The 44,013-nt window shown below is 46.7% G+C and carries 24 protein-coding genes and 2 pseudogenes; 8 read left to right on the forward strand and 18 right to left on the reverse strand.

The annotated features are described in order from the left end of the window. Positions 1 to 331, forward strand: a pseudogene (locus tag ACJ751_RS00130) (spore maturation protein); the annotation flags it as partial. 48 nt (positions 332 to 379) lie between these two features. Here ACJ751_RS00130 and ACJ751_RS00135 read toward each other — a convergent pair. The 4 genes from ACJ751_RS00135 to ACJ751_RS00150 all read right to left on the reverse strand — a co-directional run bounded on the left by ACJ751_RS00135 (position 380) and on the right by ACJ751_RS00150 (position 6,906). Beyond that, positions 380 to 1,168 carry a DUF4397 domain-containing protein gene (locus ACJ751_RS00135; protein WP_407743332.1) on the reverse strand — a complete coding sequence of 263 codons (789 nt, stop codon included), beginning with the start codon at positions 1,166 to 1,168 and terminating at the stop codon, positions 380 to 382. 17 nt (positions 1,169 to 1,185) lie between these two features. Next, on the reverse strand, positions 1,186 to 2,847 hold the full coding sequence (locus ACJ751_RS00140) for a SusD/RagB family nutrient-binding outer membrane lipoprotein (protein WP_407743333.1): 1,662 nt from the start codon (positions 2,845 to 2,847) through the stop codon (positions 1,186 to 1,188). Between the two features lie 37 nt (positions 2,848 to 2,884). After that, positions 2,885 to 6,019 carry a SusC/RagA family TonB-linked outer membrane protein gene (locus tag ACJ751_RS00145; protein WP_407743334.1) on the reverse strand — a complete coding sequence of 1,045 codons (3,135 nt, stop codon included), beginning with the start codon at positions 6,017 to 6,019 and terminating at the stop codon, positions 2,885 to 2,887. A gap of 137 nt (positions 6,020 to 6,156) precedes the next feature. Then, on the reverse strand, positions 6,157 to 6,906 hold the full coding sequence (locus ACJ751_RS00150) for a DeoR/GlpR family DNA-binding transcription regulator (protein WP_407743335.1): 750 nt from the start codon (positions 6,904 to 6,906) through the stop codon (positions 6,157 to 6,159). Positions 6,907 to 7,217: 311 nt separating this feature from the next. Here ACJ751_RS00150 and ACJ751_RS00155 point away from each other — a divergent pair, with 311 nt between their 5' ends. From ACJ751_RS00155 to ACJ751_RS00170, 4 genes are all read left to right on the forward strand, one after another. After that, positions 7,218 to 7,685 (forward strand): carboxymuconolactone decarboxylase family protein, encoded by a 468-nt coding sequence (locus ACJ751_RS00155; protein ID WP_407743336.1) that lies wholly within the window; start codon positions 7,218 to 7,220, stop codon positions 7,683 to 7,685. Between the two features lie 93 nt (positions 7,686 to 7,778). Next, complete coding sequence (locus tag ACJ751_RS00160; protein WP_407743337.1) at positions 7,779 to 8,117, forward strand: YciI family protein; 339 nt, start codon at positions 7,779 to 7,781, stop codon at positions 8,115 to 8,117. A gap of 78 nt (positions 8,118 to 8,195) precedes the next feature. After that, complete coding sequence (locus ACJ751_RS00165; protein WP_407743338.1) at positions 8,196 to 9,449, forward strand: RNA polymerase sigma factor; 1,254 nt, start codon at positions 8,196 to 8,198, stop codon at positions 9,447 to 9,449. 68 nt (positions 9,450 to 9,517) lie between these two features. After that, positions 9,518 to 10,414, forward strand: a complete 897-nt coding sequence (locus tag ACJ751_RS00170) for a hypothetical protein (RefSeq protein WP_407743339.1) — start codon at positions 9,518 to 9,520, stop codon at positions 10,412 to 10,414. A gap of 26 nt (positions 10,415 to 10,440) precedes the next feature. Here ACJ751_RS00170 and ACJ751_RS00175 read toward each other — a convergent pair whose 3' ends face one another. Further along, positions 10,441 to 10,782, reverse strand: coding sequence for a DUF488 domain-containing protein (locus ACJ751_RS00175; protein WP_407743340.1), 342 nt, complete (start codon positions 10,780 to 10,782; stop codon positions 10,441 to 10,443). Between the two features lie 44 nt (positions 10,783 to 10,826). Beyond that, positions 10,827 to 11,846, reverse strand: coding sequence for a helix-turn-helix transcriptional regulator (locus ACJ751_RS00180; RefSeq protein ID WP_407743341.1), 1,020 nt, complete (start codon positions 11,844 to 11,846; stop codon positions 10,827 to 10,829). A 108-nt stretch (positions 11,847 to 11,954) separates the two neighbouring features. Here ACJ751_RS00180 and ACJ751_RS00185 point away from each other — a divergent pair, with 108 nt between their 5' ends. From ACJ751_RS00185 to ACJ751_RS00195, 3 genes are all read left to right on the forward strand, one after another. Next, positions 11,955 to 12,428 (forward strand): hypothetical protein, encoded by a 474-nt coding sequence (locus tag ACJ751_RS00185; protein WP_407743342.1) that lies wholly within the window; start codon positions 11,955 to 11,957, stop codon positions 12,426 to 12,428. Between the two features lie 203 nt (positions 12,429 to 12,631). Next, complete coding sequence (locus ACJ751_RS00190) at positions 12,632 to 12,931, forward strand: T9SS type A sorting domain-containing protein (RefSeq protein WP_407743343.1); 300 nt, start codon at positions 12,632 to 12,634, stop codon at positions 12,929 to 12,931. Positions 12,932 to 13,245: 314 nt separating this feature from the next. Next, positions 13,246 to 13,689: a response regulator gene (locus ACJ751_RS00195; protein WP_407743344.1), complete on the forward strand. Its 444-nt coding sequence runs from the start codon at positions 13,246 to 13,248 to the stop codon at positions 13,687 to 13,689. Between the two features lie 375 nt (positions 13,690 to 14,064). On the opposite strand, the gene ACJ751_RS00200 is transcribed toward ACJ751_RS00195, so the two are convergent. From ACJ751_RS00200 to ACJ751_RS00255, 12 genes and pseudogenes are all read right to left on the reverse strand, one after another. After that, on the reverse strand, positions 14,065 to 14,709 hold the full coding sequence (locus ACJ751_RS00200; protein WP_407743345.1) for a hypothetical protein: 645 nt from the start codon (positions 14,707 to 14,709) through the stop codon (positions 14,065 to 14,067). A gap of 29 nt (positions 14,710 to 14,738) precedes the next feature. Continuing rightward, positions 14,739 to 15,320 (reverse strand): hypothetical protein, encoded by a 582-nt coding sequence (locus ACJ751_RS00205; protein WP_407743346.1) that lies wholly within the window; start codon positions 15,318 to 15,320, stop codon positions 14,739 to 14,741. A 546-nt stretch (positions 15,321 to 15,866) separates the two neighbouring features. Then, positions 15,867 to 16,445, reverse strand: a complete 579-nt coding sequence (locus ACJ751_RS00210; protein ID WP_407743347.1) for a hypothetical protein — start codon at positions 16,443 to 16,445, stop codon at positions 15,867 to 15,869. Between the two features lie 63 nt (positions 16,446 to 16,508). Further along, positions 16,509 to 17,525 (reverse strand): type IX secretion system membrane protein PorP/SprF, encoded by a 1,017-nt coding sequence (locus tag ACJ751_RS00215; protein ID WP_407743348.1) that lies wholly within the window; start codon positions 17,523 to 17,525, stop codon positions 16,509 to 16,511. 205 nt (positions 17,526 to 17,730) lie between these two features. After that, positions 17,731 to 19,734 carry an OmpA family protein gene (locus ACJ751_RS00220; protein ID WP_407743349.1) on the reverse strand — a complete coding sequence of 668 codons (2,004 nt, stop codon included), beginning with the start codon at positions 19,732 to 19,734 and terminating at the stop codon, positions 17,731 to 17,733. Between the two features lie 93 nt (positions 19,735 to 19,827). Beyond that, positions 19,828 to 20,826 (reverse strand): PorP/SprF family type IX secretion system membrane protein, encoded by a 999-nt coding sequence (locus ACJ751_RS00225; protein WP_407743350.1) that lies wholly within the window; start codon positions 20,824 to 20,826, stop codon positions 19,828 to 19,830. A 91-nt stretch (positions 20,827 to 20,917) separates the two neighbouring features. Further along, on the reverse strand, positions 20,918 to 25,153 hold the full coding sequence (locus tag ACJ751_RS00230) for a PKD domain-containing protein (protein ID WP_407743351.1): 4,236 nt from the start codon (positions 25,151 to 25,153) through the stop codon (positions 20,918 to 20,920). A gap of 149 nt (positions 25,154 to 25,302) precedes the next feature. Continuing rightward, positions 25,303 to 37,542, reverse strand: coding sequence for a gliding motility-associated C-terminal domain-containing protein (locus tag ACJ751_RS00235; protein WP_407743352.1), 12,240 nt, complete (start codon positions 37,540 to 37,542; stop codon positions 25,303 to 25,305). A gap of 152 nt (positions 37,543 to 37,694) precedes the next feature. Then, on the reverse strand, positions 37,695 to 39,017 hold the full coding sequence (locus ACJ751_RS00240; protein WP_407743353.1) for a DUF4302 domain-containing protein: 1,323 nt from the start codon (positions 39,015 to 39,017) through the stop codon (positions 37,695 to 37,697). 292 nt (positions 39,018 to 39,309) lie between these two features. After that, positions 39,310 to 40,212, reverse strand: a complete 903-nt coding sequence (locus tag ACJ751_RS00245; protein WP_407743354.1) for a putative zinc-binding metallopeptidase — start codon at positions 40,210 to 40,212, stop codon at positions 39,310 to 39,312. Between the two features lie 30 nt (positions 40,213 to 40,242). Then, positions 40,243 to 41,700, reverse strand: a complete 1,458-nt coding sequence (locus tag ACJ751_RS00250; RefSeq protein ID WP_407743355.1) for a RagB/SusD family nutrient uptake outer membrane protein — start codon at positions 41,698 to 41,700, stop codon at positions 40,243 to 40,245. A 116-nt stretch (positions 41,701 to 41,816) separates the two neighbouring features. Beyond that, positions 41,817 to 44,013: pseudogene (locus ACJ751_RS00255) on the reverse strand (SusC/RagA family protein); the annotation flags it as partial.

Consider the following 44,013-nt stretch of genomic DNA (forward strand, 5'->3'; position numbering starts at 1 on the left):
CGTGATCGCCGGTATGAAAAACATGTTTGCTGCACTAGGAACCGATACGAGGTTTGTTGACGGATTGCCAACGGCGCTCATCAGGCCACTGAGCGGAAGTGGTGCGCGAGGAATGATGGTAGATACAATGAAGGCTCACGGTGCAGATTCATTTGCAGGCAGACTTTCGAGTATCCTGCAAGGTTCATCGGATACCACATTTTATGTGATCGCTGTTTATTTTGGCGCTGTTAATGTAAAAGATACCCGCTATGCTGTAGGTGCCATGCTGCTTGCTGATCTTGTTGGCATCCTCACTTCCATTTTACTGTGCTATCTCTTTTTCGGATAATATAAAAGGCTGCTCCGCAGAGCAGCCTTTTATTTATGCAATCATTTATCAACGGACGTAATACAGTGAGATCTGTGCCCTGCGCACATCGGTAGTTCCGGTAATAGTACTGTAGCCACGCGCAAAAACGGTTAGCTCTCTCTGGTAAGGAATACTGTAAGTAGCGGGTGCAACCGTATAAGTGGTAAGGGGTGTGCTGGTGGCCGCCGCACCTGCTGGTCGGATGGCCCACTGTGACGGAGTTGTTGTCCTCAGCAACGTAAAGTAAGGACTGCTTCCTTTGTAAGGAACATTGGCTGCAACAAGTGTGGATCCAAAATAAAGATCAAGTGCAGGAAGGTTCGGCATAAGGTTGACGAACCTGTACTTTGAGCCATCCGCATCAGGAGCAACAAAGTCTTCATTCATCAGTATGCCCTGCGTATTCGCTGCTGTATCCGCAATATGAAAAGTGTAATGCTTATTCGCTTCAAGGTTTACAGTACCCGAGTAAAGAACAAGCGAGTCCACATTTGAATTCAACTTGGGATACGAAATTGAAATTCCTACCTTGCCTGGAGCAACTGCAAAATAAGTCGGGTCACTGGAACCCTGTGTATTCAATCCACCTCCCGGAAAAGGATATGCGTAAGTAAAAGGATTACTTACCCGAATGTCATTGATCTTTAATTGTACAGAAGAACTTTTCTGATAAGCCGATGCATAGTTAACCTTTAAAAAAGCCTGGTCAGAACCAGGAGGCGCGAAATCGGCAACCCTTTCTGTTTTTTTCTCGCAACCCGTGCAAGCGAAAAGTATAGCAACGAAGGCCAATGTATTTATAAAAATTTTTTTCATTTTCTTTTTTTTAATGCTTAAGGTTGGCTGAACCACATTTCAAGTGTGTGGTAATCTAAATTGGTGGCACCGATTCTCTGCAATTCAAGAATATTCCAAACGTATTCCGAGTTGAAGCGAGGCCGCACCCTGTATACCAGCTTGCCACCATTGTCAGGATAGAGATCACCTCCTGAAGGCGGTGTAAAATCAGCATACACCTGCTTGCCTGTTGCCGGGTCAATATCGGTATAATGAAATTTACGCATGTCGATCCATGTCTGGTGCGTTCCCCAAACATACAAGGCAATGTATTTTTGCAGCATAATTTGAGTGAGCGTAAGATCTTTTGCTAAAACGGGCACTACAGCCGGATTATTCAAATAAGCGTCTTTAACAGCCGGTGTAATTGCATTGGCTACCGGAATATGTTGCGGATAAGTAGTAGTTAACATGTCGAAATTAAGACTGATGGCATTTTTATAAGCAGCCAATGCACCTGCATTATCACCCTTTCTGTATAATGCTTCCGCTTTTGTAAACTGCATTTCAGATGCCGTCATCATAGGCCAGGGGCTGGTATTTTGCCACAGGTAACGGCTGGTATCTGTTGTTGGCGCTGCGGTTGAATTGTAGGTAGCATGTCCCCAGAAGTTAAAAGGATATGTGCTCGAATTCAACCCGGGGGTTTTGCCACCTCTCCAGGGTAAAAAGCCCATAAAGTTGCCGGACTTGTTCTCACGAAGCATATACCAGCTCCTGGGATCACTTACCCCATTGAAGGCAGTAGTGTTACGGCCACTCATCAGATCGGCTATATAGGAACACTGTCTGTACGCCCCCATATTGGCACGGAAAGGACCATAATAATTATTGGTAGCGCTCAGCAAACCTCCTGCTGTTTTTACGTAAGCATTATCGTCATTTGTTGTCATAGCCAGATCAGCATATTTAGCTGCTGAATCGGCAAAGGCATAATTGTTGGCCGCAAACAAATTTTTGGCACTGAGGTCAATATAAGAGCGGGCCAGAATGCCATACACAAACTTTTTCCATTTGTTTACATCGCCGCCATTAAAATAGGCATCTCCTTTGGCAAAATTCTCTTTGTTTACATTACCATCGGTCCTGTTTAAGAAGCTAAGCGATCTGTAACAAACGGCACGACAGCTATCATAAAAATCAGCGGAGGCATCGTAATGAAATTGTGATAGATTTTCATTCCAGGCTTCACTTAAAATGCCATCGTTGTACTCATTGGTCAGCTCAAGCCAGCCCCATGCTCTGATGGCCCAGGCTGCCCCAACATAGTCCCATTTCTGTTCTTCGGTACCCCATTCAATGATCTTGTTTATATTTTTTCCATGCCCATAATATACGGCTCCCCACATGGAACCTGTATTGTCGCTGGCGCCGGTCACCCCGCCCATTTCACCGTATGAATCCAGGTCGGTCTGAATGCCGAAATATTGCACATATCTTCCTATATAAGTAGCATCCAGCTGAACGCCAAATCCAGTACCATTGGATGAATAGAAGTAGGTCAATCCACCGATCACACCGGGCATTATCGATTCAATGGGCACTCGCACCGACGCATTGGGATTTTGATAAGCCTCATCAATCTTTTTGCTGCATCCCTGCATGCAAACCGCACCAATCGCCAGGGCTAATAAGGTAATTTGAAATTTATATCGCATAAAATGAATTTGAATTTTGCATTGGTAATGTATCAGATTAAAAACGGGCACGTAGTCCAAAGCTTGCACTAAGCGGTGTGGCCGGGCTGCCGTAATCGAAACCATAAGAACCTACACCCACAGAACCCGGGTTATTGGCTATCACCGAAGGATCAGCGCCTTCATAATTGGTAAACAGGATCAAATCGTTACCGGTTGCAAACACACTTAATGATTTAATACCTTTTATAAAATGTGTAACTTTCTCAGGCAAGGTGTAGCTTAATGTTACATCTCTCAACTTCAGCCAGTTTACATGATGCGAAATGTATTCTTCATTAGGCATGGTGTAATAGCTATTCAAATAATAAGGCACTACTACAATGTTATTCGGCGTTGGGTTATCGCTGTTTTGTAAACCATCATCCAATACCCCGTTTACAACACGTGGCGTTGTTCTGTCGGAAGTTCTTTTTGTTTTACCCAAACTGGTAATTACCTGGTCGGCCAGGTTGTAAATATCGCCACCAACTTTCAGGTCCCACAGAATACTCAGGTTCCAGTTTTTATACCGGAAAGTGTTCAGGGTTCCCAGCGTGAAGTCGGGTGTACGGTCACCGATGATCTTAAAGTTGGCATCTATTTCGGGCAATCCGTTCAATGGGCTAACCACAACCTGTCCCTTGTTATTTCTTACATACTTAGAACCGGTAATGGTTCCTGTTTGATGACCACGCACCAAACCACCTCTTGCACTGAACAGGTTGTCTGAGTTATAAAAGTCATTGTCCTTACCAATGGCATCAGGCAGCGTCAGTACTTTACTCCACATGTGGTTGAAATTGAAACTTACGTTCCAGTTAAAATCATTTTTCCTGATGGGCGTAAGGTTCAGGGTCAATTCTACGCCCTGATTACGCAGCGAAGCCGCATTGTCGGTATTCAACACAGCGCCGGTAGCATAGCTGGCCCTGAATCCCTGAACGATCTGATCGGTACAAAGTGTGTTATAATAAGCCGCTTCCAGGGTAATGGCGTTATTCAGGAACCTGAGTTCAGTACCAATTTCATAGGTCTTTTGCCTTTCAGGCCGCAGGTCGGGATTGGATTTCGTATACCCGTACGTGTAGGTCGGGCTTATAGCACTGCTGCTTTGGTTATTTACAAATACACTCTGGTTCGAATACGGATCATTCAAACGTGCCGTGCTGGCAAGTGATGCTCTTAATTTGGCGTATTCCAATACCTTACCTTTGATCTTCGGGAAGATATCAGACAGGATCATACTCAAACTGGCGCCAGGATAATTGTATTTGTTGTTTTTATTGGGAAGCGGAGAAGCATTCTCCAACCGATGTGAATAAGTTAAATAAACCAGGTCTTTCCAGCCAATTGACGCTTCGCCAAAATAAGCCAGTTCTCTCAATACACTCAAATTGGGCTTACCAAAATAATTCCTTAGCAACCGGGTACGGGTGCTTTCAAGCGTATTGCTGCTATCGGTGCTGATTGAATCTTTGAGGTGTGTGCCGGAAACGCCAAACTGTTTGGTCTCAAAATCTTCCCACATAGTACCCACCATTACCCGGGTGCTGAAGTCGCCAAATTTTTTCTTGGCCGAAGCAGTAATGGTGTGGTTGTACCCTTCATAGGTTCTGTAATAATTGTCCAACGAACCAGCGTTAGCAAAAGTTGTCAGGAACGACTGGGGATGGGTGAACAAATAACCATCCTGTTTATAGGTATCGTACCCAAACCGGCCCGATAATGTTAACCACTCAAAAGGATTGATGTCGATACCCATAGTGGCTACCCAACGGCTGTTCTTATCACCGCTTTTATTATTCTTTGCGCTCCAGATCGGGTTATCGTAATCGACATTATAATTGCTGTTAAAAAGCAACAATTTATTCCCCAGTTTATCCTGGTAGTTGGAAAGGTCATTATTGGCGGGCCATGAATACAGGTCCATCAGGTATCCGTTGGCGCCTTTGGTTGGTTTTACGTTGTCGGAGTTCACATAAGCGATCGAGGGATTAATGGTAATGAATTTACCGATCTTCGTATTATTCGACAGCTTTAAATTGTATTTTTTATAGGTATTGAACGGAACGGTTCCATCATCATCCAGGTAAGTGCCGGTAAGCCGGAACCCGGAATTTTTTGTTCCAAATTCAACCCCGATGTTATGCGTTTGCGTGAACCCTGTACGAAAGAAGTGGTGTATATTATCGTACAACCTGGTATCAGCAGGCCATGCCGGACCGAAGCTGGTAAATTGTCCAGACAATGGCGGGGCTGTTGGCACACCGTTAGCGCCGGGTCCATACCGGTTATCGAGTTCTACAAAACGGGTAACTTTCTGAAAACGGAAATTGTTGTCGTAAGTAACGATCAGCTTGCCGGCAGTATTTGCCTTTTTGGTAGTTATCACAATAGCGCCTGAACTTGCCTGGCTGCCATACAACGCTGTTGCTTCGGGGCCTTTTAATACAGTAACCGATTCAATGTCGTTGGGATTTATGTCGGCAATACGGTTGGTATAATCACTATTGCGGTTGGGTAAGTCCGATGCCAGCCCCACACCTGTACCGCCGTAAGAGTTTTGGTTGAGGGTTTGGTTATCTATGAGTACACCATCAACAATAAACAACGGCTGATTATTACCAGAGAGGGTGTTGAAACCGCGTAATACAATGCTGGCCGATGCGCCGGCAGTACCACCGGTAGGTGTAACTGTCAATCCGGCTACCCGCCCCTGCAAACTATTAATGAAGTTTTCGCGTTGTGTTTGCTGAATGTCTGATCCCTTCACGGTTTGCACCGAATAACCCAATTCGCGCGGGTTTCTTTTAATATCCATCGCAGTTACCACTACTTCTCCCATTTGCTTCTGGGAATTTTTAATTTTAACCGAAATGGTAGTTGCATCGCCAACTCGCACCTGGCTGCCTTCATATCCTACGGAGGAAATGATCAGCACATCGCCTTTTTGTGCTTTAATGGAAAAAACGCCCTGGGTGTTTGTTTGAGTACCCCGGTTGGTTCCCTTGATAGTGATAGATACGCCGGGAACAGGCTTGTTGTCATCGGCATCTGTTACCGTACCGGATATCGTTTTATCCTGCGCGGTTGCATACATGCCCCATAAAAGAAGAACTACTGCAAGTAACAGCCTTGTGAATTTTCTCATAACAGTTTTTTGGGTCAATGAATCTGTGGTTGAATAGGGATAGGCTTATTCAGTTCAATTGTTATCTTGAACCTGTTCAGTTAACATTGTTTTCATAAGTCTGGATATACAAGCGCCTTGTGTTACAGGGCAGGCGCTTATAATACCTGTATACCCAAATCGATATACGGCTTCAATCTGGGATCGTCGGGTGGCAACTCTGTAATAAGCACATCGATGTGCTGAATATCACAGATATGGATAGGTTGTAGCGTGTTGATCTTTTCAGAGATGGTTAAACAAACCGTTTTTCGGGACGACTGGATCATTGCTTTTTTCAGTTGCACTACTTCCCAATCGTTGTCGGTAGTGCCGTGTTTCAGGTCAATGGCGTTGATGCCTAAAAAGCACAGGTCGGCATTGATCTGTTTGATCTTGGCAATGGCTTCGGCGCCTATGGTGATCTTTGAGTTTTTTGAAATGCGGTCACCGATCATAATAACATCGATGCTTGGGTGTTGCATGTATTCCAGTATAGCGGGAATACTGCCCGACATGAACGTGGCTTTTAACTGTCGCGGCAGTACGCGCGCCAGTTCAATGATGGTAGTGCCACCACTGGTAAGTACAAACATGTCGTTTTGGATAAGAGCTGCCGCTTTGTGGGCGATTATCTTTTTATGGTCTTGTGAATAAACATTGTCGGCCGGGTAATGTACTTCGTTAAAAGAATGACTGAGGGCGCCGCCATGTACTTTAATGATCTTTCCTTCATCAGCCAGTTCCTGCAGGTCTCTGCGAATGGTGTCTTCCGATACCCGGATCTCCTGACTCAGCAGCGATGATAGCACCTTATTGTGCAGGTTCACCTGATGCAAAATATAAGCCTGACGCTCTTTTTTAAGCATAACAGTTAGTAATGGTTGTATTGCAATATAATCCTATTTAACGCACAAAGAAGCACAATGACAAACAAATAACGCATTTTATGCGGTTTTTAATCCGCTAAGGCACCTAACTTGCTGGTTTATGCGGCATCAATCACTAACAAGCCGTCAATTCAACCGGCCTGAAAGCAGAAAGGCGAAGGATGAGATCCAGGTAAATAATTGTATTAAAAAAAAAAGAAGAATTTTTTTGTCCTGCCTGTCCAATCAGGTTTGATCCGGTCATTATTACTGTATAAACACACTAATTAATAACGATAAAATCGAATCAAATGAAACAGGTAGTTAACGTTTACGAAAAAGGACAACGCGGATTGAAAGCTTTAAACACTCTGGGTGCTTATTGTCACAAATCACCGGTTGAACAATCTCTCATGAATTTAATTTACTATCGCGTATCGCAGCTCAATGGTTGTGCATTCTGCCTCGACATGCACTCAAAGGATTTGCTGGCGAATGGTGAAAACGCGCAACGGTTACTGGTGCTGAATGCCTGGAGAGAAGCGCCTTTTTACAGCGAACGCGAACGCGCTGCATTAGCCTGGGCTGAAGCGCTTACTCAGGTTAACAATGGTCATGTTGCTGATGACATATATAATGAAGCATTGCAACAATTCACCGAAGAAGAACTGATCGATCTCACGTTTGCAGTGATCACCATCAACAGTTATAACCGGGTGAACATCGCGTTCCCTAATCCCGCTGTGGTGGGAACGTATACGCCGGGACAATTCGCTTAGTTAAAAGTTCAAAGTTCATTGTTTGCAGCCTTTCTCCTATAATATTAAAAAATCCTAACTTTCCCGTTTAGCGGGACCAAAAACAAAAACAGTATGAAAGATTTCATGTTAATATTTCGTCAACCCAGTTATGATTTCAGCAATATCTCCCCTACTGAAATGCAGGCGTTGGCCAAAAAGTGGCAGGATTGGGTAGGCGGTATTGCCGCACAGGGCAAATTAGGTATGACGGGTATGCGCCTGGAAACAGATGGTAAGGTCTTGAGAAAAGGGGGCGTAATCACCGATGGTCCTTTTGTTGAGATCAGGGAACGCCTGGGAAGCTTTTGCATTGTTAAAGCAGACAATATGGATGAAGCAGTTACCCTGGCCCATGGTTGCCCGGTTCTGGATTTCGATGGCAGCGTGGAAGTAAGACCAGTATATCAATAATACTTAGGTGGGTCATCCGCCAGCTGGCGGATGGCTCACCTAACTTAACATAGGGCGACCCACCCTTTTAGCTATCTTATGAAAGAACAGGAATCATTAAAACAATTGTTTCAGCAGGAGTTTGCCAAAATGGTGGCGGTTATCAGTAAGCAGTTTGGGTTGGAACATATTGAAATGGCCGAAGACATAGTAAGTGAAACGTTTCTGGCTGCATCGGAAACCTGGGGCATTAAAGGACTGCCGCCCAATCCTGCTGCCTGGCTGTACGTGGTTGCCAAACAAAAAACGCTGTATCATTTCAGGCGGCACAAGATCTACGAACAAAAAGTTATTCCTGAAATAAAAGCGCAACAACCCCTTAACGAGGAACCCGAAGCCATCAACTTCTCCCAACAAAATATTAAAGACAGCCAGTTGCAAATGCTGTTTGCCATTTGTAATCCGGCCATTGCCAGTGAAGCGCAGATAGGCCTGGCCCTGCGCATCCTTTGCGGTTTTGGTATCGATGAAATTGCCGAAGCATTTCTCACCAATAAAGAAACCATCAACAAACGGTTGTTCCGCGCCAAAGAAAAACTGCGGAACGAAAACATCCAACTGATCCCCATCGACAACACCCTGCCCGACGGGGAATTGGAGAACCGGCTCGACAATGTATTGCATATTATTTACCTGCTGTTCAACGAAGGCTATTACTCGCAAACTGAAAATACCATCCTGCGCAAGGACTTTTGTATAGAAGCGATGCGCCTGGGTGTTATGCTAACCGAATATGAACGCACCAACCGGCCCAATACAAACGCGCTGCTGGCGCTTATGTGTTTTCATGCAAGCCGTTTCAACGCCCGGGTAGATCATAATGATGCGCAGGTGTTGTATGAACAACAGGATCCGGCTTTATGGGACACGGCATTGATTAACCAGGGCATTCATTTTTTAAACAATGCCGCCACGGGTAATCATGTAACCTCCTATCACCTGGAAGCAGGCATTGCATACTGGCATTGTATTAAAGAAGACACTACCGAAAAATGGGCTAACATTCTGCAGCTATACGACAAACTGTTGCTGATCAATTATTCGCCCGGCGTGGCTCTGAACAGGATCTTTGCTTTATACAAAGCAAAAGGAAGAGAGGCGGCTTTAGCGGAAGCAGCCAAACTGTCTGCCAACAACAGTCATTTTTATTTTTTGTTAATGGGCGAACTGTACAATGGCTTCGATAATCAGCAGGCTTTAGCGCATTATGAACAGGCATTGGCGCTGGCCAAAACACAACTCGAAAAACAGGGAATCCAGTCAACGATCAATAACCTTTCGGGGAAAAAATAACTGGGTAATTTCCCATGCGTGTTCTTAATTTTACAGTCCATTAAGAGCCCCTAAAACCTCAATACCTGATGAAATTACACGTCCTGGTCCTGTGCCCTGTTATCGTAGCTGTATTGTCTGGTTCCATGCTTGCCCCCAAACAGGCAGCTACCAACCCTGCCGCTTTGAATAAAGATTCCATTCAATATACAGCGTTGTTTTCCATTGATGATGTTGAAAGAATAAAACAATTCTTTCTCGCCAATACGGCGCTGCCCGAGCAACCTAAAGATTCTAACTGGCGCCCTGGCTTCCGGCATAAATGCATCAATACCGTGCGGGCTGGTTTGGATTATCTCATCTTCGGCGAATCTTCCATCCCCGATAGTTTGTACAGCCGCCACACCGTTTTAAATGGCCACGAAAATGATATTACAGCACTGGCCAAAAAGTTACACGATAGTCATTACATCCGCAGTTACGATACGGTTCGCTTTTTATCGTTGCGCAAAGATGAATGGGTGCCCATAACCAAGGCCGATCCCGTGTCGCGGGGCCTGCCACCGATGGCGCTGGAGAAAAGTTTATGGAATACTTTACTGCGGCGGGTTGGAAAAGAAAGAGGCTTTAGTGTATTCCTGCTTTCGGTATGCGATGGCTATCATGCGGCGCTGCTCACCCTCGATCACCGTAATCCTGCAGAAATAAAAGCTTACTGGGCCGATCAAACCCACCGGCATCCCTTACGGTATTTTGTCAATAATAAACTTGAAGAAGTGCCTGATAAATATGGTTGGGAAGTAATGCAGGCAAATGGCCCGGCCAAACATACTGTCGGTTTGGCCCGTGGACTGGATGAATACATGCTGCTGGCCAACCAGCAGTTCTGGTGCGATTGCGGTCGCCCTAATCAAAAACCAGGCGACTGTTGTTCGGGTAATTGTTTTCCGTTCATTCAGATCTGGCGCTTACAAAAGGTTCGTTAGTTATAGCTCAAAAACTCAATAACTTACTAACCAAACAGTTCAGCAAGAATTTGTGCATGATTCTGTTCTTCGTCTTTGGCTGCATACAACAACGTTACCTGCTTATGTTCTTTTAATAATGTTTTCAGGTCTTTCAGCGCGGGGTTCTCTTTTAATTCAGCGAGGTATTTCTTTTTAAATTCAGCAAATGTTCCATTGCCGGCATGGAACCATTTACGCAGCTCGGTTGAGGGCGCCACTTCTTTTAACCAGGTATCTATTTCGGCCTTTTCTTTCCTAATACCGCGTGGCCATAACCGGTCAACCAGAATGCGATAACCATCTTTCGACGCTACCGGTTCGTATATTCTTTTTACAACTATCGACATCGTTAATAAGTTTACTTGCCAATCTGAATATACAAATTTCTAATTTAAGGGCTTTTTGTGAGTGGGTCCTTTAACTTCCCTGGCGGCACGCCAAACTTCTTGCTGAAGGCGCTGTTGAAGTGTTGTACGGAAGAATAACCAAGCCTGTCGGCCACATCTTTAATGGGCACACTGGCTCTCAACAGGTCACACGCCTGGGTTAATTTATAATCGGCCAGGTAACCAAATACGGTATTATTATAAAGGGCTTTGAACCCCTGTTTCAATTTAAATTCATTGATCCCGGCAACGCGGGCCAGCTCCGTTAAAGAGGGCGGCTGGGCGGCATGTTGTAACAGATAGTCTTTGGCAAAATGAATACTCTCGGTATCCTGCCCGGGTTTTACTATCAGCGAAGGCGTTTGGGAAGCACACGCCGCATCTTCATACATCTGGGCCTGTAAGGTCAACAGCTCAATACATTTCGATTGCAGGAATAACAGTTTCAATCCACCTGTCACTTTCACATTCATGATGTCGTGCAGGCACTGGTGCATGGCAAACGAAATGGGCATATTCTCACGGCTCAGGTCCTGTTCATTTCCTTTTGCCACTTTTTCGGCAAACTCCATTAATGAAGGGCTGCTGTCTTTTGCCAGCTCCAGGAAAAAACGGGTGGTAAAATGCACTTCTATAAATTTATACCGGTCGAGCCGCCCGCCGTACTGGCCAGTACCGGCAAACACGGGTATATAATGCATATTATGCTGGTTGGCTTTGAAATGATGTTCTTTTCCTGACAGCAGATTCTTCATGCTACCATCACCCTCTAAGGTAAAATGCATTTCAACCAGGTCAATTTCCCCTGTTATTTCCCATTGCAATCGTTTGCTTTCATACAGCATCATATCGCCATATACAATATAAATGCCCGCGAAAGCAATTTGCACCATTTCAGCATCACCAAAGGGAAAGCTTAAGACCTCTCTTCGTTCCGTAACCAAAGGCTGTTCTACTATTTTGTTCGAAAACACGTCGCCGACTTTATACTGGTGACCATTTTCGTCATACACATTGACACCCATAAAATCCGTTTGATATAAATATTTATCCGTATTGTATAAAAATGCGCAGTTAACCCCTTTTTACCTTTGTAAAGGTAAATTATCCGTTTCGTAAACAAAACATATAGCATGTTTCACTTATCTAATTACCAGGCCAATGAACCTACCGACGAAGCCATGAACGTCGGACTGCCTGCTACCAGTGACCATGAACTGTCGCATGCAATACAGGCAAAACTGTTATACAACTTTCAAACTACCCATCACTTCTTTGTAGGTGATGAATCAACTGTTGAATTATTCAATGCATTAAAAGAGATTGCTTTAAAAAACGATCATGAATATTTTGGCATATTGGAATTACATCCCGAATACGAAGCGGTGCTGAGTATGTTAAAGCTGCTGATCGACAGTGTGCCTGAATTACCGGAATCGCCCGGGTATAATGCCATTCAATGGATGGAAGACATGCACCCTAATTGCTGGATGGCCTGGAAAAATGCCACCTTTTATTTATCAGGTGGCGCAACATTGATTTCCCGGTTCCAACAATACCTGGTGCAGCGCCATGTACCCAACGAACAAATTCGCATCATAAATTAGTACCAGTAACGCAATTAACACAGTATATTCTGCAGTAAATACCATGCTTCAATAACCGAAAACCTGACTCATTCAAAATTTCTCTAATCTCCGGGAGGAAATGTCAAGTATACGTTAAAATCACGTATGTATACTATTGTCACCTATCAGGATAAGCACTAACTTCATCGCGCACAACAAACCACATTTATCCCGGACCTCCTATGAGCACCTCAACACTAACCGAAGACCGTTCGAAAAAACGTGTTCAACGCATCACCGTGTACCCGAACCTGGTAAGACAAAAAAAGTTCTGGTTGCAATTGTATAACGTTGAACAATGTGTTTTTACCGTTCAGCTGTATTCCCTCGCGGGACAGCAGGTATTTAAACACTTTTTGTACCATGCCGATCTTTATTCAAACCACACTATTTTGCTGCCGAATCACCTCCCCAGAGGAATATACAAAGTAGCTGTGCGTTATGGCGACAATCACTATGTTCAGCCGATTGTCATTGACTAGCCCCTTTTTCTCTTTGCCCTTTGCTTTTTGCCTCGACCCTTTGCATTGCCCGCCGCCCGCGTGTCGCTGAAACTTTACCGCCGTCGCCTTCAGCTATGGCGGTCGAAGAGCGGAGACGCAAGCTCTAGCGCAGGAGGGCCTTTACTTTAAGCACTAACACCTATTAGACAGCCCATACAAGTATTAGTTTTACACATCCATCCCAATGGACAGCAATACCTGGGTTCGCCATGCGTTTTCCTAACTTAAGGTTACCGGAAGCAACACCCGGCACCATCGATAATTACTGCAATTAACCTTTAAACATTATAACCATGGCTAAGTATCCTGACCTGAAGATCTTTATTGTAGACGATGATATATTTTGCATAACCCTGTATGAGCAGTTCCTGCGTAACCTGGGTTACACCAACCTGGCCTCTTTTACCAGCGGCGATGAGTGTCTACAGCAGATCAGGGAACAACCAGGAGTTATTTTTATGGATTACAACATGGAAGGCATGAACGGCATCGAGGTACTTAAAAAGATCAAAGCATACGATTCGCATATCATGGCATATATAATTTCCGGACAGGAAAACAGCCTGGTAGCCAGGGAAGCCCTGCAATATGGCGCACTCGACTATGTGATCAAAACCACCCTGAGCACAGATAAAATGGCTGCCATTATGAAACGGGTTGAAGAATATTATACCCCACGCCCCAAAGAAGGCAAAAAGTCGTTTTTCGAAAAAGTGAAATCAGGACTGGGGATCTAGGTAATTCGCTTACTAACCAATACTTATATGCAATTGAAAGAGGTGGCTCAGTTAAGAGTCACCTCTTTGTTTTTAAACTTCATGAAGTAAGAAGCAGGAAATAGGAAATTTTCGAGCTTCGTACCTCCTATTTCTTACTTCCTACCTCGCTTAGCCTCCTTCGCCAAGGCTTCGGCGGACAATGAAAAAGCCACTCCGCATAAGCAGAATGGCGTTCCTGATGTACTTGTCCTAGATCCTATATTAAACGTCCTGCACCAATTCCCTATTCACAATATCTTTTTATTATTAACGGGATACCACACCTGCTATTTTAAGTTCGTTATCACTCCTTTGCTTTTTACTGGTTTACTATTAATGGCCACGCTGAAATATTTATGGGTTTGAACCAGCGGCAGGAACATCGCTTTTTACAACGGGATAAGCGGGCTGTTTCTTTCTGGTATGCTTCCAGGCCATGTTAAACCCAACAATAAAGTTCCTTCCATTGCCGAATGGATCGAATGTATATACGGGAATGGTAAATTTATTGAATGTAAAACCGATCATTATACCCGGCTGCAGTTCATCGCCTGTTAACCGGTCATGCGTTTGCTGTACAGACAACCCGGTGTACAACCACTTCATGCTTTGATACCCTACTTCAGACCAGCTGTACCAGAAATACCGGCCGTATTGGGTGGTGGGCATCGAGTATTGTGATTGGGATGAAAAAAAGAACCTGTTGTAATCCATATCGATATTCAACCCGGTTGATACCCCTTCGAATTTTCCTATTGAACCTCCCAGCATGGGCACGAATGAATAGTTCAGGTCATTACCACCGGTAAATGCCCGGCCCAGGTATAAGGAAAAAGTTTTCTCGGCTTCATAATTATACCGCGCTTCGGCATACCAGTTCTTTTTATGCTGATAATGCACCACCGGCATATACGTATAAAGTTGATGGGAATTTACAACATGGTATTGCTCAAAATTTATATTAGCCTGACTGAACCCGGTGTGACTCATTAACTGCATAAAGACAAACAATATGAAGCAACTTTTTTTCATGCAGCAAACTCCACCATCTCCGGTTTCAATTCTTTTTTCTCGCCAACGATCACAACAGGTGCATTGGTGAGTTTGTCAAAAATGGAAAGTTCTTTCAGGAAGGGATTCCAGTAAAAGATGAGTTTTTCAATAGGTTTCCATAATATTACCCAGCTGAACACATCCAGCGCATTGCTGAAAGCAGAGTGTATGCGGTGTTCAGCGTTAAAAAGCAGCGGCATTACGCCCTGGAAGAACATGACAGTAGCCAAACTGAACACCAGCAAGATCCAGTTGCGCTTTTTAAACTTTTTGAATTCGGCCTCCTTGATAGATTTCTTTAATGAAAAGTGGCGGCGAATGGCATGCACCAGGGGATCGATAAATTCTTTATCTGTTTCGCATACACAGTTTAGTTTATAGGTAACAGCCGAATATCTTTTGATGGTGGGGGCATAGTTCATGATATACTCTTCAAACTCCTGGCTCAGCTGCCGTTTATAAATAGGCGCCGGGTCGTTCACATTGAAGTACTCATCAATGGTTTGTTCATTAACCTTGAGGAAGATATTGATCTTTTTAAATAATGTGTTGCTCATAACGAATGTTTTCGAAAAGGACGGATCATCACATCAGCTGTTTCGGCTAACTATTAATAACGTCATGCAATAACGTTCCGGATGCAGCTTCAACTGGTTGTAACAACATTAAATATAAATACCTAGGTGATTGGGGCATATATAGGTAGAGAGGGAAGTTGATCAGTTGACCAGTTGACGAGTTAACGAGTTAACATGTTGGCAAAGTTGAAAGGGTTGATAGGGTTAACAAGGTGGTAATTAAATAAGAATGCCCATTTCTTGTTACACAGGTAAATTGCAGACTCGGGTTCTAACGTTCGCGACTCGCGGTTGCCGCGACGGGGCCTTTGCCCTCTGCCCTTTGCCCTTTGCCTTTTCCACCACTGCATACTGCCCACTGAATACTGCCTTTCATCATTTACTACCAAAAAGCCCCGGCATACAGCCAGGGCCAAACGTAACGCACGAGAAAAAGCACTGCCCATACCAATTTAAATGCAGTTCTGTGCTTACGTTTTAAGGGATGAAATCAGCTTAATATCAATTGCAGTTATAAAACGGGGATCAGTCTTTTAATCCCAGGTAATTTTTTACTTCTTCATAATTGTTCCAGTTTATTTGTGTATTCATACGAACGTGTACACCCCCGGGAATCAGAACATACCGGTATTGCCGTGATTTAGCGCCGGTACTTTGGTTAGTAGCAGTGGACGCATTTACGGTGGCATCCAGCTCTATGAGCCCTGGTGCATACAGCGGCGTGATCTGTGTAGTACCTGAAATAAACGGCAATGCAAGCACTACTTTTTCAGCAGCAGTGCCCAGGTTGATGTACACTTTTATTTCTCCTTTCGACAGGAAGTCATCCGTAAGCTTGGCTTCACTGATCTGCGTGAAGAAAACCCCGCTTCCCTGGTCCTGGGAAAAACCAAGATCGAGCCAGTCGGAATACAATACATTGGCAGTGCCGGCATCACCTTTACTGCCTGTAGCGCCAGTAGCCCCCGTGGCACCGGGATCTCCTTTGTCGCCTTTTTCACCGGCCGGCCCGGGGTCACCTTTTTTACAGGCGCCAATCAATACCATAGCAGCCAGCAAACAGGATAAGAAATGGTGCAGGCCCCATTGATGTGTGCGTTTCATGTTTTTGATTTTGATTTTATTTGATTGTGATGAACTCATTGCTGCCGCAACGGCTGTATGTTCTTACCAAACGTTACGTGGACAACCATCGTCGTATTTATTACCAAGCAGAAAGCCCACCATGATCTCATGCGAGCCTTTACTTACAATATTTAATCCGGAGGTGGTATAATCATACGAGTAGCCTATATTGAACCGGTGACTGACGTTCATGCCCACCATAGCAGCAAATCCATCGTCGTACCGGTAACCGGCCCCCAGCCAGGCTACATCGCGATATTGCAGTTTGGCATTCAGATCGAGCTGAACCGGCAGCGGCTGTACATACTTCACCATTACCGAAGGGGTCAGATTGAAATCTTCATCTAATAAAAAGCGATAACCGGCCGTGGCAAATACATGCGGCACTATTTTCCCATTGGTTGTTTTTACGGTATTGTCTGAAAAACTCACTTTTTGCGGAATGATCTGTTGTGCGGCCAGTCCGATAAAATAATCACCTGAATACAGGTACAGCCCTGCCATAAAATCGGGTTTGGTAGTATTGATCAACCCATTGTTGTAAACAGCAGGATCCACCTGCACATTCCCAAAATCAAGTTTACTGGCATTTAAACCGATATTGGTAAACCCCGCGCCAAAACCTGCGGCCAGACTTGTTCTTGCACTGATACCTATATGATAGGCATAGGTAGCATAAGCAGAAAAATAATTCAACGGACCGGTGCGGTCATTGATCACCTGCAAGCCTACGCCATGATGTGGTTCGGCGGCCGTGTATTCTTCCCAATACCGTTTTCCCCTTGGATTCTCGCCCGGCACTTCAAAAGAGGTAGCCGTAGTGCGGTAATCTTTTTTATTGATGGGCGTATGAATGGTTACATACGTGGTCACCGGTGCATCCTGCACACCCGCCCACTGATGCCGGTGACTTACTTTTATATCGGTATAATTCTCAATCCCCGTGAGCGCAGGATTTAGAATGTACTGATTCAGGATATATTGGGTATAGTGTGGTTTTTGTTGCGCTTGTGCCTGTATACAGGCTACCATTATATAAAGTGCTATTAGCTTTTTCATGTGCTTACGTTTTTTGAACCGTGAATCGGCAATCGGCAATCGGCCTCGCTACTATATTCAACCTATCAATTTGTCAACCTGTTAACTTGTTAACTTGTCAACTAGTTAACTTGTCAACTTCATCAACTTTATCAACCATATCAACTTCCTACTTTTTTCCTCATAACATACTTCTTCCTCGTCAACTGGTTAACTGATCAACTGGTCAACTCCTCCTCACCACCTTAAATTCAGTCCTACGATTCCTCTGTCTGCCTTCGGGGTTATCCGACCCATCTTCATTCGCATTCGGTGCTATAGGCTTGGTAGAACCATAACCTTTCGCCTGTAAGCGGTTTTTATCAATTCCCTTGCTAATGAGATAGGCCACGCAGGCGCGGGCGCGGGCTTCAGACAGGCGCTGGTTGTAGTCTTCAGAACCTTTATTATCGGTATGCGCACTGAGCTCGATGGAGATGTCAGGATGCGCGTTCAGCATGGCTACCAGCTTGTCTAATGAAGCGTGAGATTCGTCCCTGAGGGTGGCTTTATCAAAATCATAATACACGTTGTCCATTACAATAGCTTCCTCAACCGGCGGCACATCCTTTATTAAACAGATTGCCGGGTTTATCAGCTGATCTGCCTCCTCATCAACCGGTGTATAAAATGGTAATGCCCCATTGCTGTATCCACTGATAGTAGCCACTGCTTTTAACGGTTGAAACTCATCGAGCGTAAAGGAGTAGTTTCCATCGTTGGCAGTAGTTTGCGTATACACCACTTTATTTTGAACCGTATCGAGGATGTTGATGGTAACGCCGGGCAGCGGTTGTTTATCTTCACAGGATACCACCTGTCCGCTCACCTGTTTGCGCGGTAACAGCTTTCTTAAATAGAACAGTTCCAGGCAACAGGTAGCTTCGCGGTCACTGCTGAGCCAAACATCTTCCAGCACATTTCTTACCCCACCCTTACTTACAAAATAGATATCGTCTTTCACGGAGTTGACCGGGTAACCAAAGTTCACCGGTGGCCTCCAGTCATTGATGTTTCCTTTGCTGTAATAGAAATCGTAGCCACCCATGCCCACGCGGCCATTACCAGAGAATACGAGTGTAGAAGAAGGGGCATGATAATAAGGCGCCTGTTCATCATTGACCGTATTGATCACCGCACCCATATTTTCCGTGCGAACCGGTTTACCGTTGCCATCCAGTTCTGCATACCAAAGATCGAACCCGCCAAAACCGCCGGGTTTGTCACTGGCATACAACAGGTATTTTCCACCCGGCATAACAAATGGCTGCTGGGTGCTGGAACCTTCGGCATTGATTAAGCTATCCAGCAACACCGGCTCACTCCAATCCTTTCCATTTTTATGACTGCTGTAAATACCCGAGATCTTTCTGCCACCTACGATCGTCCAGCGGGTAAGAAAGAGCGTATTCCCATCCGGTGTGAGCGTTACCACCCCCTGGTGCATTTCACCGGCTTGTGGTAATGGAAATGGTTTTACGTCACCTGTTACGCCATCACTAATGAGTGTTGTATATACCCGGTTAATATGCGATTGGTTCTTGCTATTACTATCAATACGGGTAGAAGTAAACAACAAGGTATTATCATTCAACCATACCGGTGCATAATTGGCGCCTTCCGTATTCAGGGGCGTAGCTGCCTTTTGTACATTGTACAGTTTCAGGTCTTTCTTTTTTAATTGGGTCTGAATAAAGCGCAGACTCATCAATTCCTTCTTTGCTGATTCTGCATACTGATCATCATCCCTGTGTTCGTCCAGGAAAACGGTAAACTCTTTTTCCGACTGTTCATAATTGGCCAGTGCACGCAATTCCACCGCATAGTAATACCGCGCCAATGGAAATTCCGTGGCCCTGGCATCAAGCGTTTGATTGTAATACGTAGCGGCTTTGGCATGATCGTGCAACAAACGATAACTGTCAGCCACCCTGTATAACGCCTGCTGCCGGCTGCTTACCGGCGCATTGTTCTTCTTCACCGCAGAAGATGGCACCGTATATGGACTGTACTCTTCTTTCTTCAGTTTCTGCGCCGCAGTGCCTAAATACTTTTCGTAATACTGGGCCGCTGAATAATAATCGGCTTTCTTATAATAATTATCTGCGGCACGCAAATAATCGTAAGTGAACTGGGCCCTGGCTGCAAACAAACTGCAGCTGATAAGCCCGGTAGCAAATAATTTTTTCATACTTCTTCTTTTATATTGACAGGGTATTGTGTTTAAATAAGGCAGTTGGTAGAAACCAACCGCCAGGTTTTCAGGACATTGGTGTACCTATGACTATAAGCGCGGACAGACGAACTCGATTTCCGGTGTTTTTACTGATCGTTTTCCAATAAAGGATAACGAGATCTCAAAACTGTTGGAGCCATGCGCCATTCTTCCCAGATCAGACGTGTTCACATCATAGCTCACGCCGAGCACTAAATTTTTATGAGTAAAGCCTACGAAAGGCGATAAAGCATCTTTAAAGCGGTAGTTGGCGCCCAGCATTACATCGGTTCCGGGAGCTGCTACCATCCTGGCATACGCGCCCAGCATTTTCTCCTGCGCCTTTCCCTGTTTCAGGTATAAGATATTGGGAGTTAGACTAAGCACATCTGACAATGATATTCTTACGCCGCCATGCACCGTATACCGCATCGGCAACCGGGCATCACCTGATTCACTGAATTTGTCGTCGGGGCGGGTAAGGTGCGATACCGAGAACCCGCCGAATACATTTAATTTCTTACCGGGTGTGGCATCGAAGTATAAAATGCCGGCGCCCGCATCAAAGGAAGTAGCGGAAGTTTTACTGAATACTTCAGCAGAAGTAACGCCCGGGTTGTAACCCGTTATAGGATTCCATTGATCACCAAAGCTGAGCTTCGAACGGTTGAACCGGCGTTGTATGACCCCGATCTGCATCCCCATTACAATGCGATGGTATTCCTGCGGACCAAAACGAACGCCGTTGTATGCATAACTGCCATAGGCAGTGAGATAATTATAACCGCCATCGCCAGCCGTTTGATTCAGCACACTGGCGCCGAAATTGGAATTCTTGTTCGTGGTGAAATCAACCGCTATTCCGGGCGTTGTAAACGGACTGCTGATATTCCCCCACTGCGATCTGTATATTCCCGATATGCGATAGTCACCGTCAAAAGCGCCGGTTAACGCCGGGTTCAACCAGGCAGGATAGACATAGTATTGCGAAAAATGCGGATCTACCTGCGATTTTGAAGACAGCGATCCTAAACAAGCAGTGATTAAAATCAATAAGCTCTTTCTCATCACGTTTAGTTTTGCGTTATGAATATTATTTTTATGCTTTCTGCCTTTCACCTTGTCAACTCATCAACTTATCAACTTGTCAACTTTTCCCTCACTTCACTATTGTAATAGAACCGGAACGTGGCGCAAACCCATTCTTTAAATGAATAACATAATAGTAAGTAGCCATGGGCAGTGGCTTACCGCTTACCGTTCCATTCCAGGGCGTGCCATAACCAGCCGAATAAAAGACCCGTTGTCCATAGCGATTGAACACTTCCACCGTACAACCGGGATAATCACTCAGGTTGGTGATGTTCCAGGTATCATGAACACCATCCCCATTGGGCGAAAAGGCATTGGGCACCAGCACCGGTTTCAATATTTTTACTTTCAAATCATCCGAGGCAATACATTGCCCTTCCCCTATAGCCGTTAGTGTGTATGTTTCATCAACCATCGCCTGCAGGAAGGGGCGTAACACATTCGCATTACTCAACCCTGTTCCGGGCGACCAGTGGAAACTGAGCACAGTAGAATCATTGGCCGTAGGATTGAATTGCACCATGGTCCCCTCTGGCACCGTGAAGGAAGGACCGGCATCTATCACCGGCTGCAGGTATACCACCACCTGTTTGGTAAATGCAGCCGATATACAGCCCACACCATTGGTTACTTTTAGCTGTACGGTATAATTACCGGGTTGTTTATATTTTATTACCGGGTCTTTTTTGGTGTCAACATTGCCATCGCCAAAGTCCCAGCTCCATTGTTGTATGGGACTGTTGCTGGTTGTGCTGGCATCGCTGAACTCCGTATTGCTGCCCTGGCACAAGGTGTCGGGCGCTACGGTAAAGGCAGCGACAGGTTTGTTGTAAAACGATTGCAATGTTTTGGTGGCGCCGCTGGTACAACCAAATGACGAGGTGGCTTGCAAATGCACTGCATATGAGCCCGAAGCGCTGTACACATGACTGGCATTGGCGGCATGCGACACGGTACTGTTATCACCAAAGTTCCAGGTATAGCTAAGCGCCGAGTTATCAGCTACCGTTGTGGCATTTTTAAATTCCGCTGCACCACCCGGCATACATACCGCAGCAGGCAAACTAAAATCAGTTACCGGCAGCGGATGTACTGTTACCGGGTGCGTTGTGGTATCACTGGTACACCCCCTATCACTCACGGCAACCAGTTTTACCACATACGTGTTATTTGTAGCCCAGGTGTGGGTAAACGCAGTATTGTTAGTTTTCGACACCCAGTTGCCATCGCCCAGGTCCCAGCGCCAGGTAGTTATGGTACCCGATGCAATGGTTGACTGATCGGCGAACGTAACCGATTCATTCAAACAAATATCCGGCGTAGCCGTAAACACCGCAGTGGGTTTGGGATATACTGTTATCGTGCTTGTTATCGATTCGGTACAACCGGCGGTGGTCGTAAACGTATAGGTGATCGTATGTGTACCTGCGCCTGCAATAGACGGCGTAAAGCTTCCTGTGGCAGTAGTACCTGGTCCGCTGTACACGCCCGTGCCGGGTACACCATTGGTAACCGTAGCCGTAGCAACGGAAACAGCCGTTGATTGATTGGCGCAAATGGCGTTTAATGCCGGGTAATTCAATTTGGGTCGCAGACTAAAGGTGGCAGGCACCGAAATATTGTTGGTACATCCGTTGGCAGTGGTCACACTGAACTGGATGGTATAATTGCCAAAAGCATACGTGTGGGATGGATTTTGCACCGCAGCCGTATTGGGATTGGCCGGTGTGGCATTGGGGTCGCCAAAATTCCAGCTCCAGCTGCTGAGCGCCTGTCCATCGGGCACTTTGGTGGTATCGGTAAATTGTACAATGCCATTATCGGGCAAACAACCGGCCGGGTAACTAAACCCGGGCTTCGGTTTGGCGTATACGGTAACCGGAACTGTGGCCGTATCACTCACACAGGCAGTGCTCACCTTTACCACATGTTTGGCCGTATAACTGCCATACGCAGGATATACTACGCTTTGGGTATTGCCATTGGTAGTGGTAGCATTGGTATTGTTCCCATAATCCCAATACCAGGTGTTAATGGGCACCGGGCCGCCGTAAGAAGATGTTTCACTAAATGTAATACTTCCGCCTTCACAAACAGCCAGCGGCGTTGCGCTTACTGTAGTTACCGGTGGTGCAAACACCGTAAGCGATTTGGTAACATCAGCCACACAACCATCGGTGGTCACTACGGCCAGTTGTACATTCTGCGTGCCGGTAGTAGTAAATCGTTTGAGAGGGTTCTGCGCCCCGGCGGTGGTAGCATCGGGGAAGGTCCATTTCCATTGGCTGATGGTATAGGCGCCCGTTGAAGCCGGACCGGTAAAACTCACGGTATCTTTTATACAACCCGTCGGATGTGAGAACGTAAAATCAGCCGTTGGCTTTGGTTTTACTACTATCGAAATTTTTAATTCTTCTGTATTGTTACAGTTGTCAAGCGAAAGGCTGCTTGATTTAATAGGAATGGTATATGTACCGGGTGTGTTGAAAATGTACGTACCCGGTAAAGTGTATTTATAATAGGTAATGCCATTTACTATTACGATGCCGTCATATGCTGTAGAGGCGGGATCGAGCGTTACATTCGCATTGGGCGTTACCACCCCACCTAATGTACTGATGTTCCATACCAGCTTCAAAGGTTGGTAGCGAATAAGGGCCGACAACTTAACCGGCGTATTTACACAGGTGAATTGATGAGGATTCTTACCGCCATTGGTGGTATCCGGCTCGTTGTGCACACTGCCCACTGCATTCAGGTTATTCAGATAGGTGCCTACGTTGTAAGCATAGCTCTCCACACTTCCTAATCCATAAGTGATACCGGTAAAGGCAGAGTCGCAGGTCACCAGGCATTGACCCAACGGCGCCGCAGGTGGTAACGGACAATCCCAGCGCTTTATCACTACCGAATAGCCCGGCATATTGGGATGCGCATACTGGGCACTGAACAGGGCGCTGCCTGCAATTCGTAAAGAACCTACTCCCGGCGTGGGCAGGATCACGGTAACATAATTCACCGATATGGATTGATTATTATTCCGGAAGAACCCAACGCTTTTAATAGCCTGTTCCACCGGGCTCAGTACCACCATTTCCGGATCACCCAATCCGCCATTGCCCAAACAACTACCACCGGTCATGAACTGCATCACTTCAATGGGTTTGTCAGCTTCAATCAGGTCGGCCGTGCTGCTCTCGTATACATAATAATTGCCATTGACGAGTGGTGCATTGTACGGCGCACCGGTGATCAATTGATTGTTCACTTTTACAACGGTAGCCGGATCTCTTACCGCAATCTTGTAGGTACTTCTGGAAAATGACAACGGGGTGCTCGATCCGGAGAATGGCGCGGTGAGATAACGTTTACCCCAGGCATGTTGCGGGAACAATTGCTGGTTATCATTATCCCCACCCCCGCTGCCACAGCTGGCCGGGTTGGCCGTACGGCTGCTGCCGGCAAATACCGCAATGGGATTACAATCGTTGGCGCCATTGGCCATGGAACGAACGATGGTTCCCGTTAGCTGTTTACCCGTACCGGCATTACCGCCATTTCCATTGGCGTCGGCCCCGTCATTGGCGCCTACTACCTGATAGATCTGGCCCTTCATTAAGGTTACAGTAGTGGAAACACCGGGTTGTAGTCCTGTTTTATCCTGCGCCCGGGTCAACACCGAAGGCGTAACCTGGATCACGGTATTGTCTTTACTGGCTATTACATACATCCAGTTGTAACAATCGCTTGCATACTCCTGCTTGCTATTGAGCGATACATAGGAATAACCCCAGGCAGTAACCGGTAACAACATCGTAGCGCCGGAAGAAGCAGAACCATAAATATGGGCATAGGCCACTATGGGCACATTGCTTTCTATATGAATGCCTTTTTTTCGGAACACCCCCGCCCCGCCGGTACCGGCAGGTGGCGGATCGGAAAACAAACGCGCATCGTAATTGGGATCACTCAGGGGATCACCAGGTGCAGCGGCTACATTGATAGGGCCCTTTGGAATAATATCAGATGCAATGACCGTATAAGCAGGTATTGTATACGTTTTGCGCCACCAGGTTGCCACAAAGGGTCCGCTGCTGTCGATCGTTACAGTAACTGTTGCAGGTTGATCTTCCGCACTCAGGTACAACACCATGTTCATATTGTTTGAACCCTGCTCCATAAACTGATGATGCCCATACCCCACCCAAAACTCCGTTCCCCGGTTCGAAACATTCTGCGCCCTGCTATGTATGCTCACCAACAGCACAACTATTAACACCATCCATCTATATAGTATTTGCATATAATCTCATTTATCGTTTTGCATTATCCGCCGAAGCTTTTAGGTTTCCCCCGGCCCTCCCGACTGGTCGGGAGGGAGGTTGTGCATTTCTTTCTGCCGTTTGCCGTCTGCCTCGCCCGCCGAAGCTTTAGCGTAGGAGGGCCCTTTGCCTATCTAATCAAATTGATCGCTCCTTTCTTATCCACCACAGTTCCATCCGTCAACACCAGCCGGCACACATACATATACACCCCACTTGGTTGCACCTTGCCTTTGTACATCCCATCCCAGCCGCGGCTTTGATCGCGCGATTCAAACAATTGCTCACCCCACTGATTAAACACCACCAGCTTCAGCTCTTTGATCTTGTAGCCATATACTTTCAGCACATCATTCAATCCATCGTTATTGGGTGTAAAGCTGTTGGGGATGAACACGCCATCGGGCAATACCTGTTGTGATACCGGTGCAGATCTTGCTTCCACGCAAGCGCTCAGCGCTTTCACTATGATGGTCACTGTTTGCATCGGTTGTAAGCCGGCTACCGTATGACTCAATCCGGTAGAACCTGAAGAAGGGGTTGACCAGTTGCTGCCTCCATCCAGTGATACCTGGTAACCTGTAGCGCCTGGCACAGCCGTCCACGTGAAGCGAACGAGGTTGGCGCCTACCGAATCAACTGATACTACTGGTTGCAGAATGGAGCTTTGCACGGCTACTGATACTTTTGTTCTTTCCGAACTACAACTAGTTGGTGAAGTTTCCTGTACATAGTAATCGGTACCAGCTGTTACATTGGTAATTTTCAGGCTTGGTCCTGTTCCTGCCACCGTACCACCGGTTTCTGAAGTATACCAGGTGTAGGTAGCGCCTGCAGCCGGATTTTCTACTGAAAGCGTGGTATCGCGCCCGGTACATACCACTACTGATTGCGCTTTCAGCACCGGTATTGGTTTCACCACTACCTGTTTGGTGGTATCGCCAATACAACCATCGGCTGTTATCGATTGCAGGTCTTCTGTATAGGTGCCTGCCGTCGTGTATTTGTAAGTAACTTTTTGTCCGTTTGCCTTAGTGCCATCATGGAAATTCCATTTCCACTGGTTTACCGCAATGCCATTCTGGGCGTTATTTTCTCCGGTAAACTCGGCTACATCTTTCACGCAACCGGAGAAGTTGATAGTGAAGTCTGCTTTTGGCGCCGGTACTACCTGTACAAAGATCAGGTCGCGGCCGGTGTGATCGCAGCTTTCAATATCCGGGTGATCGTAGATAATTTCTACAGAGTATACACCCGGGTTAGCAAACGTATAATCCTGGTTCAATGGGAATACATAATTCTTCTCGCCATTTATTACTATGCTGTCGCCTGGCACCGGTGCATTCACGGTCACATCCGCATTTGGCGTTAAACCCGGTACGCGGCTGAATTTCCAGGTAAGCGTATTGGGAATAAAGGGCAGATAAGCGGTGAACCGGAACGGCGTGCCTGCACAGGTGTATTCGGCTTTGGTGCCATTGTTCAGGGTATTGGAGATAGTGCCCAATCCCTGCAGCGTTTTCACCATGGTGCCTACATTGTAGCCATAGCTTTCCACGCTGCCCAAACCATACACCAGCCCCAGGTAGGTAGAATCACTTTCTACAGAACTTTGTCCTGCCCCGGCCGGCCATTTCTTGATGGCTACGGTATAACCAGGTTGCGAGTGCGCATAACTTGTTTTATCGGCAGCAGGGATAGCAGCCCAGGGCACCCCATCTATTTTCAGCGAGCTCATACCTCCGGTGGGAAGAATAAGTGTCAGATAGTTGATGTCGATCGCATCGCGGTTATTCCGGTAGAAGCCCGAGAAGCCGCTGATGGCCTGTTCTGCCGGACTCAGAATATTACTTTCCGGATCTCCATCGCCACCGGTATTGGGACAGCTGCCTGATGAGGACATATACTGTACCATGGTAACCGGTTTATCTGCGGTAATAATATCAGCAGTATTACTTTCATATTGATAGTAACGGTTATTGATTAAGCTGGTAATGGGTAATTGAACGTTATTGCGTTTTACTATTGTCGTTGGATCTTTCACCATAATGCGGTAAATGTTTGTCATCAGCGTACTGATGTTATCGCTGGTGGAGGTCGGCGCTGTCAGGTAGGTTTTACCCCAGGCCGAATATGGGAAGGTTTGCTGTAAGAACAGGTCGCCTGAAGAGCCTACCCCGTTACCACAAGCAATACTTGTACGTGAACTTCCGGTGAACACGCCTATCGGGTGACATTCGTTGTTCGCATTTGGAATTGATTTTATAATGGAACCGGTAAGATCGTATCCGTCGGCGCCGCTTATCATGGCGCCCAGCACCTGGTAAACCTCTCCCGCCTGTAAGGTGATCCTGAATGGAACATTGGCAGGTTTTCCACCCAGCGTTGGAACCGATGGCGTGATCTCTACCACGGTGTTATCCTTATCAGCCACCACCATAATGGTGGTATAGGCACCGGTAGTGCTGTAATTCTGCCGGTTGTTCAGCGAGTAATATTCATAACCCCATACGCCAACCGGGAACAACATGGTGGCGCCGGAGTTGGCGCTGGCGAAGATATGCGCATAGGCCGTAATAGGCACATCGCTCACGATACTGATGCCTCGATCGTACAAACCTTCATCCAGCAGACGGGCATCATCCAAACCGGTCTTTGGCATAAAGTCTGATGCTTTTGTCGTAAATGGCGGGATCACATAATTCCGTACCCAGCTGGTGCCATTGATACGAACCTGTACATTGGCCGGTTGATCGGTAGTGCTCATGTACAATACCATTTCCTGTGAATTGCTACCGGGGTTGAAATCATAACTCCGTTGGTAACCCACCCAGAACCGTTTACCGCGGTTAGAGCTGTCTTTTTCAGGCAGTACCGGCGGAGCATATGGATTGATCAACCCGGTAAAGCGATCGATATAATTCACCGAAGTTTGCGTGATCTTTTTCTTCAACACATCTACCCGGCTGCTAAAGCCTACTACCCACGCGTTTGACACGGTTGTTTTTCCAAGACCCAACTGGTTTTGATCGGGGATGGAACCCTGCCATGGATCGAGGTAGAACAATTCCATATTGTAATCATAATTACCACCACCGGGGATATTCACTTTTGTATAGAAGAACATGGAGTCAGGGCGCGACACTAATCCGGATGGCACAACGCCCGAGAAACGGCGCGCTTCCAGGGTGGCCGGTGCCGTTGGCCCCCAGGTGATCTTCATCACCGTATCGGTACCATACATAAATGTTTGTAACTGGTTGGCCGCCGGTGTGGCAGGTGTGGCGGTCAACAGGGTTGGCTGTGCCGTTGGGAAGAATTCCCAGGCGCCGAGGTCGGGTACACCTTGTGTTAGCAATACCGGCCTGATGGAATCATTGATATCGCGATCGTTGCCCGGGATCTGTACCCCACGGCCATGCATGGCCCACACATCTGGGTTAGCCAGATCGGGATGCAGGTCGTTATCACTTACAAAGGCAGGTGTATAGGTAATGGAATACTTATCCCAGTAAGAACCGGCTTTCCAGTCGGCCAGGGTGGCAAACAAACCTGCGGGGTTGGCACGTTGCACCAGGGTTGAACCTGTTGTGTACAGCATATTGTAATCACTGGTGAGCGACTGGCTGCTGTTGTTCACATACAGGGCTACGCCACCGCCTTTTGCCGAAAAGATATTATTACGTAACTGTACTGCATTCGCCGTTGTATTCAACAGGTACATGGCGTGGTTGTTGGTTGCAGTAGCCGTTGTACTGTTGATGCTGTTATTGAAGTAATCAGCTACACTAAAGTTGTTGTGGTACATCCCATATGAACCTGAGCCGGTTGTTTGCAGCGCCACTACGTTGTTGGCAACCAGGATGCCTGGTGAAGCGCTCAGGTAAATGCCATACAAGGTGCCGGTGTTGTTATTAACAGCGGTCACCATATTGTTGGCGAGTTTGCCGCGTTTTGTAAGCGAACTATCGCTGTTGAACAGCGCCAGACCATATACAATGGTTCCTGTATTGCTGATGGCAATATGGTTGCCGGTTATATTGTATGACGAATCACAATCCGTTGCATAAATACCATAGGCCGTTGCATTTACCGGACCGTTTAGGTTCACGGTATTTTTATTGAGCTGAAGCCGTTTGATATTGGCAGTGTAAATACCATTCTGCCAGGCATTGTTCACGGTATTGCTGTCGATCACGTGATCGGGTGTTAAACCTGCGCCTGTACCGGTACCCGTAAAGTAAATACCGGTTGCGCCGTTATTGACGGTATTGCCTCTTATGACGTTATTGGTTCCCTTCAGTTGGTTGGCATAAATACCGGCAAGGGTATTGGAAGCCACCGTTGCAACCGGCGCGGTGATAATACAGTTTACAATACTGTCGTATGAAGCGGTGTTTGCCAGTTCCACTACGCGACCAAAGGTGGTATTGGTGCCGCTGATGGTCAGGTTCTTAAAGATGAAATACCGGGTGCTGTCCAGCTTCAGCGTATAATTAGCGGAAGTGATAGCATCGAAACTCAGGTTCACCGAACTGGCTACGCCATTATCGCTTTCAAACGTTACGGTGTTTACAGTTGATGTATTGGGAATATAAGGTATCCTGATCTGTTCATTATAAGTACCCGCTGCCACTTTAAATATGATCGGACCACTGATCCCGCACAACAGAGCATCCACTGCGGCCTGGAACGAAGTAAAGTTTGGTAAAGCAGCCGGCTTCGCGGGGTCTATTGTATATGTACCGGTGAGCAGAATGTTATTCAGGGTTACCTGTATCGGCGCCGTATACACGGTATTATTGGTACAGGTTACAGCCGCACGGTACCAGGTATTCAACCCGGCCTTGGTATTATATTTCGGGAAATATTGTACGGGGCCGATATCTGTCCAGTTCGTTCCATCAGGTGACGATTGCCACTGGAAGGTAATAGCGCCTAATGGCGAATGACCGGTCACGTTAAGTTCAATCGGCATTTCCAGACACAACCCTGATGAGGGTGTTGCGATGGCTGTACCAGCCACTGGAGGGGTTTGGCAGGGCAATGGCGCAAATTCATAGGCGCCCATATCCGGTGTGGTGGTTGAACGCACCGCATTCACAATATCTGTTGTAATGCCAACCGGTGTACCCTTGTTATCCATGGCAGCCAGTTGTGGCATATAATTGCCGGTGATAACGTCGGTATAAAGCGGGTTCATGCCAAGCGAATTCGCATCACTGCTGGTGGCTGTTTGCCAGTCGGCCAGCGTAGTGCGATTGGCCGTGTAAAAGCCGGTATTGGCATTGGTGGCGTTTACATACAGGTCGTTGTTGTTCGATAATACTTCACTGCTGGTGGAGTTGAGGTAAATGGCGTGTTTGACGCCGGTTCCACCCCGGTTGATGGTGATGATATTATCCACAAACTGAATACCGGTTGCTGTAGTAGTGTGATAGAAACCCACACTCGCACCTGTTGCCGTACTGGTTGTATTGTCAATAGAGATCGTATTATGATAGTACCAGATGTTGGACGATCCGGTATTGTACAGGGCATAGACCGGCCCGTTGCCATCCAGGTCGTAAAACAGGTTATTGCTTACGGTATCTTCTGGACTTGCCGAAACGCTATTATGATACACACCATAGAAGGTGGCCGTGTTGGCACTGATGCCGCCAAAGAAACGGCTGAACCTGTTCTTCGAAATGCTTAACCGGTTGCTCGGCGCGGTGGTTACATAAATACCATACACACTGGTAGCTGTATTGGTACGCGCAGCCCGGGTAAATTTATTACCTGTCACCGTGGTGAAATTGGTACCGGTTACATACAATCCATAATTATAGAAATCCTGTACGGTGTTATTGGTAAAGCTGTTGTTATTGAGGAAACCAGCACTCGTTGTATTGCCCACGAGCGTAATGCCATAATAACCACCAGTAACAATATTGCCGTCGAACACGTTGGCATCACACAGCGTGTTACCGGTTGAAATAGTGCCTGCATCACTTGAGTTGATCACAATACCGGCATAATTGGTATTTATTGAAGAAACGGATGTATTGATAATACACTTGCGGACAATATTGGAGTCTGCATTATTGATCAGTTGTATGCCATAGCCATACGTACCGCCACCGGCTTCAATCACCAGGCTGTCGAAAATGATATGATCGGCGCCATTCAGTTTTATCACTGCGCGCTGGCTGTTGTTGGTGGCATTAAAGGTGATGGTGTTACCATTTCCATTAAAGGTTATGGTGTTGATGGCCGAGGTACCGGGAATGCTATCCAGGATCAATTGCTCGGTATATGGTCCTGAGTTTGGTGCTACATTAAATACGATGGCGCCGCCAATACCGCAACCCATGGCTGCTTTTGCATCGGCAAAACTCAGGAAGTTACCACCGGGTTTACCGGGTATATAAGTGGACGGTCCATTCTTATTGATAGTATATATACCGTTTGGCAAAACAGGGTTCACTACCAGCAGCGCCGTATCGGTATAAACGGTGTTGACGCCACAGGAGATCTGCACCCGGAAATAGCTGGTGGTATCGGCAATAATGGTGGTATCGGGTGTCAGCATCGGCGTACCTATATTTACCCAGGCGCCGGTCAATGATCTGGCCTGTTGCCACTGGAAGGTTTGGCCGGAACCGAATGCACCGATGTTCACATGCAGGTACACGGGATTGTACTGGCAAATAGTATCGGGTGTAAGATCTATTCTTCCATTCACCAATGGAAGAGCACAAGGTGATGGCGTGAACTCATAGGCGCCAATATCAGGTGTGGTGGTGCTGCGCGGTTGATCTTTTATATCGTCAGCGATACCAATGCCGGTGCCTTTGTTATCTATACCGGCGTTGCCTGGTGTAAAGTCGCCATTGCCCGGATCCACAAAAGCCGGAGTGATCGATAAAGAATTTGCATCCAGGTTGGTAGCTGTGCGCCAGTTGCTCAACTGCGCACGGCTCGCCGTGTAAAAACCTACGGCATTGGCGCCAGCTGCAGCATTGAGATAATAGTTATTGTTATCTGCACCAGGAGGCAGGTTCGATGCCAGGTAAATACAATACTTGGTACCGGTTCCGCCACGGGTGATGGAGATATTGTTATTGTAGAAGAAAATACCGCCCGCAGTTCCGGTTTGATAAAACCCTCTTGTTGCTGCGGTAGAAGTAGAAGCAATATTATCCAGCGAAATGGTATTATGAAAATACCAGGTATTGTCCGAAGCAGTGTTAAAGATCGCATACACTAACCCATTTCCATTTACATCATAGATCAGGTTATTGCTTACAACGTTCTCATTATTGGTGCCACCGGTTGAACCGCTGGAATTATTAGAATTAATGCCATAGAAGGCCGCAGTGCTGTTGGGCGCACCGCCAAACGGATTGAAGATGCGGTTCTTGCTGATGGCACAACCCGCATTCTTTTCCGTGGTGAAATAAATACCATAGAAATCGGTTACCCCGGTACGTGCCGGCCGGCTGATGCTGTTCTTCTCGATCACCGTTGCATAGCTACCGGCCACATAAATACCATAGGAGTAAAAGTCTTTTATGATATTCCTGGTAATCTTGTTATTGCCGTTGGCGCCGTTATTAAAGCTCGCCACCAGTGTAATGCCATAATAACCGCCTGTGATCGTATTACCGGTAAATTCGTTAAAGTCGCTTAAGACGTTACCGGTTGTAACGGGGCCTGCATCGGAACCATTCACCACAATACCGGCAAAGTTTTGGGTAGTAGAACTGGTTGACAGGTTAATGGTACAGTTCCTCACTATGTTCGAATCGGTATTGCTCATCAACTGTACGCCGTATCCATACGTACCCACACTGGCTTTTATAATCAGGCTATCCAGGATGATATACCGGGTGCCTTTGAGTTTTATCACGGCCCGTTCGTTGGTATTGGTAGAAGCAAATCCGATCACGCCGCTGCCAACGCCTTTAAACGTTACCGTATTTGTTGCTGAGGCGCCGGGGATAGCCGTCATGATCAACTGTTCATTGTACGTACCGGTACCTGTTTGTACATTAAAGGTTACCTGTCCGTCAATACCGCATTTTATAAAGTTGTAGGCGTCGTTGAAATTATTAAAGTTGTTACCAGTTGTTGGTTGTGTATTATTAATGTTAAAGATGCCATGCACCGGTGTGGGCGAGATCACCTTTACCGCGGTTGAGTTAGCTGAAGTGCTGCTCAATGTGCAGGTGGTAACCAGGCGATACCAATGCGTGCCTACCTGGGATTTAGTCAGGGAAATACCGGTAGCGCCGGTGATGTTGGTCCAAACCAAACTATCTACTGACTCCTGCCACTGATAGGTAATGCCATTACCTGTACTGATGCCTGTTACCCCTAATGTAAATGGTTCCACACAAACAGTCGAACTGGATGTAGTGGTTGTGCCGGCATTGGGGGCACCCGAACAATCAGGCCAATCGGCCACCAGGATATCATCCAGTCCAATATCGGTAACCCCGAAATCACCAACTGCCTGAAAGCGGATGACCGTAGTAGCAGATGTAGAATTAAAGAAAATAACTTTTTGCGACCAGACACTGCGAAGCCCCACACTATCTAACCGGGTAAAGTTGGCCCCACCGTTTGTTGACACCAGCACTACCAGGCTATCGCTGCCACTGGTATTAATATAGCTAAAGGTTAATCGTTTATTGGTGGCGGCTGTACTGGCGTTGATATGCAGATCGAAATTGCCATGCGCGCCGCTATTGGCATCGTAGCTGTGGAAGCGGGCGGAAAAACTGCCATGCGATGCGGCAGGTGCATACGCCCCATTGTTACTGAACCAGCCTGCTGCAGCGCCATCATCATTCCGGCGCCAGGATTCATCACCGGCAGTTGGATCATTGCTCCAGAAATCGTTCGGCACATCGCGGGTATCGCAACCATTGATCCAGGTGTTCTCAAAACTTTCTGTGTATGGTAATGCGGTATACACCGGCGCACGCATGGGCACCAGCACCGGAACAGAACCGGCAGTTTGATTGCCATTGGCGCAGGTAACAAAGAGGCGATACCAGGTAGCCGCAATTTGTGAAGTGGTCAACGTTTCGCCGGTTGCCGTGGAAACGTTTGTCCATACCAGGTTATCAGGCGATGATTGCCATTGGTAGGTCAGGCCATTTTGTACCGGCAATCCGTTTACACTTAAGGTGAACGGCGAACCGGGACATACCATCGTATTGCTCGATACGGTAGTGCCTGGCACCGGTGTTCCGACACAATCCTGCAGATTGAACATAGAGAGATTATCTATGCCGATATCTGAACCACCAAAATCAGCGGTGGCGCGGAAGCGGATCACCGTGGTAGCCGAGTTGGAAACAAAGTTGAGGATCTTCTTATCCCAACTGGTATTCACTGCATAACCACCCAAATGAGTAAAGGTAGCGCCACCGTCGGTGCTCAGTAATACTTCCAGGGTATCGCCGCCACTGGTATTGATATAATCGAACCGTAACCGTTTATTGGGAACACCGGTATTACAGTTTACATAAAAATCGAGGGAGCCCATAGAGCCGCTGGAGGCAAAATAGCTGTGGAAGCGGGCCGAATAGATGCCATTCGTAGCTGGGGGCGTATAACCGCCACCGGCGGGCGTTGTCCAGGCAGCTGCTGCGCCATCATCGAACCGGCGCCAGGAGTTGTTACCTGTGCCCGGTTTGCTGCGCCAGAAATTATTGGGAATGTCGCGAATGTCGCAACCATTCACCCAGGGATCTTCAAAGCTTTCCGTAAAGGGCAGCGTAGCATACGAAACAGCAGCCGTATTTACCTGGAATGGATTAGAGATTACAGTAAACGTACCGCAGGTAACCGATACGCGGTACCAGGTACTGGCTGTTTGCATGGTGCTGTACGTAGAACTTACTGCTCCTGTGATATTGGTCCAGGTGGCATTGTCGGGTGAGGATTGCCATTGATAGGTTTGTCCTGCCCCGGCTGTACCACCGGTAAGATTTAAAGAGAAATTCACGCCGGCGCAAACAGGATTGGCGGTACTGGTCACTGCTCCGGGTACTGGTGGTGTAGTACAGGCCGCCGATGCAAATTCAATAGCGCCAATATCAGGCGTTGAAGTACTGCGCACGGCATTCAATATATCACTGGTCACCCCTACTGCAGCGCCCATATTATCGAGGAATACATTCGCGGGGCGGTAATTGCCGGCGCCTGCATTTATAAACTGCGGATCGAGCGACACACTGCTGAGGTCGAAGCCCGTTCCCTGCCAGCCGGCCATGGTTGTCCACGCCGTATTGTAGTAACCATAATTATTGGTGCCGGCCGGTGCATTCAGATACAGGTCATTGTTAGCTGAAGAGGTGACCCCGGTACCGGAGAAGTACATACAGTACTTGGTGCCCGTACCTCCCCTGGTAATATCTACCAGGTTATTCTTCACATACACTTCGGCCCCATAGATATAACAACCATAAGTAGTGCCTGACGAGGCAGCAGCATCATCGAGCACAAGGGTGTTGTGATAAAAACTGTTGTTATTGTACCCCGGCGAATAAATGCCATAAATAGCACCGGCGCCATTATTGATATTGTACACCAGGTTATTTTCTATGCGGTTGAGTTGGGTAGCTGATGAACCGGAACCGGAATTATAAATACAATAGACCGTTGAACTGTTACCCGTTGCGCCATCGAACAGGTTGTGCACCCGGTTCTTTTCTACCAGGGTGTTTAGCGTGGTTGTGGTGAAAATCCCGTATGTAGTTGTAACGGATGAGCGCGATGGCCGCGAGATATCATTACCGGTTATCAACAGGTTGGTATTTCCATACACGTAAATGAAATAACTGTATGTTTCCAGTATCCTGTTCTTCTCAATTACATTTCCGGTATTATAAGGATTGGTATTCCCATATACATAAATGCCATAATAACCACCAATGATCGTATTGCCACTGATGAGGTTGCCATTTCCATTATTACCCGAAAATGCCGTACCGACTGCAGACCCGTTTATCACAATGCCTGCATAGTTGGTGGTTGTGGCAGCATTATTCGTATTGATCGTACATCTTCGAATGATATTGCTGTCGGCTTTGTTTGTTAGCACAATCCCCCAACCGTAACTTCCTGCCGACACATCTACATTCAAACTATCGATGATAATATGTTTGGCCCCGTCGAGAATGATCCCCGTGCGATTGTTACCATCAGCCGTATTCCAGGCCAGCGTGGCGCCATTGCCATTAAAAGTGACAGTATTGATTGTGGAAGTACCACCCACATTCGGAATGGTAACCTGCTCGGCATACGGTCCGCTATTGGGCGCTACGTTAAAGGTAACCGCACCGCTGATGCCGCACTTGATAAAATTCACCGCATCGTTGAACGACTGAAAGTTGGTGCCGCCTGTTGCCTGAGCGCTATTAATAGAATACACGCCCTGCACCAATGCGGGCGAAATTACCTGCACGCTATTGGAAGTATCCTTCAACCCACCACTGGTACAGGTAACTATGGCCCGGTATCGTTGCGTAACAGCCTGGCTGGTGGTGAACGCCGGTAAGGTGGCGCCGGGAATATCCGTCCAGGTAGTATTGTTGAGAGATGATTGCCATTTATAAGTAATGCCCGAAGCAATCGTTTGACCGCTCAGGCTGAGTGTAAAGTTTTGCGCCAGGCATACATTCGTTAATGAAGTGGCAGCTGTGCCGGCATTGGGTTTGCCCGTACAGGTATTGGCTGGCGTCCAGGAAAAAATAAGATCGGGTCGCGTGGTTTGCGAACCCGAATTGGAAGTATTGATAGTGCCACACAAGCTGCCCTGGTTATCGCTGATATAGGTATGCGACCCGTTGAACGATAACCCGGTTGTCCAGGCAATCGTTGGATTTTCCGTATACCAGGCGCCCGTGGTATTACCCGGATCGCCATTACAAATTTCTATCAGGATGTTATCGGTACCATTCCAGAAGAAAGGCGTTGGTAAACTAAATACGTTGGCGCCAACCACTGGCTGGTAATCTACGGGTGTTGTTTCAATTGGCGTTCCTATAAAATCGTCCCAGCTATTGGTTGATAAGGTGACCACGGTAGTGCCACCGATCCTGATCACTATTTTTTCCGATAACCCGGCTCCATTTACATCCAGCACATTGAACTTGATGGAGCTGATCGTACCCGCACCCATACCCGCAGCAGTCAACTCGGATGCCTGGTATAAATACTGAGCGCGACTCCCTTCGAACCAGTCCTGGATGGGACAGGGATAACTTTGGTTGTCATTCCCTGTTGTCCCCGTTCCAATGGGAATATCAACCTGGGCTTTTGATTGAAAAGCAATAAAAAGCAGTAATAATAACAAGTAGCCTCTTCTCATGGAGCAGTAGTTTTATAGTTCTTTGTTCTGAGTTCTTAGTTGTACCAGACCTTGAATGCTATTCGACCTGTCAGGTTCGCACATTCTTTCTGCTTGTTTAATACCCAATGGCGAACCTTACAGGTCTGGTTTTAAATAGGACATACAATACCTTAATGCTGCCAGGTGATCCATGTCTTCGCATCCTTCGCACTCACCATGTCATAGCTATTCTCGCCGGTTTGAATAAACCAGTATCCATTGCTGTTAACAAATTGTTCTTTTATTTTAGAAGCAGGACCGGTCGTTGGATAAGGGCCCACTGTGAGATCGCCCAACAAACTGAACGAAACCCGGCCATCTGGTTGAAATGTCGGATTTGGCGCAGTGCCATAGATAAAGTCAATGTCATTGATGCGGGGGATGTAGTAAAATGGGATCAGCGCATCAAAGGATGATCCGCTGGCAGGTTGCACCCCTGGCCAGTAAGTAAGATAATAGTACTGCGAAGTGTCGGTCTTCAGTGACTTCAGGTTAAACGCATCATCTACCCCATTCACATGAAAACCGTTCCAGGAAAACCAATAGCTCTGCGCATCAGCGCCCCATTGCCACCAACGCCGGGCAGCCTGTACATCGGGATCTACAGGTCTTATTGCCCCGGCTATTGTGGCATCCGTGTTATTCAACCGTACCTGAACTGTATTCGTTGTTGTATTAAATCCAATAATGTTGAAACCTGTAATGGTAGTACTTCCATTCACTATCGGAATGCTGAACACCACCCCAGTTGCGGAAATAAAATAAGGCGTAGCAACAGTATGCATCAGGCCGGCAGCATCCTTCCAGGTTATGATCGCTACTTTATAAATGGAGTTGATCCGGATCTCATATTCCGTACCGTTATACGTAAGCCGTTTAAAGTAGTTTAGGATCTTTCCCAGGTTGTTCAATCCTATCAGGTTGTTACGCACGGCTTTGTTTTCCCAGGCTGCCCGGTCTTGTGGTGAAGCTTTTCGTAAAATAGCTGCACTGCCATTAAAGCGACCGGTCAATTTGATACTGTCTACAGTGCAGGTGTCAATGGAAAATTCAAAATCCGATAACAAACCACCGCCATACAGCCCCCCATTTTTACTGGCATCGGGATCGGCCAGCAAATGCACATAGCTATAGGTATCGAAGAGCAAACAGGGTTGTTGCAAGGATTTCAACCGGTAACTGCTTTCTTTCAGCACGCCGGCAGTGGTAGTATCAAAATCGCAATACATAAACACCCGGTTGCTGTCATTGAACCGGAAATAAAAACTATAGGTATTGCCCAGTTTGGTGATCAGGGTGGCCGTCCAGCCATTGGCCGCCCCTGTGATCACCGATTGGTAACTACCCAGCTGTTCGTTTATACGATCGTCTGCGCCTTTACTAAAAGGGCTCTTGTCCTTATGACAGCCCGTAAAGATGATCGCTACCAGAATTATTTGTACTATTCTTTTCATAAGTAGTTTTTTTTCGTGAATCGGTCCCGGCTTAGCCGAGAGCAATCGGCAACGCGGCAAAACCAAATTCTGAACTGAAAGCCATTTTCTTATTACCCAATCCCTTTATCAACTCTATCAACCCTGTCAACTTGTTAACTTGTCAACTGATCAACTGATTAACTGATTAACTGGTCAACTTTATCAACTTCATCATTTCCTTTCCCTTCTTTCCCTTATTCTTTTAACGAACACCATCAGGAAGAGATAACCGATACACACGATGTATACTTTCAATAAGTCACTCATGTTTTTATTTTATAAGGGCATCAACCGCTCCCCTAACTCTTGTTTGTAATGAATAGAAATCAATACTCCACACATCCTTATAATACGCTACCACCATCGCTTCTTTCTTACGTAATTTGGCAATGGCATCGGCCTGGGTAATACCATTGACGCTGGTGCCAGGCGGAATGGAGTTAACGATCTTATCGAAACCAGCCCGGCCCTCGATCAGCATCATTGCGATCATTTCTACAAAATCTTCATCGGGGGCCGACATGGCATAAGCCGTTACAAAACCATCCCGCCGGGCAGCCCTGTCTGATACATTGTTCCAGTTGGCGGTGTAAAAACCAGGTGTGATCCGTTTAAAATCTTCAGGGTACAAAACATTCTGATGAAGGATATGACCAAACTCATGTTCTATGGTGTGAAATAGTTGCTTTACTGTATTAGAGTCGGAAGGCGTATAATCCGCCATGGCTTTTGTTCTGAAATCGTTCAGCACATACAGAACGATCTTGCGTCCGCCCTCAGCAGTACCCAGGGTAATAGTGCCATCGGTATTCCAGCTGGCGCTGCCGCACAACACAAAAAACTTCGGACAATAATTTTTTATAAATACATCGCCGGCTTCGGCTATATAGGTATCGATCCATACTTTCTTTACTGCTTCCATTACAGGAACGATCTTTCCTTCATCCGGCGGCACCAGGTTCTTGTTCAGTTCCAGTTCAAACTGGTCCCACTTATACTTGACGGAGATGTTGAAGGGTTTGGTTAAATTGGTATATACCCAGTTATCGATCGGACCTTTTGCCCAGGTATCGCCACCCAATCCGGGAATATTATCTACACTTCCTAAGTTTTCGCTCTTTTTGCATCCATATGCCAGGAGGATTATACAGAGATATGTTGTGACTTTCTTCATTATAGGATTCAGTTTAATGGTAATGGTTATCTACTTCCTTGGGTTTTGCGATATTCCTGCCAGTTTCGCCACATCCGGGATTTGAAACACCCGCATGGGATCATCAGCAGCGAGGGTTAATACCGGTCCTTCGGCAGTGGGATGTACAACCGGTACTTTATAGCGCAGCAGATCGAACCAGCGCATACCCTCCTGTACAAATTCTGCGCGTTTAAAATCCATCACGGTCGCCAGCGCACCTTGCTGCACATCACTTGTACGATAAAATGATCTGATCCTGCTGGCAGTGATCGCATGTGTCGATGCATTGTAATTGAAGATGCGGGTGCTGGCATAGGTATTCAGATCGCTCAGCACATCATCGATCCGGTTCAGGTATACATTCGCTTCTGCGCGGTTAAACAACACTTCTTCGGCCGTGAACAACGGCACCATCACATAGGGAAAACCGATCTCGGCATTGACCGACTCCCTTACAAAATATTCGTTCACTTTAGGAATAAAATAATTATTGGTGCCTGCTGTATACAACTGGTACCAGAATACGCGGGTACCACCGGTTACATTCGGCGCTACTATTATTTCGTTTGATTTTGAGTAATCCAGTCCATACCGCACACCTGCATAATTACGGGCCCAAACCGATCGCGTTTCCGCCAGTAACAGATTGGCCGGCTCGGTGGCTTTGGCATAGCGTGCCCACAATTCGTTATAAGTAAGAATGCGGTATTCGGTATTCCATGGACGTAACATGGCCACCACATTGTTATTGGGAAAAACCATGGAAGCATGTTCCACTACTTTTGCATACTCCCGTTTAAACAAATAGAACCGGGAAGCAAAAGCATGGGCGGCTGCTTTGGTGAAGTGATAGCGAGGCACGCCATAATGTTTATCATCGATCAGGGATAATCCTTCGGTCAGGTCTTTCTCGATCATGTCGTACACATACTGCACCGTCTTTCTTTCATACTGCTGAAAGACCACTTTCTCGGGTTGCAGCACATAAGGAATACCGGGATCACTACCGGCAGTTGTGGCATCGTACGCTTTTGAAAAAAAGGTCACCAGCATAAAATGTGCATAGGCGCGGCATACTAAAGCTTCGCCTTTTTGTGCGGTATAATTTGCCGGGTCTTTTGCTTTTGCACAGGATTCCAGCGCCTGGTTGGCAGCAGCAATGGCCTTGTAACAGGCATTCCAGTAAAATTCAGGCGAATCCTCCTCAGTATTGGCCACATCTTTAAAATTGAATGGATCGATATTCGTGCGCTCCAGTGCGCCAATACCTTTATCGGCCACATTATCTGAAATGCTTTCACAAAACGCCATGTAATTAGCCTGCGGATAGGCAGTGCCTAATAACTGCGATACTTTCTCCGGCGAATTCAGCACTGCCCGGTTATCGGGAGGCTGTTCTAAAAACTTTTTACAACTGGTTACTCCCAGCAGTAATATGAATGTTGTGTATGATAGTAGTCTTTGCATGACTTGTGTTTCTGTTTTCCGGTTTTTTATTGCCGATTGCCGATTTTAAGTTTGCCGCGAAGTAGCCTTTGCCCTCTGCCCTCTGCCCTTTGCCCTTTGCCTGGCCTTTCACATTCTCAAATGCCTAACTTCACCGACAATGTCACTTGCTTTTGAATAGGCTGCGCTACGCCCCCTGCATTAAAGAACTCAGGGTCTTGTCCTTTCAGTTTATCATCGGCATAGATCAACCAGGGATTGATAGCCGAGGCGGTCAGCAACAAATTATTCACGCCTGCTTTTTTGATCCAGTCAGATTGTACCTGCCACGTGAGTGACATGGTTTTTAACCGGATGAAATCTCCTTTGGCAACCCGTTGTGTTGAATAGTTATAATTATTGTATGGGTATGCCCCGCCCAACTGTGCCTGGTAATAGGCATCGAGTATGGAGGGCACACTGGTATATTGTTCATCGCCCGGCGATATCCAGCGATCGGTAAATTCTTTAGGCATGGCATTCATATCTGAATAGTTGGCATGAAATGCCGGATACAACCTGATCCGGTTGCCTGCCTGGTACGTAAGAAAAATGTTCAGGGAAAATGCTTTATAATGAAAGGTATTGGATAAGCCACCGGTGATGGTAGGGTCTACCGCTCCGTTGTAAACGAGGTTACTGATGTTGTCGTCCTGCAGGTATACGTCTGAACTTATTTTACCGGTTTGATCAACAAAAATGGGTTTACCGGATCTATGGTCGAGCCCTTTGTAATTTAAAGAGAACAGACTTCGTACCGGGTAACCCTGGCGGTTGCCGCCTTCTGCTATAACCAGGTCAAAGATGAGCGGATTGTTCCTGGCATTGGTGATGTCGGTGGTGTTATAGCCAAACGTGGCATTCACCTTCCAGCCCCAGTTCTTTTGTTTTATCACTTCGCCACCGATCAACAGTTCCACTCCCTTTGATTCCATATCGGCATAGTTAGCGGCCTTGGGTGTTTCTCCGCCAATACCAGATGTTTTTATCAGACTGATAAGATCGAAACTTCTGCGCCGGTAAACATCGAGGCTCATGGTGAGCCGGCGTTTGAAAAACCCGGCATCCATTCCCAGGTTGGTGGTATATAATTTTTCCCAGGTAAGATCAGCGTTTTCGAGGTTGGCCAGTTGGATCACCGATTCCACTTCGCTGAGAAATGGGCGGCGGGTATTGATATTCTTCAGCACAATGCTTGAGTTGGTAGCCGGCCCCATACTGGCCGTTAATCCATAGCTGGCGCGCAGGGTGAGGTAATCGGCCCAGTGTACATCCCGCATAAAAGCTTCCTGTTCTACATTCCATGATCCGGCCACGCTCCAGGTAGGCAGCCAGCGGGCTTTTTTCGATTGTCCCAATCTGTTGGAACCATCATAGCGGATGGTGCTGGAGAAATTGTATTTCAGGTCGTAGGAATAATTGCCCGAGGCATAAAAGGCTTCAAAGCGATCGTAGTCGCGGCTCATGCCATAGTAGGGAAAATTATTTTCAATATTTTGTTTCAGGATCCGGTAATCAACAAATGGGGTTCCGCCATTATCATATTGATAGCCGTAACCCGTATTGGAGAAACGCTGACGGTCGGCATACTTCACCTGCTGACCGGCCAGGATATTGATGGTATGTTTTTCCCTGAGGATCTTTGACCACGTAAGACTGTTACGAAAATCGTAGTTCTGTAACAGATCTTCCGTGCGGTTGTAAAAACCACCATACGGCAAAACCACTACTGGTTGCGCTTCGGGATCATCGGGATCGCGATACAGGAATTTATTATGCTGACGGATGGTGGAAGTTCCGGCAGCGCGATACGCTTCCGCCATATTCGCGTGTTCGGTGATCACATGCTCGCGGGAAGATTTTACATAGCGAAAGGCGCCTACAAATTCATACTTCAGGTCTTTAAAGATCCTGTACGACACATCGCCCTGCAGGCGGAGGTCGATGAGATTCAGATCGAGGTAATTGTTCTCCAGTTCACTGATGATATTAAAGGGCGCAAAATTCCTTCTGAAATATTCGCGGTTACCGTTTTTATCAAATGGCGTAATAGTGCGACTGGTATTAAGGGCATAGCTGAAGGGGTTGATATCAAAATCACGGTCAAACTTCCCTTCAACCGGGTTGCTGTTGCGCGCCAGGGCGCCCGGCGCTCTTTGCTGGCGAACCGATCCTACGGTTGCAAATCCTGCAGACAGGCGCTCGTTGAACTTATAGTTATTACGATAGTTCAACGTATAGCGATTCACTTTGTCGGCGATCGTCCAGCCATTATCGCCATAATAACTTGTTGAA

Source organism: Niastella sp., assembly GCF_045805085.1.
Classification (GTDB): Bacteria; Bacteroidota; Bacteroidia; order Chitinophagales; family Chitinophagaceae; genus Niastella.

Excerpts from the sequence above, each read along its gene's own strand:
- ACJ751_RS00165 (WP_407743338.1), top strand. The coding sequence starts at position 8,196 with ATGAAAGAACAGGAATCATTAAAACAATTGTTTCAGCAGGAGTTTGCC.
- ACJ751_RS00250 (WP_407743355.1), bottom strand. The coding sequence starts at position 41,700 with ATGCAAAGACTACTATCATACACAACATTCATATTACTGCTGGGAGTA.
- ACJ751_RS00215 (WP_407743348.1), bottom strand. The coding sequence starts at position 17,525 with ATGAAAAAGCTAATAGCACTTTATATAATGGTAGCCTGTATACAGGCA.
- ACJ751_RS00235 (WP_407743352.1), bottom strand. The coding sequence starts at position 37,542 with ATGAGAAGAGGCTACTTGTTATTATTACTGCTTTTTATTGCTTTTCAA.
- ACJ751_RS00150 (WP_407743335.1), bottom strand. The coding sequence starts at position 6,906 with ATGCTTAAAAAAGAGCGTCAGGCTTATATTTTGCATCAGGTGAACCTG.
- ACJ751_RS00185 (WP_407743342.1), top strand. The coding sequence starts at position 11,955 with ATGTTTCACTTATCTAATTACCAGGCCAATGAACCTACCGACGAAGCC.
- ACJ751_RS00160 (WP_407743337.1), top strand. The coding sequence starts at position 7,779 with ATGAAAGATTTCATGTTAATATTTCGTCAACCCAGTTATGATTTCAGC.
- ACJ751_RS00210 (WP_407743347.1), bottom strand. The coding sequence starts at position 16,445 with ATGAAACGCACACATCAATGGGGCCTGCACCATTTCTTATCCTGTTTG.
- ACJ751_RS00200 (WP_407743345.1), bottom strand. The coding sequence starts at position 14,709 with ATGCAGTTAATGAGTCACACCGGGTTCAGTCAGGCTAATATAAATTTT.
- ACJ751_RS00190 (WP_407743343.1), top strand. The coding sequence starts at position 12,632 with ATGAGCACCTCAACACTAACCGAAGACCGTTCGAAAAAACGTGTTCAA.
- ACJ751_RS00240 (WP_407743353.1), bottom strand. The coding sequence starts at position 39,017 with ATGAAAAGAATAGTACAAATAATTCTGGTAGCGATCATCTTTACGGGC.
- ACJ751_RS00155 (WP_407743336.1), top strand. The coding sequence starts at position 7,218 with ATGAAACAGGTAGTTAACGTTTACGAAAAAGGACAACGCGGATTGAAA.
- ACJ751_RS00135 (WP_407743332.1), bottom strand. The coding sequence starts at position 1,168 with ATGAAAAAAATTTTTATAAATACATTGGCCTTCGTTGCTATACTTTTC.
- ACJ751_RS00205 (WP_407743346.1), bottom strand. The coding sequence starts at position 15,320 with ATGAGCAACACATTATTTAAAAAGATCAATATCTTCCTCAAGGTTAAT.
- ACJ751_RS00220 (WP_407743349.1), bottom strand. The coding sequence starts at position 19,734 with ATGAAAAAATTATTTGCTACCGGGCTTATCAGCTGCAGTTTGTTTGCA.
- ACJ751_RS00175 (WP_407743340.1), bottom strand. The coding sequence starts at position 10,782 with ATGTCGATAGTTGTAAAAAGAATATACGAACCGGTAGCGTCGAAAGAT.
- ACJ751_RS00230 (WP_407743351.1), bottom strand. The coding sequence starts at position 25,153 with ATGCAAATACTATATAGATGGATGGTGTTAATAGTTGTGCTGTTGGTG.
- ACJ751_RS00140 (WP_407743333.1), bottom strand. The coding sequence starts at position 2,847 with ATGCGATATAAATTTCAAATTACCTTATTAGCCCTGGCGATTGGTGCG.
- ACJ751_RS00225 (WP_407743350.1), bottom strand. The coding sequence starts at position 20,826 with ATGAGAAAGAGCTTATTGATTTTAATCACTGCTTGTTTAGGATCGCTG.
- ACJ751_RS00195 (WP_407743344.1), top strand. The coding sequence starts at position 13,246 with ATGGCTAAGTATCCTGACCTGAAGATCTTTATTGTAGACGATGATATA.
- ACJ751_RS00145 (WP_407743334.1), bottom strand. The coding sequence starts at position 6,019 with ATGAGAAAATTCACAAGGCTGTTACTTGCAGTAGTTCTTCTTTTATGG.
- ACJ751_RS00180 (WP_407743341.1), bottom strand. The coding sequence starts at position 11,846 with ATGGGTGTCAATGTGTATGACGAAAATGGTCACCAGTATAAAGTCGGC.
- ACJ751_RS00170 (WP_407743339.1), top strand. The coding sequence starts at position 9,518 with ATGAAATTACACGTCCTGGTCCTGTGCCCTGTTATCGTAGCTGTATTG.
- ACJ751_RS00245 (WP_407743354.1), bottom strand. The coding sequence starts at position 40,212 with ATGAAGAAAGTCACAACATATCTCTGTATAATCCTCCTGGCATATGGA.